Source organism: Streptomyces sp. NPDC085927, from assembly GCF_044540975.1.
Classification (GTDB): domain Bacteria; phylum Actinomycetota; class Actinomycetes; order Streptomycetales; family Streptomycetaceae; genus Streptomyces; species Streptomyces hirsutus.
On sequence record NZ_JBITSN010000001.1, the window covers coordinates 451,951 to 508,732 of the forward strand.

Here is a 56,782-nt window from a genome sequence, read left to right on the forward strand (position 1 = left end):
CGAGCCGCCGGCAGTCCGGGTGGGGGAGGTGGGCGTGCAGGTGGAGAAGCGTGCGCTGCGGCAGACCACTCCCGCCGCCGGGTGCGGACGTCGACTCGCTGAACGTGGCGGGCCCTGCGGGCAACTCGACGAACTCGACACCCGTATGCCCTCCCACGGCCGTCACGGCACGGGCAGCGGTGACACTCCGGGGCGCGGCGGCTGTCTCCCGCCAGGAAATCGTGAACAACGAGAACAACGGCCCCCCACGACCGCCCACCCCACTCACATCATCCCGATGCAACCCAACAGAACAATGCACGGTGCCCACTTCGCGGAGAGCGGCGAGGAGTTGCTGACCGGTGGCGAAGGCTGCGATGAACTGCTGACGGGATGCCTCATCAGGCGCAGTATCGACAAACGGTGCGGCCGCTGCCCGTAAACGTTCTCCTGCCGGGGAATTCGGGCCGGGGAGCAGGGCGTCCAAGGGCAGTGGGAGAAATCCCGGTGGTTCGACGAACCACAGCTCGGCGAGGGGATCCGCCGTGGAAGCATCGACAATGATCACAGGTGCGCTCAAGGCCCTGTCCCTTCGTTCCCCCTGATGCCGGAGACCGCATCAGGGGGCACAGCGTCGACGAACCGCGCTCCGGCACGACGAGCACGCTCAAGGTCTACGGGATTCGCATCCTCCCAACTCCGGCGCGGGGCACGCTCGTCGAAGGAAGACGGTTGATAAAGGAAGTGCAGCCGCCTGGGCGCCTTACCGTCCCGGGAGGACACAGCCACGACACCCAGGAACCGCGGATCCCCTGCAAACCACAGAGGCTCCAGTTGCGCCTTGAGCGCAGGCTTCGTACGTGGCCCCCCGATACGCCGTAACCACCAGAACGCCCGGTGGTGCTTCACAAACACCAAGGGGGCCCCTGCGCCTGAACGACTCGGGGGGTCGGGGAACTCGATCCAGATCCCGGGAGCCTCCGCATCTGGGTGATCATCAATTCCTCGCGCTGCGTCGTGGTAGATCCGCCAGGGGTATTCACGAAGGACCCTCAGCACATTAAACGCAACTGAAATCCCGTGAAGTTGCACCACTACTCGATAGAACCCATATACCCAATATGGAATGAATACCCACACAAGCCAGTCCGGGCCATTCACGGACACTCCCAGCAGGATCACCCAGCCACCAGCCCATGCACCCAAGCCGAGGAAACTCACGACAAGGCCCACTGACCACGCCCGGCGGGTGGACCGTGAACCCCAAGCAGTTGGCCGGTCGGCAGATCGCATCTGCTCCCTTTCCTCAGAACGCGTCAGAAGAGGTGACGAGCAAGACCATAGATTGCTCCGGAATCCAGCAACAGGCGCGAACCATCAATACCGGCTACTGTGCCGTCCTTCACGCTGTCGTCGTCCGCGTCCACCAGCTTGTTGTGGAGACCAAACCCGGCAGTCCCAATGCCGACGACGCCTGCCGTCCCCTCCACAACCTTGGCTGAGGCTTCGGGATTATTCGCGCCTCGCACAGCACGAGCCACTAGCGAATTTCCGAGGTCAGCCACAGCCCTTGCTTCATCCATGGCCTTCGTTCCGACCACCGCCACCCGATCCCCGATGGTGGCACCTGCCGTGCCACTCAGCGCAGCCCGAATACCCGCGTATCCCCCTTTACCAACCGCCCCGACCCCCGGTAGCGATCCCACAAGATCCGCACCAACTGATACCGCATTACTCCAGAAGTCGGCATCCAGTTCACCGTTCCGGACTCCATCCCACAGAGACATCCTCACTTCAGGGTCGGAAATCCGCAGCGCGAAGGCAGTCAAACTCACCGCTGAAGACGCGAGCATCAGCACCGCCACAGTGGCCAGACTCCATCCCAGAGGGCCGGAAAGGAGGAGGGCTGCGACGACGATCAGCCCCGCCGTGAAGCTGAGGATGTCCGGCAGGTTGTCCGTCAGCCAGTCGAGTGCCTTGTCGAACATGCCGGGCTCATGCGGAGCCAGCTTCTTCGTCGCTTCGCGGATCTTCGTCGCGCGATGCTTGGCCTGGCGCTCATGTTCCTCGGCCAGCCTCTTCGCCTTGCCGATGACCTTGTCGAGCTCGGCCCGGGCCTCTTCGACATCCGCGTGGGCACGGGTCAGCGCCCGCTGCGCCGCGCTGTCCCCGTTTCCCTTCTTCTCCAGGTCGGGATGATCCTCCGCCTTGGTGGCCCGCCCCTTCGCCAGGTCCACCGCGGCCTGCGCCTCTTCGGCGTCGCTCTCCAGCCGTTTCGCACGCCGCTGGAAGTCGTCCACATCGCTTTCCCAGCAACTCAGTTGCTTGGCCGCCTTACGAAGGGAGCGGGCGGCGTTCCTCAGGTTCAGCGGCAGCGGACCACCGTCGAGCTGTTCACGGAAGGCGACGGCGGCATCGCCCTTCCAGTAGCTGCCGTCCAGCAGCTTGGTGACCAGTTCATGGGTGTCCTCGAGTACCTTCGCGCAACCGCTCAGCTTCTTGTGCAGTCCGCGAATGGTCTCCGTGTCACCCGGTACGGGGTTGAATCCCAGGTGCGGATAGTCGGGGTACGGGATGCGGGGCGCCGACTTGAGTCCCTGGGGCTTGCCGAGGTCGGCCCTCGACTTGGGATCGAGAGCCGCGCCGGTGTCGTCGATCTGGGTGAGGGTCATCGTCCCCCGCCCCCGCCCTTGCCGGCACGGGCCCGTTCGAGGGCCGCTTCCAGGGCCTTGTCGACTTCGAGGTAGCTGTCCTTGCTCTTGCCGATGATCTCGGCGAGGTCCTCGGTCTGCTTGCCGATCTCCTCGGCTCCGTACTTCCAGGTGTCCTGGAAGGCCTCACAGGCACGGTCGAGGTCGTCCGTCCCGAGTCCGGTGACCGTCGCGTCCAAGAGCGCCTGCCGTACACCCCCGAGCGAACTCGAGGACTTGCGCAGCGACTTCATGAACCGCCCGAGCTCGTCCCCGTCGACCGCCAACCGCGGCTCAGCCATACGCCCGCCCTCTCCCGATCCGTCTGCACCCATGGAAGGAACGAGAGGTTCCGTCTTTCGTGGCGCGTCCGGAGCGGAGGGCCCTCTTTAGGAGGAGTGCGTGGGTCGGCGGTTGATGGCCTGGATCCCCTGTGGGACTGTCCTGGACTTTGTGCATGCCCCGGCGGGATCCGTCCGGCCTGGGTCAGGGCCGTCCCCGTGCCCAGGCCGGGAGCTGTGACCAGTTCAGGAGACGGCGCCGGCCATCCCGCCGCCGCCGGTGGCGACGCCGCCGATCGGCCTGGGTGCGGAGAAGGGGGGCGTGTCCGGGTGACACGTTGTTCCGGCCGGCGGGAGGGTGCCGTCGATGAAGTAGCGGCCGGTGTACGTGTTGATGCAGCTGCTGGGGTTGAGCAGTGCGGTGTGTCCGTACCCGTCGTGGGTGAGCAGACGGGCGTTGGCCAGCTTCTTGGCCATGGCCTGCGCGTTCGTGTAAGGGGTGGAGGGATCGTAGGTGGTGCCGACCACCAGGACGGGGTGGGCCGTCGGCTTGTTCCACGGACCGAGGTAGCGGTTGGCGGCGACCGCCGGCCAGGTCGAACACCCCTCCACGGCCCAGGTCCAGAAGCGTCCGGCGTCTCCCGCACGGACGGCGCTCGCCTCCTCCAAGCCGTGATAGACGTTCGGGTCACGCGGATTGGGGCTGTCGCCGCATACGACCGCAGCGCCCTGTTCCTCGCCCAGGTACGGATTCGGATTCGGGACCGCGGGTGCGGGCGGGAACGGGGACGGCTCCGCGACACGACCCTGCCACAGGTCCTGCAGCCTGCCGGCGAGTTCCGTCCATCCGGGGTGGACGATGTAGAGGCTGTTCACCACGTCGGCGACCGTGCCGGCATAAGTCCAGGCGCCCACAGGCTGCTTGCGGAGCTTCTGCATCAGCTGGTCGAACTTGTCCCGGGTCGCTTCCGGGCTGCCGGCGGAGAAGGCGCAGTGGGCGGTGGTGGCGGACCCGCACAGGGTCAGGAACTTGTCCAGGGTCGCTGCCGCGGTGCGGTCCGAGCCCATGCGCAGGAAGGTGGTGAGCCGGGGGTCGTCGTCGGACGCATGGTTCGTCCAGGCCTCGGGGTCGATGTTGCTGTCGAGGACCATGGCGCGGACCTTGTCGGGGAAGAGGTTGGCGTAGGTGGCGCCCAGGATCGTGCCGTAGGAGATCCCCTGGTAGGTGAGTTGTGGCTCCCCCACTGCCCGGCGGAGCTGGTCGAGGTCCCGGGCGGTGTCGGTGGTCGACACGTGGCGCAGGAGCTCGGGGTCGCGCTGCTCACAACGCCGGGCCAGATCCTTGTACGCGGCGATGAAGGCCGCCCGTTCCTTTTCTCCCACCGGGAAGCCCGCCGCTTTGCCCGCGTTCCAGTCAGCGGCTTCCTCGGGGCTCGCGAAGCAGTTCACAGCAGTGCTGCTGCCGATCCCGCGGGGGTCCCAGCTGATGATGTCGAACCGCTCCCGCACCTCGCGCGGGAATCGCTCGTAATTCTGTGGCATCTGCACCGTTCCGGGCCCGCCGGGGCCGCCCGGATTGAAGAAGAGGGTGCCGATGCGCCGGCCGGGGTCGGTGGCCTTCCGTTTGACGACTGCCAGCTCGAGGGTGCGCCCGCCTGGGTTGTTGTAGTCCAGCGGCACCTTCGCGGTCGCGCAGTCGAACTCGCTGCCCTGAACGCAGGGGCTCCAGTCCAACTGCGGGGCGGGCACGGAAGGTGTGGGCGCGCCTCCGGCCACGGCGAGGTTCTGCCCGGTCAGTGCCGTCGAGCAGGTCACCAGCGCTGCGATGACCGTGGCGTGGCGTCGGTGACCCGCTCTGAATCTGCGTATAGGAGGCATGGGCGTACTCCGTCCCTCTCGCACTTCGTCGCTGAGCGCCCGAGGCCGCCAATGCCCCCTGGACCTCGGCACGCGTCCGTGTCCACGACACAGCGATCCGGCAGCGCACGCGAGGCAGTGCGGCCGAATGGGCGAATTACCGCAGCCCGGTGATACGCGTGGTGATGACCAGCATCACCACACCACCGGCCCAGTCCCGGCAGTGTGGATCTGCGCGAAGGTGAGAAGGAGTGCGTGGTTCAGCGGTTGATGGCCTGGATCTCCTGCACGACGACGTCCTGGGTGGCGCCGAAGGTGCCGTCGTCAAGGTCACCGCCCGCACCGCCGGTACCGGTCCACTCGATCTTCCAGGTGACCGTGGCCTGGAGCGGGAAGGTCCCGTCGCCCGAGGACCGCAGGTACTTCACGCCACAGGGCGGGTCCTGGTCCGCCTTGCCCCTGGCGTACGGCTCGCCGATGCGACCGCCGTTGATCTGACAGACACCGGACGCCGGGAACGTCTCCGCGTCGGGAGTGCCCGGATCGATCTCCAGCGACACCGGCACCGCCGTGGCCGTCGCCTCAATACCGATCACCGGCACGGACGCGGTAACCGAGACCGGCCTGAACTCCGCCCCGTCCAGCCACGCCCACGTCGGAAGATTCACCTTGGCCTCCTCGGCAGGAGCCAACGTCACCTCCGTACCCGGGACACGAATCTCGGCATAGGCCAGCTCCGCGAGAACCTCCGGAGTAACCGCATTCTCGATACCGGCCGGCGGGGGATCACCCTGGTCCACCCAGAAGTAGTCCTCGTCACAGGAATCCCAGCCCGGGGGATAGCTGTCATTGACGTAAGAACCCCACCAGTGGCCCTCGCCCGTCTTGTCCTTGTTGAAATCCTTCTCGGGGTCGTCCGGGTTGAGATACTTCTTCCGCTGCTTGGCGTCCCACTCGTGCCCCGTCGATCCGGCCTCCCAGATCGGCTCCAAGTGCTTCTGCAACTGCTCCGGCGTGTACTTGGGCGCATACCAGCAAGCAGGCGGCGACCACGACGTGGACGACCTCAACGCCCCCGCGGAGCCACCACGCCCATTCTTCGCACGATCGAACACCACCCCACCCACGGTGACAGAAACAGTGCCATCCCCACCGGTTTCGGCATGCTGCTCCGTCCCGTCACGTGTGCCGTGCTCCCCCCGCCCGCCGGCAAACGCCGCAGGTGCCACGAGCACGGGAATGGAGACTAGTGCGGCAAGAGCCGAAATCCTTGCTGCCTTTCCTATGGCTGGCACTCCTTGCTCCCCCGGTTCGACGCGACATCAGTAGTTTGCCAGACGCCATCAGCACGCTTTTCGAGCTTGGTGTTGTAGAGGACGTAACTGTCTGCCGTCGTCGGCGTATTCTCGACTTTCCCGGTTTTCTTGTTCTTGATGAACGACTTGCTTTCATCGGAGCAGTAGGTGACATAGGCACCGTTTGCCCCAGACAGGCTCACCTTGTAGTCGAAGTACCGAGTCTCACCGACCCAGCTGTCGCCCTTCTTGATGTATCGGAGCGCATAGGTGATCGAGCCACTCAGAGCCTTCTCGGCGTTGTAGAAACCGAGCGCCTCGGTGTCCGTACTGCCGACGAAGATCGCTTCATCAACAGAGTTGACGCTCAATGCGCTGTCCGCGAGAACCGCGTCCTTCACAGGATCGCCCGTCTTCTCATAATCAAAAACATTCTTCGCATCCGAGGGAAAATCGATCTTCGGGCGCCCCCCGGCGGCCGGAGCCGATGATTCGCTCGGCGAAGCCGATTTCTCGTCCCCCGTGTCCGCGCCCGCGATCTTGTCGCTGTCCTTGTCCTTGGCGGAGCCCTCGTCGCTGCCGCCGCAGGCGGAGAGCGTCAGGGCTGCGGTGGCGGTCAGCGCGAGCGCTGCGAGCAGGGTGGGGCGGCGGTTCACAGTCGGCTCCCGGTGGGGCGAGGCTTCTCTCGAGCGAAGCAACGCTATCCAGCGATGCGTAACGGCACCAGAGAGATCAGTGACGACCTGCCGGGCGTATCCGGCCAAACCCATCACCACGCCACCCACTTGGAACGGACCCGTTACGCAAGTCCACACCGCCGACACCCCGGGCGTCGCTGTCGACCGAAGGCGTTGTCACAGGGGGGCGCTAGGTTCACTGCTCATGGGGCCGGCAGTGGCGTACTCATCGTCATCGAGCCCTGTATCGAATGTCATTGACGCTTCATCAGGAGTTTTTGTCATGAGTATGGAAGCCACCTTCGCGGACTTCTCCGTCCACCCGGCCCGGCTGGCCAACGCCGAGGTCCGGCACGAGGACGGCCGGTTCGCCGGGTCCCATCTGGCGCTCGGCGCGGGTGGGTCCGTGACCCTGGAGTTCGAGGTGGAGGATCCGGCGGACATCCCTCAGGCGACGCTCACCATGACCGCCCTCGTCTCCAAGCTCGGCCCCGAGCCGGGATACGCCCCCGTCGACGTCCTGCTCCAGGGGGAGGCGCTGGCCGAGGGACTGACCGTGCCCGGCGGCGGCGACCTCCCGCAGGACAACGTCTTCGCGGTGCCCGGACATCTGCTCAAGGCCGGCACCAACACCCTGGAGATACGCTCCTCCGCCAAGGCCCGCAGCATGTTCTGGCTCTACCGGATCACGCTGGACCCCGTCGGCGAGCGCGGCCGCTCCGAGCGTGCGCGGACAGCACAGGCCGCTCAGGACTCGGTCTTCACGTACCGGACCGAGCGCCGCTGCGCCCATGCCTCCTCGTCCCGTTCCTGGGAGGCGGCTCCCCGGTTGCTGTTCCACATCGACCGGGACGAGCACTCGCTGCCCGCGCAGCTCGGCTGGCAGGGCGACGACGGGACCGAGACGGCCATCAGTTTCCAGTCCAACATGTCGGACTTCCACGGCGTCCACCGCGCCGCCGACGGTACGGCGTACGAGTACCGGGGCCTTCTCACCGGCAGGTGGCCGTACTCGGAGGGCATGCCGAACGCCCCGGTCTCCGGCTCGCACCACCTGCACCGCTTCCACACCGAGGAGGGCTGGGGCGGCGGCTGGCACCGTTCCCACGACCTGCGGCTTTTGGTGGACGACGGCGGTCCCGCCCTCGTGGAGCGGGTGACCTGGCGCGACCAGCGCGGCAACTCCGGCGTGGCCGTGCTGCACACGTTGTCGAACGAGGTCGAGGCCACCGATGTCGAGGCGAGCGACGAGTTCGAGGAAGCGGGAGAGATCGCGGCGAACCTCATCGACGAGTCCCGGGACAAGTGGCTGGCCGGCGACGACGTCGCGCTGCTCGACTTCACCCTCGCCCGTCCCGTCGCCATCACCTCGTACACCCTGACGTCCGCGAACGACTTCGCCGAGCGCGACCCGCGCGACTGGACCCTCCTCGGCTCCCACGACGGCGATGCCTGGACGCCCCTGGACGTGCGGATCGGCGAGCGGTTCACCGACCGCTTCGAGACGAGGGAATTCTTCCTGCGTCCCCACCCCGACATGCCCGCCTTCCGGTTCTACCGCCTCGACATCACCCGCAACTCCGGCGGCAACGAGACCCAGCTCACCGGCGTCCGCTTCATTGAGGCTCCCGCCGGCAAGGGGTTCACCGGCTACTACCAGCGCTACAACGAGGGCCCCATCGGCTACCGGGGTACGCCCGTCCCCTCCCCGTCCGCCGACCTTCCGACGCCCCGCCTCGCCTCGGACCTGGACGCCGCCGTGGCGAGCCTGACCGAGACCGCCCAGTCCCTGGCCGCCCTTGCGGCCCGCCTCCGCAACAACTGACCATAGGGAGAGAGAACAGAAGGGTCGGAGGTGGCGACGGTGGCGTGGCGGGACGGGCGTGGGGAGTTGGTCGTGCCGGGTGCCGAGGGGCGGCCGGACCTGCGCGTGCCCCTGGAGATCGCCGCTTCCTACCGCGCCCGTACCAAAGGGCTGTTAGGGCGGAGCTCGCTCGACGGCGCTCTGCTCCTCTCCCCCGCCAACAGCATCCACACCTTCCGTATGCGCATACCCATCGACGTCGCCTATCTCGACCGACGCCTCCGCGTCCTCGCCGTACGCACCATGCCGCCGGGGCGACTCGGACTGCCGAGGGTGCGGGCGCGGCATGTCGTCGAGTCCGAGGCCGGGGCGATGGCGGGGTGGGGGTTGCGGAGCGGGGTCCGGGTGACCGTGGTGACGAGCCCTCCCGGCCTCACGGAGTGAAGCCGGAAGGACCGGAAGATCCGCGCGAAGGTGAGGAGGAGTGCGTGGGTCAGCGGTTGATGGCCTGGATCTCCTGCACGACGACGTCCTGGGTGGCGCCGAAGATGCCGTCGTCAAGGTCACCGCCCGCACCGCCGGTACCGGTCCACTCGATCTGCCAGGTGACCGTGGCCTGGAGCGGGAAGGTCCCGTCGCCCGAGGACCGCAGGTACCTCACACCACAGGGCGGGTCCTGGTCCGCCTTGCCCCTGGCGTACGGCTCACCGATGCGACCGCCGTTGATCTGACAGACACCGGACGCCGGGAACGTCTCCGCGTCGGGAGTGCCCGGATCGATCTCCAGCGACACCGGCACCGCCGTGGCCGTCGCCTCAATACTGATCACCGGCACGGACGCGGTAACCGAGACCGGCCTGAACTCCGCCCCGTCCAGCCACGCCCACGTCGGAAGATTCACCTTGGCCTCCCCGGCAGGAGCCAACGTCACCTCCGTACCCGGAACACGAATCTCGGCATAGGCCAGCTCCGCGAGAACCTCCGGAGTAACCGCATTCTCGATACCGGCCGGCGGGGGATCACCCTGGTCCACCCAGAAGATCTGCTCCTCACAGGAATCCCAGCCCGGCGGGAAGCTCTCGTCGACGAACGAATCCCAGAAGTAGCCCTCGCCCTCCTTGTCCTTGTTGAAGTCCTTGTACGGCTTCCCCTCGACATACCGGTCCCGCTGGGCGGCATCCCACTCATGCCCCGTCGATCCGGCCTCCCAGATCGGCTCCAAGTGCTTCTGCAACTGCTCCGGCGTGTACTTGGGCGCATACCAGCAAGCAGGCGGCGACCACGACGTGGACGACCTCAACGCCCCCGCGGAGCCACCACGCCCATTCTTCGAACGATCGAACACCACCCCACCCACGGTGGCGGAAACGGTGCCGTCGTCACCGACTTCGGCACTCTGTTCCGTCTCGCCATCCGTGCTACCACCGAAGCCCTTCTCTGCATATGAAGGGGTGGCAGTCGCGAAAACAAGGGCTGCAAGTCCAAGAGGAAACAGCAGATGACCGCATCGAATCAAGGCTGGCACTTCTCACTCCCCCTTTGGGAGATCAGCCGCTCGGTAATCCATACCCCATCCTTGCTCTTACGCAGGGTGCCGGCGTATACGACGTAAGAGTCCTTGCTCGCCGATGTGACGTCGACCTTTCCAGTCTCCAGGAACTTGTTGAAAGCCCTGCTCTGGTCCTCGCAGTACACAAGGGAGGCGGTTCCGTCTCCCTTTATGGCCACGCTCTCGTTGTAGAAGCGGGTCACGCCCGTGGTGCGCGCCTTGTGATCAACAAATTCTTGAATGTACTTCTGGCTCCCCGCAGCAGCCGTGCCCTCGGAGTAGAAGCGGTAAGCCTCGTGAAGCGGATCCTGCTCGGCGATGGCCATGTCCACAGCCTTGATGCGGTGCTCAGCATCATTGAGCACCGCATCCTTGTCCGCGTCTCCGGTCTTCTTCCATTCGAACGTGTACGTGACGTCTGCGGGCAGTTCGATCTTCGGGCGCCCCGCAGCGGCCGGAGCCGATGATTCGCTCGGCGAAGCCGATTTCTCGTCCCCCGTGTCCGCGCCCGCGATCTTGTCGCTGTCCTTGTCCTTGGCGGAGTCCTCGTCGCTGCCGCCGCAGGCGGAGAGCGTCAGGGCCGCGGTGGCGGTCAGCGCGAGCGCTGCGAGCAGGGTGGGGCGGCGGTTCACAGTCGGCTCCCGGTGGGGCGAGGCTTCTCTCGAGCGAAGCAACGCTATCCAGCAATGCGTAACGACACCAGAGAGATCAGTGACGACCTGCCAGGCATATCCAGCCAAATCCATCACCACTCAACCCACTTGGAACGGACCCGTTACGCAAGCCGGCCCGACGATGCTCCGGGCATCACCGTTGACCGAAGGTGTTGCCACAGGGGCCGTCAGCCGGTGTACGACTCGAGTGTGCCGCGGCGTCGGATGTCGAGTGTCGCGCAGTGGAACGAGCCGCCGAACGGTGCGTAGTGCAGCAGGTCGCACGGGATCGGCTCGAACCCCCATTTCTCCAGCGCGCGCAGCATGTCGGTGTGGTGCCGCTCCGCGATCACCCGTTTCTCGTCGATCATGAGAACGTTCATGCTCAGCCACTTGCCGCACATCGAAGTGACTTTGAGTAAACGGTCGTCGATAGGGCGGGGTTCGGGCGCGATCAGGACGTCCCACGAACTCAGGGCGTCGGGTAGGCGGTCGACGTCGATGTATTCGGGGTTGACCAGCACCTTGCCGGGCGCGAGGAGGACGAACGTCGTATCGATGTGCATGGGTGCGCGGCAGCGGCTCTCGATTTCGTGGATGCGATAGCCGGGTCCTAGATGGCGGCGCAGCCAGTCGATGCCCATCCGGTTGGTGACGTTGCTCCGCGTGACGAACAGGTCGCGTCCCGCGCGTACGAAATCCGCCGCGTCGAACACCGGCTCGAACTCGGTGAGGATGTAGCGCATGGGCTCGCCAGCCTCGGGGATACGGAAGTCCGCCTCGAAAAGTTCGTCGGTGAGCTGCGGCTTGGGGGCCGCCGTCCAGCGCGCCCCTCGCCGGAAGTACTCCTTGAGGATCGCGCGGTAGGAATGGGTCTCGAAATACCGGCACGGCCATGCCATCGGGGTCTCGATGATCTCGTCGCCGATCACGAGCATGCTGTCGCGCGGACACGTGTTGCAGAAACCGCGTGACGACCAGTCGGGGGTACCGAAGCGCCGCCGGTGGTCGACCGCGTCCGGGCGCCTGACGGTGACACCGAGGGACTGCAGGAGGGCGATGAACTGATCGAGCTCCTGCTGCGCCCGCTCGATCAACGGGCGCGGGTACCTGAATCCGGCGGCAAGCCCCTGCATCCGCGCCGCCCATGGCGGGATGTTGCAGGTCACGACCGGATGGCCGGAGGGGATCGTCGCACCGTCGAGACGCCCGACGATGATCTCCTCCAGCGGGTCCCACTCATTGTGGGAATTGACCGGAGAAACGAGAGGTTCTGAAGTGCCGCCAGTTACGGCCGATCGCGCCGGACGCGCATCGGCATCTGCCGCTGCCTCGATACCACGTCTTGGCGTTACCGCCATGTTCAACCGCTTTCGATCGCCAAAGTCAGTGACTCACCATATCCAACCTTTTACGTAAGTGGATATGCGGAGCCGACCCATGTGCATCGTCGAGCGAGATGTTCACCTTTACCGCCTTCAATCCGGTCAGATGTTCGACTGGATTGAAGGCGTGGGTATCCCTCTTGCATGAGGGCCTATCAGCACGTCAGGACAGAGCATTGAAACTGGTCAGCTCGCTGTGCGGGGGAAGGAGATCTCGACCCTGCGGTTCTTCTTGCGGCCGGCTTCCGTCGAGTTGTCGGCGATCGGGTACTGCTCCCCGTAGCCGCGTACCTCGTACGTGACGCCGGGGTCGTTCAGTTCCTGGCCCAGGATGGTGTGGACGGCGTTCGCGCGCTTGCGGGACAGGACGTCGCCGTGGGCCGAGGAGCCCAGGTTGTCGGTGAAGCCGAAGACGCGGATCCTCGTCGCGTTCTGGTTCTTGATCTCCTCGGCGATCGTGCCGATACGGGCCTTCGCCTGGGAGCCGAGCTTCGCGCTGTCCTTGCCGAACAGCACCTCGGCCTGCAGCGCGAACGTCACCTCCGCGTTGGTGTCCTCGCGGCGCTCGTCACCGCTCTGCTCCTCGACGACCTGCTTGATGTCCAGCACCTTCGGTTCGGCGAGGGTGGCGCCGTCGGGGAGCTTCAGATCCGGGTCGTTGGGGTCGAGTTCGACCGGGGCGGAGGCGGTGGCTTCGGAGCCCGGGGGGACGCTGGGGTCATCGGCGGCGGCAGCGCCGGTGGCACCGTAGAGGCTGGTGACCACCAGGACGGTGACGGTGGTGACAACCGTGGAGAACCTTGGCTGCACCGGACTCAGGCGGGTACGTGTCATGGTCTGCCTCACCCAGAGATCTGGATGGTGCCGCTGGCGAACGTCGGCAGTTGGAAGGTGACTTCGGATGCCTCTGCGGGCGGCGCGGGGAACTGCATGAAGACGGAGAGGCTCTCACCGGCCTTGATTGCCGAGAAGCCCGTCGTCGTCAGTGGGCGACCCTCGGTGTCACGCAGTACGTAATAACGCTTCTTGCTCTTCGAGTCGACCAGAGTGGCGCCGCCGAGTGACCGGCCGTTTCGCACAATCTCGGTTTCGTTGCCACTCAGCGCAGCAGGGACCGTGACGCTCTTGGCCCCGTCGTTCTTCAGAATCGCGTTCACAGTGACGAAGCCTCCAGCGTCACGTTCTGCAGAAGTGACCTGAAGAATCAGCCCGTCCGACCCTCTCAGTTCGGCAATGGGATCGTCCGCCTGTTCCTCCTGGGCACTCGGAGCAGAACCGTTGCCCTTGGAAGCGGAAGCCGTGGCCGCCGCCCCTTTGTCGTCGTCCTCACCCCCACCGCAGCCGACCACACCGAGGGCCAGTCCGGCCGCAACGGTGAGCGCGGCCATCCCCCTCCGGGCCTTCGTTGTGAACCGAATGCTCATGCCACTGCTTCCTTAGTCACTCGTCGTTCGTCGGTCAGTCGGCCAGGTGGACGTCGAAAAGGTCCTCGGGCTGCGGAAGGAGTTCCACTGGACCTTCCGGATCCAGTTCCCACTCTTCGCCCTTGCAGGTGAGCAGCGGCAGTGCGTCCTCGGGGGCATCTTCCGCCAGGAGATCGAAGGTGCAGCGAGGGTCGATCACCGCAGTGGCCGTTTCCTGCGACTTCATGTTCTCGGTACCGGGCACGATGGAGTCCCCCACGGTGTCGGTCGTCTCGACTTCGACCGTGTAGCCCAGCAGCCCGTCCAGCTCACACCCCTGGACAGCCGCGTCGTTCTGCGCCGCGAGTTGCTGTGCGCGCCAGCACGACTCGTCGAGCCCTTCGGCACTGCCGTCGAAGATCGCCTGCCACTCGGTCGGATCGAGAAGGTCTTCGACCCAGGCGCCCGCGAGTTGGTCACGCCTGTCCTGAGCCGCAGCGAGCGCGGCCGCGTCCGCGGCCGTCTGAGCACCGTTTCTGTTGGCCGCCGCCTGCCCGACCGCCAAGTACGCGAACGCGAGAAAGAGCAGGCCCCCCACCACCGTGATGTAAATAGGGAAAGCCTGCCCTGCGTCGCCGTGCTTGCGAGACCGCATCAGCCTCCGGTGACCTCGGCGATTTTGGTTGTGATCGCATCGAAGATCGTCTGACCAATACTCGTCCCCGTGATCGCCAAAACGATCGCCACCACCACCGCGATGATGCCCAGGTACTCCACCGCCGTCTGGCCCCTGTCGTTGCGGGCGGTGCGGGAGTGGAGGTAGGTGACCGTGGTGTTGATCCAGTTGCTCATGGTGTTCCCCTCCGGCTGACGCGGTTGCGGCTTCCTTCAGGGTGCCGCATTCGATATCAGCAACGTACGGCGAATTTCCCAGTCCGCCAGAGGGCCCCAGGACCCAATCCCGGGCCCAGTTGCCGGGCCGCCGCTTCGTCCCCCCTGACGTCACCGCAGGTCACCCCAGTTCTCGTGTGGAGTCCGGGGCCGTGCCGAGCCACTTCGCGGCGGCTTCGGAACGGCTGGTGCTGTGGAGCTTGGCGAAGATGCGGTTGATGTGGTTCTTGACCGTCTTCTCGCTGATGAAACAAGTGGCGGCGATCTGCTGGTTGTTCATGCCGGATGCGATGTGGTTCATGATCTCCGCCTCCCTGCTGCTCAGTTGGAACCTCGACCTGTCGAAAGCGGCTGCCGGACGACCGCTTGTCCACCCTGACGACGACTGTCCCACATTCGGTTGCAGTTGCGAAAGGTTTTGTGAAGAAATAGGCGGGGGCGCGAGCTGCGGTGTGCCCAATTTGCCTGGTGGTGCTCCTTGTTGGAGGTTCATATACGGCAGCTTCGTCGTGGAAACTTCGTATGCAGTCGCATCCGCATGACGTGTATGACCTCCCAGGCCCTCCGGCAGGGGCGGGCCCGAGGGCGTCTTGCGGAGCTGGGTCAGCAGCGCTTCCGCCGCCGTGGGGGTGAAGTGGGGGCGGCCGCGGCTGACGTCCCGTACGGCCGACACCAGTTGGTCCGCCGTGAACTCGCCGTGGACCAGGTATCCGCCCGCTCCCCTGCGCAGCGCCTCCTCGACGATCTCCGACTCCCCGCTGTACGTCAGCATCACCACCGGGGCGATCCGCACCAGGTACGGGAGTGCCGAGATGCCGTCCATGCCCGGCATCCGGACGTCGAGGAGGATGACGTCGGGACGGTGGTCACGGGCCGCCTCGCAGGCCTCCCTGCCGTCTGCCGCCTCCGCCACGACCCTTATCTCCCCCCGGCCGGAGAGCAGGGCCGTCAGGCCCGCGCGGACCACGGGGTTGTCGTCGGCGACGAGGACCCGCAGGGTCGCGGTGGTCGGGGGCGCCTGGTTCGGCATCATCCGCGTCATCGGGGTCCCTCCTCTCGAGGTGTACGGGGTACGGGGTACGGGGTACGGGGTCATCGGGCCGCCTCCGCTGCCGCGAACGTGCCGGTACGGGGGCTTGGGGACGCCAACGGGAGTTCCAGGCGGACCTCGGTGCCGCGTGGGTGGGTGCCTCGGCCGACGCGGATGCGGGCGCCGATCGCCGCCGCGCGCTCGACCATGCCGACCAGGCCGAAGTGGCCGTCCCTGCGGAGTTGTTCGAGGTTCGTGCCGGGCGGGAGGCCGCGGCCGTCGTCGTGGACGATGATGCGGAGCAGGTCGCCGTGGACGCCCGCGCCGACGGCGACCCGGGTCGGGCAGGCGTGGCGATGGGCATTCTCCATGGCCTCTCCGACGATGGTGAGGACCTGGCGGGCCACCGGGAGGGGGACCGTGGCGGGGCGGTGCGACGGGGCCGCGTTGTCGCCCGTCCGGCCGAATGCCGCCGGGAGGCCGGTGCGGGCACTGAAGTCGCGTGTGCACAGTGACAGTTCGGACAGTAGGTCCACACTCTGCCCCGCGTCCGTCCTCCCCGTGCCCACCTCCTTGCTCGTCCTGCTCGTCCTGCTCGTCCTCGCACCCGTCCCCTCGCCCGCTCCCGTGCCCGCCGCGCCCCGGGGCGGCTCGCCGCGCAGGTCCGCCAGGAGTTCGCGGGACTCGGCGGCGGCTCTGCGGGCCGAGCGGGCGACCAGTTCCGCCTGTTGCCGTACCAGCGCCACGTCCACGTGTCCGGCGCTCGCCGAGCCGGCCAGGCCGTCGGCGGCCAGGGCGACGCCGTACAGGGTCTTCGCCACCGAGTCGTGCATCTCGCGGGCCAGGCGGGCGCGTTCCTCGCTGACCGCCTCCGTGGCGGCCAGGCGGGTCTGGACCGTGGTCAGGGCCCGGGTGGCCGTGCCGAAGCGGAGCATGAGGTTGCGGAGGCTGGAGCCGACCGCGCCGGCGATGACGCAGAGGCCCGGCAGGAACAGTGTCTCCGTGAGGTTCGCGTGCGGGTCCGCGTCCGCCAGGGTCGCGTGGACCAGGAGCAGGATCAGGCCCTGGAGGGAGGCGAACGCCGCCGCCCCCCGCCACCCGTAGACCAGACCGGCGAGGAGCGGGGTGCAGACGCCGGCGTAGGCGAGAAGGCTGCCGGGGCCGGCGGAGACGAGGAGGAGCGAGCCGAAGAGGGTGTCCACGGCGAGCAGGCTGGGGTGGCGCAGGAGGAGGGGGCCGAAGCGTTCCCAGTCCCGTACGAGGACGTAGGACCCCATGAAGGTGACCACGACCGCGATGCCGACCAGGCGCACTCCCCAGCCCGGCCCCGCGTTGAGGAGGGCGGCGGGGGCGGCCAGTGCGATCATCGCCAGCCGGAAGCCGAACACCTGCCGGCACAGGGCCTGGAGGGCGTTGATCTGGAGGTCGACGTCCGGTGCGGGTGGATGAGGGGTGGTGGTCCGGTCCCTGGCGGGGCGACGGTCGTTCACCGCCGACACCGGTGGCACGGGGGGTATGGGTGGTATTGGGGGCACCGGTGGTGCCGGCCACCCTGGTGGCTCCGGGGTGGCCGGCACGCTCCTGGCGGCACGCTCCGGGAGTGCCGAGGACTCCGGGAAGGCCGGGACGCCCGCCGGGGGCCTGGTGGTGCGGGGCGGCCTGGCGCGGCGCCACAGCCCTCTTCGGCCCCTCCGCCGGCCCTCGCGCTCCGGTCGGCCCCTGCGCCCTGGGCGCCGCCCGGGCTCCCCGGTCGTCGTCATCCCGCCGTCCACCGTCCTCTGCCCCCTACTCGCCCGTGATCGAGCCGAAGTCGGTGCCGGAGCCCAGGATCAGGCCTGCCCCGAGGAGGATCATCGTGGCCGGGACCATGAACGTGGTGATCATCATGGTGGCCTTGGGGACCGCGCGGGCCGCCTTGCGGCGGGCGTTCTGCGCGTCCGTACGGCGCATGTCCTTCGCGAGGGCGACCAGCGTCTCCACGATGGGGGCGCCGAGTTCCTCGCCCTGCTGCAACGCGGTGACGAACATGGCGACCTGTTCGGAGTCGTTGCGGCGGCGCAGTTCCGTGAAGGCCTGGCGGCGGCTCATGCCGAGGTCCATCTGGCGGAGCGTGATGCGCAGTTCGTCCGCCCACGGGCCCTCGTACTTGGTGGCGACCCGGTCCAGGGCCTGCCGGAAGCCGAGGCCCGCGCTGACGACGACGGCGAGGACGTCCAGGAAGTCCGGCAGGGTCCGTTCGATCACGTCCCGGCGGATGCGGATCGCCGACCAGATGCCGACCTCCGTCCAGAACGCGCCGAAGGCGAGCAGCAGCAGGGCGACGAAGAACTGCCCGCGCATGAGGAAGACCAGGAAGCCGAAGCCGCCGAGGAAGCCGTAGACCGCGCGGCGGGCGGCGTAGCGGTCGATGGTGAGGCCGCCGGGATTGCCCGCGAGGTCGATCTTGCGGCGGTACTTGGCGACCCGCTGGGGGCCCATGACGCGCAGGACGGCCGGGGCGTAGCGCATGCCCATGCGGTCGACGAGCGAGTCCACCGCGCCGGTGCGGGTGGCGCCGACCTCCAGGGCGAGGGCCAGGTCGGCGGGGAGTTTCGCGTCGGCGCGGTACATGCGCACGCCGGCGAAGACGCCCCACACGGCGACGGCCATGACCAGCGCCAGCAGAAGTCCCATGTCAGTCAGTCCCTCCTCTGCCTTCCACGATTGCCTTCCACGATCAGGCTGCTCAGACGTCGATGCGGGACAGGCGGCGGATCATGACGAAGCCGATCGCGTACAGGCCGAAGGCGACGATCACGGCGCCCTGGCCGACCGGGGAGCCGGTCATGCGTTCCAGGGCGCCGTCCTTCACCCCGTTCATCAGGAACAACGACCCGACCCCCAGGACGGGGACGGCGTACGACGTCATGCTCACCTGGGAGAGCTGGGTACGGACCTCGCGCCGGGTCTCCTTGCGTTCCTCCAGGGTGTCGGTGAGGTTCCGCAGGGCGCTGACCACCTGGCCGCCGGCCCGGTTGGACAGCACCAGGGTGGTGACGAGGACGACGAGTTCGCGGGAGGGGAGCCGCTGTGCGAGTTCCCCCAGGGCGTCGTCCATCGAGGCGCCGAGGGCCAGTTGGTTGTCCACCTTGGACAGTTCCTCGCCGGCCGGTGCCTCCAGCTCCTCGGCCGCCATGCCGATCGCCGTCCGCAGGGCGAGGCCGGCCTGGGTGGCGTTGGCCAGGATGCGGGCGAGTTCGGGGAGTTGGTTGATGAACTTCTCGATGCGTTTCTGGCGTTGCCAGTCGAGGAACTGGAACGCCGCCCAGATGCCGAGCAGTCCGGCCAGCGGGCCGAAGAACGGGGCCAGGACGGCCTGGCCGGTGAGGAAGAGGCCCAGTCCCAGGGCGACCATGCAGGCGAAGAACTCGCCGGGGGTGATGTCGAGGCCGGTCGCCGTCAGGCGCAGCTCCAGTTTCCTGCCGAACTTCGTACGGCGCAGCTTGCGGTCCAGGGTGGGGAAGTGGCGCCGGCGTCCGTTGACCGTGACCTGGCCGGTGTACGCCAGCCGGTCCACCAGCTCCTGCCGCTGAGCCCTGCCCGCGGCGTACAGGTGCACGCCGATCACCGCGAGGACGCAGGTCAGCAGTGCGATGCCGGTGGTCAGCGTGATCAGGTTCTGCAGATCCATGGCGGCGGCCCTACCTGGCTTCTCGGGTGGTGAGCTGGTCGAGGGAGCGGGCGATGCCGAAGGCCTGCGGGACGGGCTGACTCGCCATGTAGAGGCGTTCGGCGGCCCGGCGCGGGAGCGGGTGATGCTCGTACGCGCCGTAGATACGGCCGTCGGAGGCCATCGGCTGCGCGTTGAACCGGGAGACCGTGGCCAGCCGGTACGGCTCGCCCCCGTGGCTCTCCAGCAGGGCGATCTCGGTGATGCGGCGGGCGCCGTCGGCGAAGCGGGTGAGCTGGACGAGGACGTCGACGGCGCTGTTGATCTGGTCGTGGAGCGCGACGAAGGGGATCTCCACCTCCGACATGGAGGCGAGGGTCTGGAGGCGCATCAACGCGTCCTCCGCGCTGTTGGCGTGGACGGTGGCGAGCGAGCCGTCGTGGCCCGTGGACATCGCCTGGAGCATGTCCAGGGACTCGCCGCCGCGGACCTCACCGACGACGATCCGGTCGGGGCGCATGCGCAGCGAGTTGCGCACCAGGTCGCGGATGGTGATGCGGCCCTTGCCCTCGACGTTCGGCGGGCGCGCCTCCAGGCGGATCACGTGCGGTTGCTGGAGCTGGAGTTCGGCGGAGTCCTCGATGGTGATGATGCGCTCGCCCTCGGGGATCAGACCGGAGAGGGCGTTGAGGAGGGTCGTCTTCCCGGTGCCGGTCGCGCCCGACACGATCACGTTGAAGCGGGCCTGCACCAGGCCCGCCAGCAGGTACAGCATGTGCTCGTCGAGCGAGCCGAGGCCGATCAGCTCGTGAAGGGTGAAGGAGCGCGGGAAGCGGCGGATGGTGAGGGTGGCGCCGGTCAGGGACAGCGGCGGGATGATGACGTTGACGCGCTCGCCGGACGGCAGGCGCGCGTCCACCATCGGGTTCGACTCGTCCACACGGCGGTTGACCGTCGAGACGATGCGCTCGATGGTCTGCATCAGCTGGTCGTGGGAGGCGAAGCGCATCGGCAGCTGCTCGACCCGTCCGCCGCGCTCCACGAAGATCGCGTCGGGGCCGTTGACCATGATCTCCGTGATGGAGGGGTCCTCGAGGAGCGGTTCCAGGATGCCGAGGCCGAGTGCCTCGTCGACGACCCTGCGGATCAGCTGCGAGCGCTCCACGGTCGACAGGACCGGGCCCTCGCGGCTGATGATGTGCCCGAGCACCCGCTCCAGTCTCGCCCGGCGCTCGGCGGCGGCCAGCGAACTCATCTCCGCGAGGTCGATCTCCTCGAGGAGCTTGGCGCGGTAGGAGGCGACCAGATGGCCGTCCTCGCCCCGGCTGCCCTTCTCCTCGGGGGAGTTGATACGTGCCCGCAGACTCATGAGTCCGGTGCTCCTCGTTCCTGGTTCGTGGTTCCTACTGCTGTGGTCGGTTTCCGGCGGGTGGTGGATGGCGGATGGCGAGTGGCGGGTGGTCAGTGGTCGACGGGCATGGTGGCGGTCTTCCGGACCGGGGCGAATTCCCAGCCCGGCACGATCGACGGGATGTCGATCGTGGCCGTGACGGTGACCTCGTCGCCGCCCCCGGACGCCCCGCAGCTGGTACGGCCGGCCAGCCAGTCGCTGACCGCGACGGTGCAGGCCGGCCCAGCCGCCTCGTCGAGCGAGGCGCTGCGGGCCCCCGCACGGGCCGCGGTGCCGGCCTGCTGGGCGGTGTACGCGATCAGGCCCAGCTGTACGGCGGCCATGGCGACGATGATGAGAATCGGCAGAAAGCCCAGATACTCGATCGCCACCTGCCCGCGGTCCCGGTGCCACCGGGAGCCCCGGCCCCGCCGGAGCCCGCCCCGCCTGTCGTCGTACGCCATGTCAGTCCCCCACCTCCTCCTCCACCGCGCCCGCGTGGCCCTTCACCTCGAAGGGGAAGTCGGCGGTGCCGGGGAAGAGGACAGGGACGCGCAGGGTCACGTCGGCGGTGACGAAGCCGCCCCCGGTCCCGCAGTTCACCGTCGCCGCTCCCTCCCAGGCACCGGGCAGTTTGTCCAGCCCCGCCGCCTGGCAGGCGCCGTCGCGCGCGCCCGGGTCCGCGGCGGTGGCCGCCCGTACCGCCTCGTCCGCAGCATTCCCCGCGAGGGTGAACGTGTATCCCAGCAGCACGAGTTGCCACAGCACCACGAGCGTCACGAGGATCGTCGGGATCATGCCGAGGAACTCGATGGTGACCTGGCCCCGGTCACGGCCCTGGCTCCGGTCACGGCCCTGACCCCGGCTCAGGTCGAGGTCCCGGCCCGAGCGGGCGTGCGCCTCTTCCCCCCTCACCTCATCCCCCTCCGTCCTTGCGTCGCCGGATGCTCACCGCTCCGCGGTCGCCGCGCAGCCGGTCTCCCCGCAGCCGGCCGGACTTGTGGGCACCCTCGGTGGGCCTGACCAGGCCGAGTTCTCCGGCCAGGGTCCACAGGGCCTGCTTCACCGCGCTCTTGTTCTCCAGTTCGTGGACCCGGCCCGCGTCCACGACCTGCTGGAGTTCCTTGAAGTTGGCCGGGATCACGGTGGCCGCGACCGCGGTACCGGCGATCTTCTGGATGAGCGGTGGCTGGATCTCCGCGCCCCGGGTGTGGCGGTTGACGACGACCGTGGTCTCCTCCGCCTTGCGGATCTGGAGCCGGTCCCACATCCGTACCGTCCGTTTGGCGCCCCGGACGGAGACCACGTCCGGGGTGGTGACCAGGAGCGCGGTGTCGGCGGTCTCGACGGCGGCCGCGCCGGCCCCGACGAGCTGGGCGCCGGTGTCGACGACCACGACCTCGTACCGGGAGCGCAGGGCGCCGACGATGTGGCGGGCGGCCCGGTCGGTGACGTCCTCGCCGCGTTCGCCCTCGGCGGGGGCGAGGAGCAGGGTGAGGCCGGTGTCGTGGCGGAAGACGGCGTCGGCCAGGACACGCGGGGAGATGTCGGTGATCGTGGCGAGGTCCACGACGGACCGCCGGAACTGGACGTCCAGGAAGGAGGCGACGTCCCCGGTCTGGAGGTCCATGTCGACCAGGGCGGTACTGCGGCCGGATGCCTGGGCGGCGAGGGCGAGGTGGATGGCGGTCAGGGTGGCGCCCACGCCGCCCTTGGCCCCGCTGACGGTGACGACCGTGCCGCCGACGCCGGTGAACACGTCGCTGCCGGCGCCGAGATGGCGGCGTACGCCGGACGACCACTGGGCGACGGCATGGACGCGGCTGGCGAGTTCCTCGTAGCTGAGCGGCAGGGCGGCCAGGCCGCGGGCTCCGTAGTCCATGGCGGCCTGGAACAGGCCGGGGCTGGCGTCGGAGGTGACGAGGACGACACCGACGGCGGGGAAGCGCAGGGCCACCTCGCGGATCAGTTCCAGCGCGGGGACCGGGCCGATCCGCTCGTGCACGACCACGACCTCGGGCAGCTCGTCGATCGACTCGGCGGCCAGGCGCGCGAGGGTGTCGACGAGCTGGGTGGAGTCGACCACCGGGGCCATCGGCTCGGCGTCCGGGAGCTGACTGAGCAGCGTGGTGATGGACCGGACGGCGTCCGCGTCACCGACTGCCGGGAGGATCCTCGTGGGCATGCGGGCCTCTCACTTGTCCTTCGCGAGTTCGTACGTACGGTCCTGCTCGGGGACCGTGGTGTCGCCGCCGGGGGCGACGAGCGCGAGCCTGACCCGCTGGGCGAAGGACTCGGCGTAGGTGATGCGCTGGGCGTCGATGGTGGACAGCGCGAAGGTGATGGGGACGGCGTCCGTGGGCTGCCGGCCGCGGTCGTTCTCGTCGGGTTCGAGGGCGGTGAGCCGGCCGACGTCGAGGACCTTGGCGTTGGTCACGATGATCTTGGACTGGGCGGGGGCGCCTTCGCGTTCCCCTTCGAACGTGGCGTAGACGTTGACCGACGAGCCCGGCGTGATCTTTCCGGCGACGCCGGTGGCCGCGTCGATCATGATGGCGACCTCCTGCTGCCCCGGTTGCAGGGCGGGCTGGTTCACGATCATGTCGTTCTGCAGCAGGGAGCCCTCGCGCAGCGTGGTGACGGCGATCTTGCCCCGGATGTCGCCGAGGTCGGTGACCGCGTTCTCCGACAGCCAGCGCTCGGGCATCTCGATCTTCTCGAACTGGTCCGTACTGAGGGGCGTGTACGGTGCCACATCCGATTTCAGCCGGTACGCACTGACCTCGGGGCCGACCTTGGACTCCACGTCGTCGATGACGGAGAGCACGCCGGCGAACGCGGCGAGGGCGCACAGGATCGACAGGAGCAGGAGTATCACGCCGCGGCGCTGACGGGAGTTCATAGACCGTGCAACCTCATTGGGGGATGTGGGCCGAGCGGATCGAGCGGGACGGTCGAGCGGGACGGCCGGGACGGTGCGTCGGCGAGGGCGCCGCCCCGGCCGTCCGGCCGTCCGGGTCAGGTACGCCGGACGAGGGCTCTACTGGCGCTCCTGTTGCTGTTGCTGTCGCTGCTGCTTCTGTCGCCGTTGCTGTGGTCGTGGGCGGGTACGGACGGTGGCGTGGCCGAACAGAACACGCACCGGTCGCCGATGACGTCGATGCCGCACCAGTGACAGATGCCGCGCCGCACGCTCGTGACCAGCTGGTAGAGGACGGAGAGGTCGGGCAGGTAGCTGCAGAACTCGATGACCTTGCCGGTCCCCCACCAGCTCGGGGACTCGGCGGGAAGCGGCGCCTCGCGCAGCCCCTGCACCTTCCAGGACGGCGCCAGGGTGCCGGTGACCCAGTCGGACTGGAGCTGCCCCTTGGCGACGAGCATCCAAGTGCCGAACTCCGGTCCGTTCAGAGCTGCTTCGGGGCCGAGGCGGACGAGTTGCGGCTGCGGGTGGGCGAGGACGGCGAACTGGCTGCCGGGCATCCAGGACTTGGCGTGCTGCTTCAGGTTCACCGGGATCCGGTCGAGGCGGGCGACGGAACCGAGCACGGCACCGGAGTGGATGTAGTGGACCAGTAGCCGGCCGGCCGAGGCGAGCACGCCGGGGCTGAGGTCGCAGGAGCCCAGCTGCCGCAACTGGCGGGCCAGTACGGCGAGTCCGAGCGGGGGCAGATCGGGGGTGAAGAGGGCGACCCGGTCGGTCTCCAGCAGGGAGCGCAGGGTGTGCAGCCTCCGTAGGACGGCGACGGGTGTCACCTTGGAGCAGACCACGATGACGTGCCCGTGCTGCTCGATGAGCGCCTGGAGTTCGCTCAGGGCCTGTTCGAGCGGCAGGGTGGCGATGTCCCGCAGCACCACGGCGGGCAGGGTCCGTTCGTCCTGCGGTGGCAGCGCCAGGTCGGCACTGGTCACGGCAATGGCAGTTGGCACGCGCGGCTCCCCGTTCTCCCCATGCCCCTCGGCCCACCGGGAGTCACTCCGGTGCACCCTGATGACTTCGCTGCGTGACTATGCGAGCACTGTAACCACGGCTTTATGGCTGGAGAACAGCGTTTGTGTAGCTCGTAAGCAACTGGCGTTGCACAAGTTACGCCAAAACGGGGCACGTTGAGCATCTTGCCGGTCTCGATACGGCTCGCGGGGTGGAGATCCCGCGCACTGCCTTGACGCCGGAACCCCGGCGTGGAGGTGGCCGGCGGCCGGAACGCCGAGCGACCGGGAGCGACCCGACTCCCCCGAAATTGGTCTGGACCCATTGACAACCTTATTGGTCTGGACCACCTTGTTGGTTCAGTGGCGACGCCCGTCGTCCCCATGGCTCTCCCCTCCCGCTCTCTCCCCCCATACCTCTGTACCCCCGTATCCCGCCCCTTCCCCCACCGGAGGCTTCAGTGGACCGCGCACCAGCCATGACCGAAACCAGAGACAGAGACACAGGCAGAGGCCGAGGTGGAAACCCGGCCGTCGGCAAGGGCCGCCTCTGGGCGGGCGCCCTCGTCTCCGCCCTCGCTCTCACCCTCCCCCTCGCGGGCGCGGGCCAGGCGTCCGCGGCGGACGTGAACAACGTCAGGAACGCCGGTTTCGAGTCGGGTCTGAGCAACTGGACCTGTTCGGCGAACAGCGGGACGACCGTCTCGTCCCCCGTGCACGGCGGCACGTCCGCGCTCAAGGCCACCCCGGCCGGCCAGGACAACGCCCGCTGCACGCAGACCGTCGCCGTGCGGCCCGACTCCACGTACTCGCTGAGCACCTGGGTGCAGGGCGGCTACGCCTACCTGGGCGTGACCGGCACCGGCACGACGGACGTCTCCACCTGGACCCCGGACTCCAGCACCTGGAAGCAACTGACGACGAGCTTCCGCACCGGCTCCGCGACCACGTCCGTCACGGTCTACACCCACGGCTGGTACGGGCAGCAGCCCTACTACACGGACGACCTGTCGGTCTTCGGCCCCGACGGGGGCGGAGGCAGTGACCCGGATCCGACCGTTCCGGGCACGCCGGGAGGCCTCAGCGTCTCGGGGACGACGTCGTCGACGGCGTCGTTGAGGTGGAACCCCGTATCGGGGGCGACGGGTTACTCCATCTACCGCAACGGTACGAAGGTCACGGCGGTGACGGGCACGTCCGCGACGGTGACCGGTCTCGCCGCCGCCACCTCGTACTCCTTCCAGGTGGCGGCGACCAACGCGGCGGGCGAATCACCGAAGTCGACGGCGGTGACGGCCCGGACGACGGAGGGCAACGGCGGTGGCGGCGGCGACCTGCCCCGGCACGCGGTGACCGGCTACTGGCAGAACTTCAACAACGGCGCGGCGGTGCAGCGCATTTCGGACGTGCCCGCGCAGTACGACATCATCGCGGTCGCCTTCGCGGACGCGACGGGCACGCCGGGCGCGGTCACCTTCAACCTGGATTCGGCGGGCCTGAACGGTTACACCGTCGCTCAGTTCAAGGCGGACGTACGGGCGAAGCAGGCGGCCGGGAAGAAGGTCATCATCTCGGTGGGCGGCGAGAAGGGCACCGTCTCGGTGAACGACACCGCCTCCGCGGCGAACTTCGCGAACTCGGTGTACGCCGTGATGCAGGAGTACGGCTTCGACGGCGTCGACATCGACCTGGAGAACGGCCTCAACGCGACCTACATGACGCAGGCGCTGCGGTCGCTGTCCGCGAAGGCCGGCCCGGACATGATCCTGACGATGGCTCCGCAGACCATCGACATGCAGTCCACGTCCAACTCCTACTTCCGGACCGCGCTGAACGTGAAGGACATCCTCACGGTCGTCAACATGCAGTACTACAACAGCGGTTCGATGCTGGGCTGCGACGGCAAGGTCTACAGCCAGGGCTCGGTGGACTTCCTGACCGCGCTGGCCTGCATCCAGCTGGAGGGCGGCCTCGACCCGTCCCAGGTGGGCCTCGGTCTCCCGGCCTCCACCCGCGGCGCGGGCAGCGGTTACGTCTCGCCGACGGTGGTGAACAACGCCCTGGACTGCCTGACCAGGGGCACCAACTGCGGCACCTTCAAACCGTCGAAGACCTACCCGAGCCTGCGCGGCGCCATGACCTGGTCCACCAACTGGGACGCCACCTCCGGCAACGCCTGGTCCAACGCGGTGGGGCCGCACGTCCACGCCCTGCCGTAACCGGCTCTCCTGTCGCCCCGCTCCGGGGGTGCCGCACCGCGGCCGGCGGTGGCGCCCGGGAGCCCCGCACCCTCTTCCGAAGGCGTGAGCACTTCGGCGGCAAGTGTCCGGACGCCGCTCGTTTGAGCGCTTACGTGACAGTCGGCTGCCAAGTGCTCACGCTTTTCGGCAGCCCTCCCTGAAGGGCTGCCGTCTTGACGGCGGGGGTACGGGGCGCGGGCGGGTCGCCGTACGACCTCGCGCCCTCGCCGGGCAGGGTGGCCCACATGCGGGTGCCGCCGCCCGGTTCGCGCGCCTCGTCGAAACCCCAGGAACCGTCGCAGGCGCGGCAGACGCAGGCCAGGAAGCGGAGTGCCGCGCGGCGGCGCGTGTCGCAGGCCGCGGCCAGCCTGGGGTGGGTGTGGCGCGGGTGGCTGTCGTAGGCGATCACCCGGAGGGCGGCGGCACGGTAGCGGAGGGAGAGGTAGACGTCCGCCGACTCCGTGAACCGGCAGGCCACCGCGACCAGCTCACTCACCGCCTGCAGGGCGGGGTCCACCAGGTCCGCCAGCCCGTGCGCCCGCAGCATCTCCCGCGATGCCGCCCTCGCCAGTGCGGGGCTGGTCGGCTGTGCGGGCAGCGTGAAGCTGTAGGCCAGGGTTTCGGGGACGGGGGCCGCGGGAGGGAGGGAGAGCGCGGGTACGACGGGGCAGCGGGACACGGACATCGGTGACTCCTTCGGTGAGGTACGGCAGCGCCCTGCCGTGGGCGGTGGCCGGTGATCGGCGGTCGGCGTGATCGGTGAAGGTCGGCGGCGGCGGTCGGTGGCTCCGTCACACGGGCAGGCTCGCGCGATGCACTCCCGACTGCGGGCGGTAGCTCCTTCGTCACTCAATGTAGAGTTACGGATGACTCAATTACCACCTAGTTCAAGAAAATGACCCAATCGTGGTGAGTGGGCACCGAAGGGCGGCAAACTGCTGACGCATCGCAGAGGAAGGAAGGTCATGCCTCCGAGGACGACGCCCACAGAACGCCAGAGGCGCTTGGGGAACGAACTGCGCAGGATGCGGGTCGCCGCAGGCATAACAGCCGACCAGGCCGCCGGGCTGCTCGGACTCGACCGGGCCAAGATCTCCAACATCGAGACGGGCATCCGCACCATCAGCCCGGAGCGGCTTCGCACCCTTGCCTACAACTGCGACTGCTCGGACGAGGCCTACATCGAGGCGCTGGTCGCCATGACCCGGCCCAACGGACGTGGCTGGTGGGAGCGCTACCGGGGATCGCTGTCCGCCGGCCTGCTGGACATCGCCGAGTCCGAGGCCCGGGCGACGCGGATGCGCACTGTACATATCGCCCACATCCCCGGCCTGCTGCAGACCGGCGACTACGCCCTGGAACTCTTCAGGGCCGTCCTGCCACTCCTGCCGGAGCACGAGACCGCACTGCGGCTGGCGTACCGCATCGAACGCCAGCAGGTGCTGGATCGGGACGATCCGCCCGAGTACGTCGCTGTCGTACATGAGGCGGCCGTACGGATGCAGTTCGGCGGGCGGGAATGCGCACGGGCACAGCTCGAGCATCTGATCGCCATGTCCGAGCGGCCTGCCGTACGACTGCTGATCGTGCCGTTCACCGCCGGTACGTTTCCCGGGTCCGGACAGATCTTCACGTACCTGGAGGGACCGGTCCCACAGCTGGACACCGTCCAGGTTGACAGTACTCATGGGCCGGAATTCCTCAGCGGTGAAGCCCAGTTGGCCAAGTACCGTACGCACGTGGACTGGATGGAGCGCATCGCCCTGTCGCCGCAGGCCTCCCGCGACTTCATCCGGGACATCGTCGATAGCCTGTGAGGAGACAGCATGGACGACATCACCTGGGAAGACCCCTTCTGCGGTGAGGGGGCCAGCTGTTTCCGCCTCGGAACCGACCTGGAGGGCAACGGCTACATCGCCATAGCCGGTGCCGAGGACGACCACCTCACCGACAGCCGGGACGCCCTGCGGCGAATGATCCTCGACATCAAGGCGGGCAAGGCCGACCACCTCCTGTGAAGCCGGTACCGGCCGGGCCGGCGACGGCCTGGGTGCCGAGGACCGCGAGCAGGTCGAAGAGGTCCGCACTGTCGGTGCCGACGGCCGGGGTGAACCAGAGCAGCCGCTGCCGGCCGTCCTCACTGAAGAGGTGCAGGCAGTTGACCTCGAGCGGGCCGAGGACGGGGTGGAGGAGGCGTTTGCGGTCCTCCCGCCGGACCGCGACGTCGTGGTCGGCCCACAGTGCGGCGAACTCGGGGGACACGTCGAGCAGCGCGCCGATCAGCGAGTCGGCCTCGGTGTCCTTCCCGTCCCGCCTGGCGGCTGCCGCGCGCAGGTCGGCGACGAGGGAGCGGGACTGGCGGTCGTGGTCGGCCTCGGGGTAGAGGTCCCGGGCGGCGGGCTCGGTGAACCAGCGGTACACGAAGCCGGCCCGGTGCCCCCGCAGGCCGGACTGGTCCCCGAGCAGCGCCACGGCGAGCGGGTTCTGCACGAGGACGACGTGCAGATCGGTGATCACCTGTGCGGGGGTCGCCGTCAGCCGGCCGAGCAGGTCGAGCATGCCGGGGTGGACGTGTGCGGCGGCCCCGCCCCGGGCGGGCACGGGGCGGTCCGCGAGGTGGTAGAGGTGGTCGCGCTCGTCGGCGGTCAGGCGCAGCGCCCTCGCCAGTGCGGCGATCATCTGCTCGGAGGGCTGGGAGCCGGCTCCGCGTTCGAGCTCGTTGTAGTAGTCCACCGATGCCCCGGCGAGCTGGGCGACCTCGTCCCGGCGCAGCCCCGGCACCCGGCGCCGGGGCCCGGAGGGGAGCCCGACGTCCCCGGGACGGATGCGGGCGCGCCGTGAGCGGAGGAAGGCCCCCAGTTCGGCGTACTTCACAGAACCCATACCGCCCATTCTGCGCTCGGCCGGATCAGTGACCCAGGGGATGTCGTCCCCTGGTTCCGCCGGTCGTCCATGCGCATCGTGGACGGCATGACCACACATCCTGAAGCATCCGTACCGGCACCCGCCCGCGTCGCCGTCGTGACCGGTGGATCGCGCGGCATCGGCCGGGCGGTCTCCCTGGAGCTCGCCCGGGACGGTCTGGCCGTCGTGGTGAACTACGCCGGTGACACGGCCGCCGCCGAGGAGACGGTGCGGGCGGTCACCGCGGCCGGCGGGCGGGCGGTCCCCGTGCGGGCGGACGTGGCGGACGAGCACGCGGTCGCCGCGCTGTTCGACCGGGCGGAGGCCGAGTTCGGCGGTGTGGACGTCGTCGTGAACGCCGCCGGCCGGCTCGCGCTCTCCCCCATCGCCGACCTCGACCTGGCGGTGCTCGACGCCCTGCACCGCACCAACATCCGCGGCACCTTCGTGGTCGCCCAGCAGGCCGCGCGGCGGCTGCGGGCGGGCGGCTCGTTCGTGGGGTTCTCGACCTCCGTGGTCGGCACCCGGCCCCCCGGCTACGGCGCGTACACGGCGAGCAAGGGCGCCGTGGAGGCGATCACGCTGATCCTCGCCCGCGAGCTGCGCGGACGGGACATCACCGTGAACACCGTCGCCCCCGGCCCCACCGCCACCGACCTGTTCCTCGACGGCAAGACCCCTGAGCAGATCGCCGCGCTCGCCGAGGCCCCCGCGCTGGAACGGCTCGGCACCCCGGAGGACATCGCCCAAGTGGTCGCCTTCCTCACCGGCCCGGAGGGCCACTGGGTGAACGGCCAGATCCTGCGGGCCAACGGGGGCCTGGTGTGAGGACCTGCCGAAGCCGACCGTCTGATGTGACGTGGGAGTGAAACATTTCCCGGGGTCCGGCGCATCAATGAGATGAGAGCCGAGGGGGATTGCACGTATGGGGCAGGACGGTCGGGAGGACGGATACGGGGACTTCGCGGTGGCGCGGGCCGGGCCTCTGTACCGGTCCGCGTGTCTGCTCACCGCCGGGGACACGCACCTCGCCGAGGACCTCGTCCAGGAGACCCTCGGGCGGGTGTACGTGCACTGGGGGCGGGTTTCCCGCGTGGACAACCCCGCCGGGTACGCGCAGACCATGCTCACCCGCGCGTTCCTCGCCCACCGGCGGCGGCGCAGCAGTACCGAGCGCTCGACCGCCGCGTTCCCGGAGCGGCCGGGCGCCGACGAGGACCCGTCCCTGCGGCTCACCCTGCTCGACGCCCTCGCCGGGCTGCCCGCCAAGGACCGCGCGGTGATCGTCCTGCGGTACTGGGAGGACCGCTCGGTCCAGGAGACCGCCGACGCGATGCACGTCAGTTCGGCGGCGGTGCGGACGCGCAGTGTGCGCGCCCTGGCCCGGCTGCGGGAACTGCTCGGCGAGGACCTCGGTGAGTACGCCCGGTCCTGACCGGACGTAGGCCGTCCCCTCCTCACTCCTCGTTCACCTCACGGAAGCGGTGGTTCGTCATGTCCGTCGACCAGCACAGCGACCCCTTCGAGGAGCGGCTCTCCGCCGCTCTGCACGACACCGGCGGCGCCTTCGAGGCCGACCGGGGCGCCCTCACCGACGGGGGGCGGACCCGGGGGAGGCGGATGCGGATGCGGCGGCGGGCCGCCGTTCTCGGGGGTGCGGCCGGGATCGCGCTCGTGGGGGTGGGCGGGGCCCTGCTCCTGCCGGGCGGAAACGGGGGCGGGGAGGAGGGGCGGACGGCGGCGGCCTCGGGAGCCGGGGTCGCCGCCGGCACCCGGGGCACTCCGGCGCCCGTCTCCGGTGAGGAACTCATCCGCACACTGAAGGAGCTCCTCCCCGACGGGGAGTTCAGCGGGGAGCGGGGGCGCGGGACCGACTCGGTCCGCGGGCCGTTCGCCCAGGTCGTGTACGACGACGGCGAGGGACCCGCAGCCGTCGGCGTCGGTCTCTCCCGCATCGAGCCGGGAAGCTCCCAGGCCCGCGAGGCCACCCGGTGCCCGGACCAGGTGTTCACCCCGCACGAGAGTTGTGCCACCAGCACCCTGGCGGACGGGTCGAAGCTCATGCTGTTCAAGGGATACGAGTATCCGGACCGGCGCGTGGACACCAGGTGGTGGAACGCTGTACTGGTCACCCCCCAGGGGCAGCAGGTCAGCGTGGGCGAGTGGAACTCGGCCGCCGAGAAGGACGAGCCCGTCAGCCGGCCCGCGCCCCCGCTGTCCGTCGCGCAGCTCAAGAAGATCGCCACGGCTCCGCAGTGGCGGGCCGCCGTCGACGCCATTCCGGAGAGGGTCGGGAAGCCGTCCGCGGCATCGAGCGCACCGCCGCCCGCGGCATCGAGCGCACCGCCGCCGAGCGCTGACGGACCGGCGGTCCGGGAGACACTCGCCGGGCTCGTCCCCGACCGTCTCGAGGTGGTGTCGAAGGGCGGCCAGGAGGAGGAGTACGCCTATCTCGTCCTCGACGACGGCGAGGGGAAGAGCTTCGTCCAGATCAACGTCCAGCACGGCATGCTGGGCACCGACGACCCGCTCTACGCCTCCGCCGAGACGCTGGACGACGGAACCCGGGTCGCGACCCGGCAGGGACCGGGCGAGAAGGCCGCCGCCGGTGTCGTCATGTGGACCGTCGACACCCTGCGCGCCGACGGCAGGCGTGTGGTGATCAGCGCCTTCAACACCGGCGCCCAGCACGAGGACGCCACACGTGACGTCCCCGCGCTGAGCATGGAGGAACTCCGGACGATCGCTCTCAGCCCCCGGTGGGACGACCTGACCTGACCCGGCCCGACCCAAACGAAAGACCCTAGAAGAACTCCGACCAGGGCTGGTCCCAGACCTGCTTGACGCACAGGACCAGGAAGAGGAGGCCCGCGATGACGAGCATGCTGTTGCTGAGGAGCCCGTTGCGCCATTCGCGGGGGGTGCGGGCCGAGTTGAGGAGCCAGAGCAGGGTCAGGGCGAGGAAGGGCATGAAGGCGGCGCCCAGGACGCCGTAGATGATGATCAGACGGAAGGGCTGACCTTCGAAGAGGAGGATCATGGGCGGGAAGGTCAGCCACAGCAGGTAGGCGCGGAACGGCCAGGACTTCTCCGGGCGGCCGGACGCGATGGCCTCGCCCGTCGACGCCTTCGCCTTCTTCCGGCCGCGCGTCACGAAGTCGGCGAACATCAGGCTCACCCCGTGCCACACGCCGATCAGCGACGTGAACGACGTGGCGAAGAAGCCGATCAGGAAGAACTTCGCCGTCGCGGCGCCGTACCTGTCCTCCAGGATGTCGCTCAGCTGCACCAGGCCCTGGTCGCCCTTCTCCAGCGCGAGCCCCGCCGAGTGCAGGAGTTCGGCGCCGACGAAGAGCATCGCGACGACGAAGATGCCGGTGGTGATGTACGCGACGCGGTTGTCGAGGCGCATCACCTTCATCCACCCCGTGTCGGTCCAGCCCTTGGCGTTGACCCAGTAGCCGTACGCGGCCAGCGTGATCGTGCCGCCGACGCCGCCGATCAGGCCCAGGGTGTAGAGGACCGAGTCGTCCGCATCGGGAAGGACCGGGAGCAGTCCGGCGAAGGCGTCCCCGAGGTTCGGGGTCACCCTGATCGCCAGGTAGACGGTCACCACGAACATGATGCCCACCAGGACCGTCATGACCTTCTCGAAGACCGCGTACCTGTTGAACCAGACGAAGGCGAGGCCCACCAGGGCACAGGCGATGCCCCACCATTCGAGGTCCATCACGTCCGGGAAGAGGGCCTGCAGGGGTAACGCGCTCGACGACATCGCCGCCGCTCCGTAGACAAAGCCCCAGACGACGACGTAGAAGCCGAAGAAGTACGTCGTCCAGCGGCCCAGGCTCGCCCAGCCGTCGAACAGGGTACGGCCGGTGGCCAGGTGCCAGCGGCCCGCCGCCTCGGCGAGGGAGATCTTCACCAGGCATCCGATGACCGCGGCCCAGAGGAGGGTGTAGCCGAAGCTGCTGCCGGCGATGAGGGTGGCGACCAGGTCGCCGGCGCCCACGCCGGTCGCGGCGACGACGATGCCGGGGCCGATGTGGCGCCAACTGGACTTGCGGGGCTGGGGGCCGGGGCCGTGGGGTGGTGCTCCGGTGTCCTGGGTGTTTCCCGTGGTGTCCGCCATGAGGGCCAAGAAAGCGGATGGGTGCCGCCGGAACAAGGGGGCGTGCGGGGATCTTCACCGGATACACCTGGTCGAGGGTCGGCCGGCCACCCCTCCTTGACCTGATCATGTCATACATCGACCATGGCGGCACCGCACCACGCCCGCCCGCACACACGCAGGCACGCACGCACACCCAGCAGTTCGCACGCAGCAGTTCGTACGTCGCACGAACAACCCTCCACCTCCCACAAGGAGACTCATGCGACTTCGCCTACGCGGCAGACACTCCGCCGCGCTCGCAGCACTCCTCGCCCTGGCCCTCGCCGCACCCGTGTCGATGACGGCCACGGAGGCCGGCGCCGACAGCGGGAAACGGGCGGCACCTTCGGCCGAAGACATCCGCCAGTACGAGATCCACCAGCACACGACTCCCGTGACCCGTACGGCGATCCAGCGGGCCGGGGTCACCGTGGACGAGGCCGACGAGGAGACGGTGGTCGTCTCCGGCCGCGCGGAACAGATCCGCACCCTGCGCCAACATGGGTACGAGGTCACGCTGTTGGGCTCCGCTCCCGACCGTTCGTCCGCCGCCGACGATCTGCGCCTGTTCGACTTCCCCTCGGCCGACTCCCGCTACCACAACTACGCCGAGATGAACGCCGAGATCGATCAGCGGCTGTCGGCGTACCCGGGCATCATGAGCAAGCGGGTGATCGGCCGGTCCTACCAGGGCCGGGACATCGTCGCCATCAAGATCAGCGACAACGTGACGGCGGACGAGAACGAACCCGAGGTCCTGTTCACCCACCACCAGCACGCGCGTGAGCACCTGACCGTGGAGATGGCCCTGTACCTGCTGCGCGAACTCGGCGCGGGATACGGCAGCGACTCGCGGATCACCAACATCGTCAACAACCGGGAGCTCTGGATCGTCCCGGACCTCAACCCGGACGGCGGCGAGTACGACATCGCCACCGGCTCCTACCGTTCATGGCGCAAGAACCGCCAGCCCAACTCCGGTTCTTCGTACGTCGGAACCGACCTGAACCGCAACTGGAACTACCGCTGGGGCTGCTGCAACGGCTCCTCCGGCTCCACGTCCTCCGAGACCTACCGGGGTTCGGCTCCCGAGTCCGCGCCCGAGGTGAAGGTCGTCGCCGACTTCGTGCGCAGCCGGGTCGTGGGCGGGGTGCAGCAGATCAAGGCGGGCATCGACTTCCACACGTACAGCGAGCTGGTGCTGTGGCCGTTCGGCTACACCTACTCCGACACCACGACCGGGATGACGGCCGACGATTACGCCGCCTTCCGCACGGTGGGCCAGAAGATGGCCGCGAGCAACGGCTACACGGCCCAGCAGTCCAGCGATCTGTACATCACGGACGGCTCGATCGACGACTACCTGTGGGGCACGCACAAGATCTTCGGCTACACCTACGAGATGTATCCGAGGTCCTCGTCGGGCGGCGGTTTCTACCCGCCCGACGAGGTCATCGAGCGGGAGACGTCCCGGAACCGGGACGCCGTCCTGCAGCTCCTGGAGAACGCGGACTGCATGTACCGCTCCATCGGCAAGGCGGCGCAGTACTGCAGTTAGCGGCGCCGCCACCCGTCGCGAGGAGTACCCGTGGCGCCTAGGCCGCGGGGCCGGCGTCCGACGTGGGCTTGTCCGTGTCGTCGGGCGAGTCCACGTCGGCGTCCGGTTCGGGCTTCCCGGCGTCGGCGTCCGTGTCGGACGAGTCGGCGTCGGGTGAGTCCGTGTCGGAGGTGTCCCTGTCGGGGGCGTCCGCCTCGGGCGTCCCGGGTTCGGTTGCCCCGTCGTCGAAGTAGGTGTCCAGGACCGCGTCCAGTTCCGTGTCCCACGTGGCGAAGCGGCTGCGGGACGTGGCCTCGATCTCGATCGGGTACCAACGGCGTTCCGTGGTGTGGACGGTGACCGTGTACCGCTTGCCGAAGCGGGCGGTCTCCGTCTCCACCGCGCCGATCTCGTCCCAGCGGAACTCGCACGCCTGGTCGTCCAGCCGGAGCCGTACACCGCTGTGATCGGCGACGATCTCGGCCCGGCGGTCGGACGCCTCGAAGACGGGGCCGTCGGGGGCGGGTTCCTCCTCGGAGGTCTCGGAGGTCCCGGAGGACTTGGAGGTCCCGGAGGCCGCAGAAGTTTCCGAGGCCTCGGAAGTCCCGGGCTTCTCCAGCGAGGTCGTCGCCCCCGGTTCCGTGTCCGGGGCCGCGTCCGTCTCCGGCACCGCGTCCTGCGGTTCCTCCTCGCCCTTCGCGTCCTTCACGTCCGCCTTGCGGTCGGACGTGCCGGACACGGGTGCGGTGAGCCCGGGGATGAAGGCCGGGTCGAATCCGGCGCCTTCCAGGGGCTGGGGCTGGCTGCTCGAACCTATGCGCTGCTCCACACCGGATGAGTATGGTCGACGATCCTGTGTGGAGCACAGCCAGCCCCTCACTTCGTTATCAGACGCCTACATGCGCCCCACCGTTCGTACGAATCGGACGATGATCACACGGGGCCGGACGAACACGGGCCGGACGAACACGGGGCCGGGCGGACACGGCGTCAGACGAACAGGCTGAGCGCCGCCGCGACCACGAAGCCCGCCACCGACAGGACGCTCTCCAGCACCGTCCAGGTCTTCAGCGTGTCCCGCTCGCTGATGCCGAAGTACTTGGCGACCATCCAGAACCCGCCGTCGTTGACGTGCGAGGCGAAGATGGAGCCCGCGGAGATGGCCATGATGACCAGCGCCACGAACGCCTGGGAGTGGTCCCCCTCGGACAGCAGCGGGGCGACGATGCCCGCCGTGGTGACGATCGCCACCGTCGCCGAGCCCTGCGCGACCCGGAGCACCACGGAGATCAGGTACGACAGGACGATCACCGGCAGGCCGACGTCGTTGAACGTGTCGGACAGCGCCTGGGCGACGCCGCTCCCCTTGAGGACCGCGCCGAAGACACCGCCGGCGCCGACGACCAGCAGGATGTTGCCGACCGGCTTCAGCGAGGACGTCGAGACGGTCTCCAGGGACTTGCGGGACCAGCCGCGCCGGATGCCGAGCAGGTAGTACGCCATGAACAGGGCGATGGTGAGCGCGACGAACGGGTGGCCGAAGAACTCGACGACCGAGCGCAGCGTGGACTCGTCCAGGGCGATCGAGGAGAACGTCGAGGCGAGGATCAGGATGAGGGGCGTACCGATGATGCCGAGGACGGTGCCGAGCGGCACGGGCGTCTCGCGCGGCGCCACGCCTGCGGCGCGCTGCTCGTCGAGGACGGCCTGGCGGGACTCCTCGGCGGCCTCGACCATGTCCTGCGGTACGGCGACGAAGATCCGCTTGCCGATCCAGGCGGAGTAGACCCAGGCGGCGACGACGGCCGGGAGGCCGGTGACGACGCCCATGAGGATGACCCAGCCGAGGTCGACGTCGAGCAGTCCGGCGGCGGCGACCGGGCCGGGGTGCGGGGGCAGGAAGGCGTGGGTGACGGACAGGCCGGCGAGCAGGGGCAGGCAGTAGAGCAGGATCGACTTGCCGGAGCGCTTGGCGGCGGCGTAGACGATCGGCGCGAGGACGAAGATGCCGACGTCGAAGAAGACCGGGATACCGAAGATCAGGCCGGTGAGGCCCATGGCGAGCGGGGCCCGCTTCTCGCCGAACAGGCCGAGCAGCCGCGATGCCAGGACCGCGGCGCCACCGCTGACCTCGAGGATCGCGCCGAGCATGGTGCCGAGGCCGATGATGATCGCGACGTGGCCGAGGATGCCGCCCATGCCGGACTCGATGGTGGACACCGCGTCCGAGCGCTGGACCGTGCCGAAGAGTTCGGTGACCGACAGGCCGGCCATCAGGCCGACGGCTATGGAGACGCCGAGCAGCGCGACGAACGGCTGGAGCCGCACCTTGATGATCAGGAAGAGGAGCAGCGCGATACCGATGGCGGCGACGGTCAGCAGACCGGCGGTGCCGTCGATGAGGAGGAGCAGCCCTCCGGTGTGCGGTGGTGTCTCGGCCGCGGCGTCGGCGGCGAGCGAAAGGGACGGGTGGGACATTCGGGGGTCCTCTGCTTGAGCACATACAGCTTTCGGGCATGGGGGATCGCGGCACGGCGTCACAGGGGTGGCGGACGCCGTGCCGTGGCATACGGGGTGCGGGGTGGTGACCGGAAAAGGTGAGGAGCGAGGGTGAGTGCGCGTCAGCCCAGGACGGCCAGTGCGTCGATCTCGATGAGGAGCCCCGCGGGCAGGCCGACGTAGACGGTCGTGCGCGCGGCGGGCGGCTGGGTGAGGCCCTGCTCCTCGAAGTAGGTGTTGTAGAGGCCGTTCATCTCGGCGAAGTGGTCCACGTCGGTGAGGTAGACGCGGATCATCATCACGTCGTCCCAGGTCGCGCCGCCCTCTTCGAGGATCGCCTTGACGTTGGCGAGGGTCTGGAGGGTCTGCTCGCGCAGGGTGGGGCCGGCGGGCGTGGGCGGCTTGCCCTCCTCGGCGGGGAGGAACCCGACCTGGCCGGCGACCTGGAGGATGTTGCCCTTGCGCACGCCGTGGGAGAACTTCGCGGGCGGGGTGGTGTGCGTGCTCGGGGTGAGGGCGGCCTTCTCGGTTTTCTCGGTCATGCGGGGCGGTTCCTTCGCTGGAGTCACTGGAGTTCTGCCGGGGTCCGGCCGGAGTACTCGCCGCTGATCGCGTCCGCGGTGCGGCGGACCAGCGGGAGCAGGGTGAGGAGTTCGTCGGCGGTGACGACGACGTTCGGCGCGGAGACCGACATCGCGGCGACCACCCGGCCGTCGGCGCCGCGGATCGGCGCGGCGACGCAGTTGATGGACTCCTCGTGGCCGCCGAGGTCGGTGGCCCAGCCCTGTTCGCGCACCTTCTCCAGCTCGCGCAGGAACGCGGCCGGGTTGGGCGTCGAACGGGACGTGTACAGGGGGTAGTCGAGCTTCTCCGCTAGGGCGCGGCGCTCGTGTTCGGGCAGGTCGGCGAGGAGCAGCTTGGCCACGGCGGCGACGGTGATGGCGACGGGCTTGCCGATCCGCGAGTACATGCGGACCGGGTAGCGGCTCTCCACCTTGTCGATGTAGAGGACCTCGTTCTCCTCGTGGACGGCGAGGTGCACGGTGTGGCCGCACTGCTCGTTGAGGCGGACGAGGTGGGCGTGGGCGATCTCGCGGACGTCGAGGTTCTCCATCGCCTCCTGGGCGAGGGCGAAGAGGCGGGCGCCGAGCCGGTAGTGCTGGTCGGACTGGCGGTAGACGAGTCCGTGCTCGTGCAGGGTGCGCAGCAGCCGCAGGGCGGTGGACTTGTGCACGCCGAGCCGGTCGGCGACCTGTCCGAGGTCGGCGGGCCCTTCGGCGAGCAGCGGCAGGATGCTCAGTGCGCGGTCGACGGTCTGGCTCATGGGGTACGTACCTCCTCCTCGGCCCGGTCCGCGCCCGCATCCGTGTGCGTGCCGGCGGTGGCGGTCTCGGTCCAGCCGGGGCCGAGACGCAGTCTCCCCCACGCCGTGTCGTCCAGGGCGGCCAGCCGGTCGGCCAGGTCGCGGGCGGGGGGTGCGGCGAGGTCGCCGGGGACGGTGAGGGCGGCGGCGGCCATGAGGTGGCCGTGCCGGAGCCGGTCCCGTACGGGCAGGGCGCGCAGGGTGGCGGAGAGGAATCCGGCGGCGAAGGCGTCCCCGGCTCCGACGGCGGCGACGACGTCCACGCCGAGGGAGGGGACGAACGTCCGGGCGCCGTGCGGGCCGTAGGCCGTGGCGCCGCGGCTGCCGTGCTTGACGACCAGGATCTCCGGCTCGGGCAGCGCCTCGCGCACGGCGGCGGCGTCCCGCAGGCCCCAGGCCTCGCGCGCCTCGTCGTCGCCGACGAGGACGAGGTCGGCGCCGCGGGCCAGTTCCAGCAGTACCCCGGGGCCGTGGGCGTCGCCGGCGCGCCACAGTCCGGGCCGGTGGTTGACGTCGAAGGAGACGAGCGGGCGGCCGGGGCGACGGGTGGTCAGCTCCCGTACGAGGTCCAGGCAGCCGCCGGAGAGGGCTGCGGTGATGCCGGACAGGTGCAGGACGCGGGCGGCGCGGGCGGCGGCCAGGTCGACGGTGCCGGTGGTCATCGCGGACGCCGCGGAACCGGTGCGGTAGTAGGCGACCTCGTGGGCGTCGGTGGCGCGGTCGCCGGCGGTGCGGAAGTAGATGCCGGTGGGGCGGTGCGGGTCGCGCCGGACGGACGACACGTCGACGCCGTACTCCCCGATCGCCCGCAGGAGGTGGTCGCCGAAGCCGTCCCGGCCGACCGCGCTGATCCAGCGCGCCGAGTGGCCGGCCGCCGCGAGGACGCAGGCGGTGTTGGACTCCGCGCCGCCGATGGCCCGCTCGAAGGAGGGCACGTCGGCGAGGGGGCCCGGCCGGGAGGGCAGGAACGTCACCATGGACTCGCCCAGCGCGACGACATCGACGGTCTCCACGACGTCGGGGGCGGTGCGGGGTCCGGTGGCGGTCACGGTGGAGTGGCTCCTCGATGCGGCGGGGTCGGGCGGTGCGGGGCGGTGTCGGTGGTGCGGAGCGGGGGCGGGACGGGTGGCGCGGGGCCGGGTGGGGACGGATCGTCGGTGTCTGACCGCATTGTCCTCGCCGGCCGCCGGGACCCGTTTCCATTGACCCCGTGTGGCCGAGATGTTAGACAGCGGTAAGCGACATACGCAATGGGTGTTGCAGAGAACGCAACACACCAGATCAGGGAGGCTCTGATGGTCCTCGACCCCGGTTCCGACGCCTACACGCTCCTCGCGGAGGAACGCGTCGACCACCGTTTCAAGGGCCTCCCGCCGGACGCCGACGGGCTGACCGTCGGCGAGCTGGCCGCCCAGCGCCGGAACCTGTTCACCGACGGTTTCACCACCCCGGTGCTCGCACTGTCCGCCGAGCGCCTGGAGCACAACCTGAAGCTGATGGAGACGTACGCGGCCCGCCACGGCCTCGCCTTCGCCCCGCACGGCAAGACGTCCATGGCCCCGCAGCTCTTCCGGCGCCAGATCGAGCACGGCGCCTGGGGCATCACGCTCGCGGTGCCGCATCAGGTGCGGGTGGCGCGGGCGTTCGGCGTACGGCGGGTGTTCCTCGCCAACGAGCTGGTGGACCCGGCGGCCCTGCGGTGGATCTCCGGCGAACTGGACGCCGACCCCGGCTTCCGGTTCGTCTGCTACGTCGACTCCGTGCGCGGTGTCGAACTGATGGACGCGGCCCTCACCGGGTCCGCCCGCCCGGTGGACGTCGTGGTCGAACTCGCCGGGGGCGAGGGCGCCCGGACCGGGGTGCGGACGGAGGTGGAGTGCGCCGCCGTCGCCGACGCGGTGGCGGGCGCGCGCGGTCTGCGGCTGGTCGGGGTCGCCGGGTACGAGGGCGAGGTGCCGGACGCCGACCCGGAGCGGGTGCGGGCGTGGCTGCGGCGCCTGGTGGCCCTGGCGGTGGACTTCGACAAGGCGGGACGGTTCGCGGGCCTCGACGAGATCGTGGTGAGCGCGGGCGGCAGCGCCTGGTTCGACGCGGTCGCCGACGTCTTCGCGGAGATCCCCGAACTCTCCCTGCCCGCGCTGAAGATGCTGCGCTCGGGCGCGTACGTCTCGCACGACGACGGGCACTACCGCGAACTGACCCCGTTCAACCGGGTACCGGAGGAAGGCGCGCTGGAGCCGGCGTTCCGGCTGTGGACGCAGGTCGTGTCCCGGCCGTCCGCCGGGCAGGCCTTCGCCAACGCGGGCAAGCGGGACGCGGCCTACGACCTCGACCTGCCGTTCGCCCAGGTGGTCCGCCGAGGCGGCACGGAGCGCCCGGCGGCCGGGATCTCGGTCGTCTCCCTGTCCGACCAGCACGCCTGGCTGCGTACCGCCCCGGAGGCCGACCTGGAGGTCGGCGACTGGCTGGGCCTCGGGCTCTCCCACCCGTGCACCTCCTTCGACAAGTGGGTACTCATCCCCCTGGCGGAGGCGGACGGCACGGTGGTCGACTACATCCGTACGTTCTTCTAGGAGGCATGTCATGGAAGAACTCGTCATCCGGGACGCCGACGTCGTGGACGGCTCCGGCGACAGCGCGTACCGCGCGGACGTGGTCGTCGACGGCGGCCGCATCGTCTCGATCGTGAAGGAGGCGGCGGCAGCGGGCTGTCAGCGCCCGAAGGCCCGCCGTGAACTGGACGCCGAGGGACTGGTCCTCTCCCCCGGCTTCATCGACATGCACGCCCACAGTGATCTGGCGCTGCTGCGCGACCCCGACCACAGCGCCAAGGTCGCGCAGGGCGTCACCCTCGAAGTGCTGGGCCAGGACGGCCTGTCGTACGCGCCGGTCGACGACCGCACGCTCGGCGAGGTCCGCCGCGCGATCGCCGGGTGGAACGGCGACGGGGACGACATCGACTTCGACTGGCGGTCGGTGGGCGAGTACCTGGACCGGCTCGACCGGGGCATCGCGGTCAACGCCGCGTACCTGATCCCGCAGGGCACGGTCCGCGCGCTCGTCGTCGGCTGGGAGGACCGGGAGGCCACCCCCGCGGAGCTGGACCGGATGCGGCAGTTGGTCGCGGAGGGCATGGAGCAGGGCGCGGTCGGCATGTCGTCGGGACTGACGTACACGCCCGGCATGTACGCCAGGGACGCCGAACTCACCGAACTGTGCCGGGTGGTGGCCCGGTACGGCGGCTACTACTGCCCGCACCACCGCTCCTACGGGGCGGGTGCGCTCCAGGCCTACGAGGAGATGGTGACGCTCACCCGGGAGGCGGGCTGCCCGCTGCACCTGGCGCACGCGACGATGAACTTCGGTGTGAACAAGGGCAGGGCGCCCGAGCTGCTGGCCCTGCTGGACGACGCACTCGCCGACGGCGCCGACATCAGCCTCGACACGTACCCGTACACGCCGGGCTGCACCACGCTGGTCGCCGTGCTGCCGAGCTGGGCGAGCGAGGGCGGACCGGAGGAGGTCCTCAGGCGGCTCGCGGACGACGCGACGGCCGAACGGATCCGGCACCACCTGGAGGTCACCGGCTCGGACGGCTGCCACGGCGTGCCCATCGAGTGGGACACCATCGAGATCTCCGGGGTGGGCGACCCCGCGCTGGGCGAGTACGTGGGCCGCACGGTCCAGGAGTCGGCCGCGCTGCGCGGCGGGAGCCCGTGGGCCCTCGCCCGCGAGCTGCTGCTCAAGGACAGGCTGGCCCCCTCGATCCTCCAGCACGTCGGCCACGAGGAGAACGTGCGGGAGATCATGCGGCACCGGGTGCACACCGGCGGCTCGGACGGCATCCTCCAGGGCGCCAAGCCGCACCCGCGCGCGTACGGCACCTTCCCGCAGTATCTCGGCCGGTACGTACGGGAGTTGGGCGTGCTGACGCTGGAGGAGTGCGTCGCGCATCTGACGTCCCGGCCGGCCGCCCGGCTGCGGCTCGCGGACCGCGGGCTGGTCCGCGAGGGTTACCGGGCGGACCTGGTCCTCTTCGATCCGGAGACGGTGGCCGCCGGCTCCACCTTCGAGCAGCCCCGGGCACTGCCGACGGGCATCCCGTACGTGCTGGTCGACGGGCGGTTCGTGATCGAGGACGGGCGGCGCACCGACGTCCTGGCGGGGCGGGCGGTCCGCAGGTCCCCCCGCTGACCACCCGTCCGGTCCGCCTCGCGTCCGGTCCGCCTCGTGTCCGGTCCCGCTCGTGTCCGGTCCCGCTCGTGTCCGGTCCCGCTCGTGTCCGGTCAGGCCGGCCCTTCGGCTGGGGCTTGGGCTTGGGCTTGGGCTAGGGCTTGGGCAGGGTGCAGGCGCTCGCGGCGAGGTCGAGCACGCTGTCCGCGCCGAAGCACGCGGTGAACGGGTAGGTCTGCTGGGCGTAGTTGATGCCCCGGCGGACCGTGACCACGCCGTTGGCGTCGACCTCGCACGGGTTGTTGACCGTGCAGCGCTCGCCGTCCTCGTTGCCGGTGTTGTTGACGGCGACCACCTTGCCGGTGGCGTCGTCGACGACCGGCGATCCGGAGGTGCCGCCGATGGTGTCGCAGGCGGGGGTGTAACGGACCGAGTCCTTCCAGGTCCAGTTCCCCTCCTTCAGCCGGTGCGCGAATCCGTCGACGGAGCAGCTGTAGATCCGCTTCCAGTAGCCGGAGACCACGCTGATGGCGGTCCCGGCCGCCGGGCGGGTGGCGGAGAGGGTGAGCGCGTCGATGCCGTACGCGCTCCTGATCTGCGCGTAGGTGGTGCCGAGCCGGTAGACCGCCGCGTCCGTGTCGGTCATGGTCGCGTACACGAGCCGGTCGGCGCGCAGGGTGGCGACCCGGGAGCCGGAGGAGTTCAGCAGTCCGAAGCTGCGGCTGGAGGCGCGGTCGACGAGGACCTGGCCGGCCGCGGGGAAGCCGCTCTCCAGGCAGTGGCCGTTGGTGAGCACCAGCGCGGGGTCGTCGTCCGCCGAGTGGGGCAGGCGGACGACGGAGCCCGAGCAGTTGCTCAGCGAGACGGTGCCCGCGAAGTTCACCGCGGCGGCCTTCGGCCCGGTGAGACCGGACAGGGTGTCCGCCGCGGTGCCGGCGACGCTGTCGACGAGGTCGAGCACCGTGGTCGAACCCGGACCCGGACTCGGACCCGAACCCGAGCCCGGACCCGAGCCCGGGTCGACGCCGGCGCCCGCGGCCGGGTCCGCGCCCGTGGGGGTGGGCGCGGCGGCGGCCGCGGGGGTCACGCCCGCCCCGGCCAGGGCCAGGGCGCAGAGCGCGACGACGAGAGGTTTTCTCATGTGGGGGTCCCCTCCTGCGACGAATCCCGTGAAGGGCGGCGGGATTCCTCCGGTCACCCACAGGATCGATTGACATGGACATTGTCAACACGTCGCAACAGGGGGACAAGACGCTGTTTCCGGCCTTCCGGCCGGAAGGTTCCGCCGCCCGGACCACCCTCCCGGCATCGACGGCAGGAGAGGCGCCCGCGACGGGGAGGCCCGGTGCGGAGGTGATGGAGGCGGCTTTCACGGCAGCTTCAACGGCGGCACCCGGGACCGCCCACAGGGCCGCCCCAGGACCGCTTCCGGGACCGCTTCCGGGGCGAGCCGCCGGACATACCACCCGAACCGAAGCACCTCGCGTGGCGGATAACACGCCGCAAACGGCATTACCGGGCCGTAAACTCCGAGCATGCAGGTGATCCAGTCGACCAAGCTCGCCAACGTCTGTTACGAAATCCGGGGCCCGGTGCTCGAGGAGGCGATGCGGCTGGAGGCGGCCGGGCATCGCATCGTCAAGCTCAACACCGGCAACCCGGCCGCGTTCGGGTTCGAGTGCCCGCCCGAGATCCTGGAGGACGTCCTCCGCAACGTGTCGTCGGCCCACGGCTACGGCGACGCGAAGGGGCTGCTGGCCGCGCGCCGGGCGGTCGTGATGCACAACCAGACCCTCGGCATCGAGACCGACGTCGAGCACGTCTACATCGGCAACGGCGTCTCCGAGCTGATCGTGATGGCGATGCAGGCGCTGCTCGACGACGGGGACGAGGTGCTGGTCCCGTCGCCGGACTATCCGCTGTGGACGGCGGCCGTCGCCCTGTCCGGCGGCACGGCGGTGCACTACCGCTGCGACGAGCAGTCCGACTGGATGCCGGACCTCGCCGACATCGAAAGCAAGGTCACCGATCGCACCAAGGCGATCGTCATCATCAACCCGAACAACCCGACCGGCGCGGTCTACGACGAGGCGATGGTCAGGAGCCTGACCGACATCGCCCGCCGGCACAACCTGCTGGTCTGCTCGGACGAGATCTACGACAAGATCCTCTACGACGACGCCACGCACACCCCCACCGCCGCCGTCGCCCCCGACCTGCTCACCCTCACCTTCAACGGCATGTCGAAGGCGTACCGGGTGGCCGGATACCGGGTGGGCTGGATGTCGATCTCCGGGCCCCGCGCGCACGCCGACTCCTACATCGAGGGCCTGACGATCCTGGCGAACATGCGCCTGTGCGCGAACATGCCGGGCCAGCACGGCGTGGTCGCCGCGCTCAGCGGACGCCAGACGATCAACGATCTGGTGCTGCCGGGCGGCCGGCTGCGCGAGCAGCGGGACACGGCGTACGAGCTGCTGACCCAGATCCCGGGCGTGACCTGCGTGAAGCCGAAGGGGGCGCTGTACCTCTTCCCGCGTCTCGACCCCAGCGTCTTCAAGATCAAGGACGACCGGCAGATGGTCCTCGACCTGCTGCGCAGGGAGAAGATCATGGTCGTGCACGGCACGGGCTTCAACTGGCCCGAACCCGACCACTTCCGGGTGGTGACCCTGCCCTCGGCCGACGCCCTGCGGGACGCGGTGGGCCGGATCGCCCGCTTCCTGGACGGCTACCACCAGCCCTGACCCTGCGTGTCCATCCCGTCCGGTTCTGTCAATGACTCAACTTTAGACGAGTTCTAAGCTAGGATGGTTTCCTGATAGCACTCTGGAGGCCATCCATGTACGAACCGATCCGCACCAAGTCGGTCCACCGCACGATGGCCGGCGCTCCTGACGACTTCCCCGGCCGCTCGCGCGAGGCGGAACTGGACATCCAGCTCGCGGGCCATCTCGCCGCCCTGCTCGCCGTCACCGACGAGCTCCGCGTCGTGGCCCCCTCGGCCGATCTGGACACGGCGGCCGAGCGGCTCGCCGAGCAGGTGACCCGCCTGCGGGGAGGACGCAGGCCGGCCCGTGCGTCGGCGACCACGAGCGGGAGCGCGCCCTGCGTCACCGCCCTGCACCGGCAGGCGCACGCCCTCGCGGGCCGCGCCCTGGTCGTCGCCGCGTCCCGCGCCGACACGGTGGCCGCGATTCTGGCCGCCGAGCGGATGGACGCGCACACCGCGGCTCTCGAGTCACGCGAACTCGCGTCCCGCTGAGCCCCACCCCGGGGCTCCACCAACGGCCCCGGTCCGCGTGCACCCACAGCGACGCGCGGACCGGGCGCCTCGCACCACCCGCAGCCGACGGGGCACTCCGTGCAGCACGCCCGGAGTGCCCCGTCGCCGTTTTCCCGCAGGACCGGAATCGAAGAACGCCCGGCCCTCCGCACCACCGGGCAGCCGCCGACTTCGTCTCCGCGCACCCTTTCGACTTGATGCTCGGCGTCGGGGCCGCCCATGCCTTCGGCGGCCCGCTCCCCCTCTCGCGGCGGCACGCAAGCATCCGGCTCCGGGCGGACACGTCCTGGTCGGTACCGGCACCGGGGCCCGTCGTGCCCACCACGACGACATCACGCTTCAGTCAGTGATCAGTGATCAGCGGTCCGCAGTCCGGCCAGCAGAACCTCGAGCAGGCGCTCGGTCCGGTGGAGCGAAGCGCTGCTCGTACGCGTGAGGAGCTGGTAGAGAACGGAACCGATGAGAGCGTCGGCAACCGCTTCGAGGTCGGCGTCGGCGCGGAATTCGCCGCTCGCCACTCCCGCGCCCAGGCAGCTCACGACGGCCTCGTGCTGCGCGCGGGTGTGGTGCCGGTAGAGGCTTTCGGCGTCGTGCGGGCTCTCGGCGGCGGCAGCGATCAAAGCGAGGATCATGGCCGCGTGGCGCGGGTCTCCGGCCGATGCGGCGTAGACCCGGAACCAGGCGGTCAGCTGCTGGGCGGCGCCGCCGGTGCTCCGCTCGCCGGACGGGCGGAGGCCGGGCACGGCAGCGAGAAAGCTGCGCAGCACGGCATCCCCGACGAGGGCGGCTTTCGAGGACCAGCGCCGGTAGACCGTGGGTTTGCCGACCCCGGCCGCGGCGGCGACCTTCTCCATCGACAGACCGGCATAGCCGTCGCGCAGGAGGACCTCCCGCACCGCGTCGAGGATGGCCTCGTCCCTGGCCGCGTCCCGGGGCCGTCCAGGCCGCCGCACCTCATTCATGGCGGCCATCCTACGAGGGTATATTTCAGTTACGAAACGTATCGTAAAGTTATTGGGAGGTATCCGTGGGCACGAACGTGGTCGTCGTCATCGGTGTGGGCGGAATGGGGCAGGCCATCGCCCGCCGCCAGGGCACCGGCAACAAGGTGCTGCTCGCAGACTTCGACGAGAAGACCCTCGACTCCGTCGCGAGTCTTCTGCGCGGGCAGGGACACGACATCGTCACGCAGCCGGTGGACGTCTCCTCACGCCTTTCGGTCGCCGCTCTCGCGGACACGGCGGCCCGGCTCGGCCCCGTCACCCAGGTCGTGCACACCGCGGGCCTCTCTCCCGTCCAGGCCCCCGCCGCCGCTGTCCTGAAGGTGGACCTGCTCGGTACGGCGTTGGTCCTGGAGGAGTTCGGGCGGGTCGTCGCCCCCGGCGGAGCCGGCCTGGTGATCTCCAGCATGGCCAGTCACATGCTGCCCGCCCCCCTGAGCGCAGAGCAGGAGCAGGCCCTCGCCCACACGCCCGCCGACGATCTGCTGGACCTGCCCTTCACCGATCCGGAGGTCCTGGGACGGGGCACCTACGGGACGGCCAAGTACGGCAACCGGCTGCGCGTCCAGGCCGCCAGCACCTCATGGGGCGAACGGGGGGCCCGGGTCAATTCCATCAGCCCCGGCGTGATCGCCACTCCCATGGGGCAGCAGGAACTCGACGGGGACAGCGGCCGGACGATGCGCGCCATGGTCTCCGCGTCGGGAACCGGCCGTCTGGGCACTCCCGACGACATCGCCGAGGCCGCCGCCTTCCTGCTCGGCCCCGGCGCCACCTTCATCACCGGCAATGACCTGCTCGTGGACGGCGGTGTCGTCGCGGCCGTCCGCACCGGCCGTCTCACTCCGGGCGCCTGACGCGGAATACCGGGGCACGGTGACCTGCCCGGGCCCCGGCCTGCGTCCGCCGCCTCCCGAACGACCACCGGCCCGCTCCGCCCGGGCGAACCCGTCACCCACGTGATCCGGCATCTCGGTGAGGGCGTCCCCGTCACCGTCCGGGTGTCCCGCGAGGGCGGCCGTACGCGGCTGGAGGCCACCGCCCCCGGCCCCCGCGCCCTGCCCGTCCTGTGCGAGGCGGTCACCGCCGGCGGCGAGCCGGGCCGAGGGATCACTCCGCCCGGCGCGCCGGCGCCGCGGCGGGAGAACCGACAGGCCGTCCCGGTCTCCGCCGTGACGGGACGAGGCCGTCGACTCGGTCGTACGGACCCTCCGGCGGGCGCGGCTCACACCGGGCCGGGAACCTCCGGAGCGGCATCTCGAGCACCTGCTCGAGCTGCCCCACGAGGAGGCACGGCAGGTGGTCGAGCGCGTGGGCGAGGAGGAGCAGCAGCGGACGCTCTCGCGGTGTCCGGAGGACCGGGCGACGTGGCGGAGGGCCGTTGACCGGTCCCGGCAAGGGTCCCGGCAAAGGGCGAAGGCCCGTCGCCGCCCGTTCCCGTCGGGGCGGACGGGAGGGTGACGACAGGCCCAGGGCCCCCCACGCCGTTGTGCGGGGCCTCGCCGGTCTGGTGGTGCGTTCACCGCGGCCGGCCGTGACGATGGTGCTGGTCAGGGCGCGATCGGAGCCGGCCGCGGCGTCTTGGTTCCCCTGTCCGGGGAAGCGGGCGTGATCAGCCCAGGCGCTGCACCAGGGCGCGGTACTCGTCCCACAGCTCGGTGGGCGTGTGGTCGCCGAAGGTGTTGAGGTGATCGGGGACCAGGGCGGCCTCCTCGCGCCACACCTCCTTGTCGACGCTGAGCAGGAAGTCCAGGTCCGCGTCGGCCAGGTCGAGACCGTCCGTGTCGAGGGCCTCCTTGGTCGGCAGGATGCCGATCGGGGTCTCGACGCCGTCCGCCTTGCCCGCCAGGCGCTCCACGATCCACTTCAGGACGCGGCTGTTCTCGCCGAAGCCGGGCCAGACGAACGTGCCCTCGTCGTTCTTGCGGAACCAGTTGACGTAGTAGATCTTCGGCAGCTTGGACTGGTCCTTGTCCTTCGCCACGTCGATCCAGTGGCCCATGTAGTCGCCCATGTTGTAGCCGCAGAACGGCAGCATGGCGAACGGGTCGCGGCGCAGTTCGCCGACCTTGCCCTCGGCGGCGGCGGTCTTCTCGGAGGCCACGTTGGCCCCGAGGAAGACGCCGTGGTTCCAGTCGAAGGACTCCGTCACCAGGGGGACGGCGGTGGCGCGGCGCCCGCCGAAGAGGATCGCGGAGATCGGCACGCCCTTGGGGTCCTCCCACTCGGGCGCGATGATCGGGCACTGGGCGGCGGGGGTGGTGAAGCGGGCGTTGGGGTGGGCGGCCGGGGTGCCCGACTCGGGCGTCCAGTCGTTGCCCTTCCAGTCGGTCAGGTGGGCCGGGGTCTCCTCGGTCATGCCCTCCCACCACACGTCGCCGTCGTCGGTGAGGGCGACGTTGGTGAAGACGGAGTTGCCCCACAGGGTCTTCATCGCGTTGGCGTTGGTGTGCTCACCGGTGCCGGGCGCGACGCCGAAGAAGCCGGCCTCGGGGTTGATCGCGTGGAGGCGGCCGTCCTCGCCGAACCGCATCCAGGCGATGTCGTCACCGATCGTCTCGACGGTCCAGCCGGAGATCGTGGGCTCCAGCATGGCGAGGTTGGTCTTGCCGCAGGCGCTCGGGAAGGCGGCGGCGACGTACTTCGACTCCCCCTGGGGCGGGGTGAGCTTGAGGATCAGCATGTGCTCGGCGAGCCAGCCCTCGTCGCGGGCCATGACGGAGGCGATGCGCAGGGCGTAGCACTTCTTGCCGAGCAGGGCGTTGCCGCCGTAGCCGGAGCCGTAGGACCAGATCTCGCGGTCCTCGGGGAAGTGCGAGATGTACTTGGTCCGGTTGCAGGGCCAGGGCACGTCCTTCCGGCCGGGCTCCAGGGGGGCGCCGACGGAGTGCACGGCCTTGACGAAGAAGCCGTCGTCGCCGAGTTCGTCCAGGACGTCCTGGCCCATGCGGGTCATGGTGCGCATGGAGACGGCGACGTACGCGGAGTCGGTGATCTCGACGCCGATCGCGGACAGCGGCGAGCCGAGGGGGCCCATGCAGAAGGGCACGACGTACATCGTGCGGCCCTTCATGGAGCCGCGGAAGACGCCCTTCTCACCGGTGAAGATCTCCCGCATCTCGCCGGGGGCCTTCCAGTGGTTGGTGGGCCCGGCGTCCTCCTCCTTCTCGGAGCAGATGAAGGTGCGGTCCTCCACGCGGGCGACGTCACTGGGGTCGGAGGCCGCGTAGTAGGAGTTGGGGCGCTTGATCGGGTCGAGTTTGCGGAACGTGCCCTTGTCGACCAGTTCTTCGCTCAGCCGCTGGTACTCGGCCTCGGAACCGTCGCACCAGACCACGTGGTCCGGCTGGGTCAGCTCGGCGATCTCGTTGACCCAGGAGATGAGTCCCTGGTGGGCGGTGGGGACGCTGGGAGCCGCGATGTCGCGCGCCACGATTGCTCCTAAGTGAGGGTTCTTTGACTGGAGGGCCCCGTGGGGGCTGCGGCCCGGATGCTTCACGGTGGGGTCTTGGGCGCTCATCCGGTACCGACCGCACTCATTTGATCCTCTGATGCGAGTGCCCATCTGTCCAGGGGGTCTCACATGTGAGCAGAGTGACGCTGGCCACGGTTTCCTGGGAGGGCGGGTGCGCACGCTGGGTTTCTTTACGGGCACGTTGCGTTCACCCGACCATTCCTTTACCGCCCGGCCCGCGACTCCCCCTCGGCTTCCCGGGCGGCTTCCGCCCGCGGCTTCCCCGGACGGCTTCCGCGTGCGGCTTCCCTGCGCGACCTCTCCGCCGGCCCGGGATGCGCCATGGGGCGTACCGGCGAGTACGTCACGTGAGAAGATGGCCACTCCGGCAAGATCGATCCCGGTGCACCGACCCGTAACTTACGGTTCCGTAGGTACGATGGCGGCTATGACAGCGTTCGCCCCCGACGCCCCCGACGCGCCTGATGCACCCACAGGACAGCCGGCCGAAGGCCGCGGCCCGGTCCCGCTCTCCCTCCCCCATCCGGTCAAGCCCAAGCTCCGCGGCTGGCTGCACCTGGGCATGTTCCCCGCCGCCCTGGTCGCCGGACTGGTGCTCGTCGCCCTCGCCGACTCGCCCCGGGGCCGCTTCGCCTGCGCGGTCTTCGCGCTGACGGCCTGCCTGCTGTTCGGCGTGAGTGCCCTGTACCACCGGGGCGACTGGAGCCCGCGCATGGACGGAGTGCTCCGCCGCCTCGATCACGCCAACATCTTCCTGATCATCGCCGGCACCTACACGCCGCTCACCCTGCTGCTCCTGCCGGAGGCCAAGGGCCAGTGGCTGCTGTGGGGCATCTGGGCGGCCGCCCTCGCCGGGATCGCCTTCCGGGTGTTCTGGGTGGGCGCCCCGCGCTGGCTCTACACCCCCTGCTACATCGCGATGGGCTGGGCCGCCGTCTTCTACCTCCCCGACTTCATGCGCACCGGCGGCATCGCCGTCCTGGTCCTGGTGATCGTGGGCGGGTTGCTCTACAGCGCGGGCGGGGTGATCTACGGCCTCCAGAAGCCCAATCCGTCACCGCGCTGGTTCGGCTTCCACGAGGTCTTCCACTCCTTGACCCTGGCCGCCTTCATCGCCCACTACGTGGGCATCTTCCTGGTGGCCTCCCAGCACGGATAGCCGAGGGGCGCCCCGGGCCACCGGCCCGGAGCGCCCGGAAATCCCGGGGTCACGGGCCGCGCACATGACATCCTGGCCCGGTGAACGGTCCCGAGATCCACGTCGAGTTCGCCCCCGAACTGCTCGTCTTCGTCCCCCGGGCACGCACCACCGGCGCCACGACGGCCCCGGCCGACGGCGTCTCCAGCCTCGGTCACGTCGTCGAGTCCCTCGGCGTGCCGCTGACCGAGGTCGGCGCACTGCTCGTGGACGGCCACGAGGTGCCCGCCTCGCACCTCCCGGCCGCGGGCGAATCGGTCACCGTCCGCCCCGTCGCCCGCCCCCAGCGCGTACCCGGCGCCCCGCTCCGCTTCCTCCTCGACGTCCACCTCGGCACACTGGCCCGCCGGCTGCGGCTGCTGGGCGTGGACACGGCGTACGAGTCGACGGACATCGGCGATCCCGCCCTGGCCGCCCGGTCCGCGTCCGAGAAGCGGGTGATGCTCAGTCGCGACCGCGGGCTGCTGCGCCGCCGGGAACTGTGGGCCGGCGCGTTCGTCTACAGCACCGGGCCCGACGAGCAGCTCCCGTACGTCCTGGACCGGTTCCGGCCCGAGCTGCGCCCCTGGACCCGCTGCACCGCCTGCAACGGGCTGCTCCGCGCCGCCACCAAGGACGAGGTCGCCGACCAGCTGAAGAGCGGCACGCACCGCTCGTACGACGTGTTCGCGCAGTGCGCCGACTGCGGCCGCGCCTACTGGCGGGGCGCGCACCACGACCAGCTGGAGGCGATCGTGGAACGCGCGCTGGGCCGGGCCGCCCAGGGGAGCTGAGCGGCCCGGCCCGTTCGGCGGTTCGCCGTCCGGCTTCGTGCGGCCCGTCCTCAGCCGCGCCGGACGCCGCCCTTGCCGCAGGCGGCGCCGTCGCGGTTCCGGTCCAGCCGCAGCGGGTCGCGCCCGGCCGCCGTCTCAGCCGCCCAGGGCCGCGCTCAACCGATCGGGATCGGTCGTCGGCATGTCACAGGTGAAGTTGCGGCAGACGTACGCGGCCGGTTCACCGCCCACCAGGGGCCGGTCGGCCAGCAGTGGGAACTCGTCGCTCTCCGGCGTCCCGACGGCGACCACCGTGCCCGGGGCGGTGCCCAGAAGTGCCGTACGGTGCAGGGCCGTGGTGGCCGGGTCGTCGAGTGCCGGGCCGACCACCGCGACCTCCCGCGGGCCGTCCAGCGCCGCCTCGGCGACCGCGAGCCCCCAGCCGACGAACCGCGGCACCCGCGGGCCGAGCGCCTTCACCACGCCCAACGCCCTTTCCGCGGCGGTGCGGTGGGCCGTGGAACCGGTCTGCGCCGCGTACCCCAGCAGCGCCCCCGCGGCGGCCGTCCAGCCGGACGGGACGGCGTTGTCCGTCGGGTCCTGCGGGCGCCGGATGAGCCGCTCGGCGTCGGACGCCGTGTCGTACAGGGCGCCCGACTCGGGGTCGGTGAAGCGGGCCAGCACATGGCCGAGCAGCAGCCCGGCGAATTCCAGCCACACCCCTTCCCCCGTCACCGAGGCCAGCGCGAGGAAGCCCTCGGCGACGTCGGCGTAGTCCTCCAGGACGCCGGCATTGGCGCCGACACGGCCGTCCTTGCTGGTCCGGGCGATCCGGGCGTGGTCGTCGAGGTGCACCCGGACCAGCAGGTCGGCGGCGGCGACGGCGGCCTCGGTCAGGTCCGGCCGGTCGAAGTAGGCACCGGTCTCGGCGAGCGCGGCGATGGCCAGTCCGTTCCAGGCGGCGACGACCTTGTCGTCCCGGCCGGGAGCGGGACGGGCGCCGCGCGCCGCGAGCAGCCGCTCCTTGATCCCGCCGGGGCCGGCGATCCGGCCGGCGTCGAACACCTCGTCCTGCTGGGGCAGCTGGAGGACGGAAGCGCCTTCCTCGAAGGTGCCCTCCTCGGTCATCCCGAAGTACCGCATGGCGAGTTCGGCGTCCTGCTCGCCGAGCACCTCCCGCACCTGCGCGGGCGTCCAGACGTAGTACGCCCCCTCGACGTGCCGCCCCGTCCCGCCCTCCCGTCGCCCGCCACCGCCCTTCTGGGGACGCCCTTCGGGCACCACCACCTCTTCGCTGTCGGCGTCGAGCGCGGACGCGAACCCGCCCTCCGGCGTACGCAGTTCGCGGACCATGAAGTCGGCGGTCTCCAGTGCGACCCGGCGCGCGAGCTCCGACCCGGTGGACCGCCAGAGGTGGGCGTAGACGCGGCACAGCAGGGCGTTGTCGTAGAGCATCTTCTCGAAGTGCGGAACCACCCAGTCCCGGTCGACGGAGTAGCGGGCGAAGCCGCCGCCGAGCTGGTCGTAGATCCCGCCGCGGGCCATCCGCTCGGCGGTGTCCCGCGCCATCTGCAGGGCGCCCTCGGCGCCGGTGCGGGCGTGGTGCCTGAGCAGGAACTCGATCACCATGGACGGCGGGAACTTCGGCGCCCCGCCGAATCCGCCGCGCTGCGGGTCGTACTCCCTGGTCAGGCCGAGCAGTGCCTGCGACTGCTGCGCGTCGCCGGGCAGCTGCGCGTCACCGTAGGAGATCTCCCGTCCGGCCAGGTCCCGCACGATCTTCCCGGCGACCTCGGCGACCTCGTCCCGGCGCTCGTCCCAGGCCTGGTGCACGCCCTGGAGCAGCTGCCGGAAGGACGGCATGCCCTGGCGGGGCTCGGGCGGGAAGTAGGTGCCGAAGTAGAACGGCTCGGCGTCCGGGGTGAGGAACACGGTCATCGGCCAGCCGCCCTGCCCGGTCGCCGCCTGCACGGCCTCCATGTAGACGGCGTCCACGTCGGGGCGCTCCTCGCGGTCCACCTTGACGTTCACGAAGTGCGCGTTCAGATAGTCGGCGGTGGCCTGGTCCTCGAACGACTCGTGGGCCATCACATGGCACCAGTGGCAGCTCGCGTACCCGACGCTCAGCAGGACGGGCACGTTCCGCTCGCGCGCCTCGGCGAAGGCCTCGTCCGACCAGGGCCACCAGTCGACGGGGTTGTCGGCGTGCTGAAGGAGGTAGGGGGACGTCTCGTGGGCCAGTCGGTTCGGCATGAGTCCATCCTGCCCCAGTACCGGCACGACACCACTGTGCCCATGCGCCCGGCCGCTGCCCGTTACCCGGATGTCCGCCCGGGCCTCCGCCCTGGCGTCTCCTCGGGCGGCGCCTCGCCCCCTCTTCCCCGAGATATGGCGTGTACAGGACACCCGGCCCACGCATAACCGGAGGGGCTCTCGGGGAGGGGACGGGAGGGACCCGAGGACACCTGGGCACACCGGGTGCGACCGAGGCCGCCGGAGGGGGCGTGACATGCGGGACAGTCATCGTGCGGACGCCGAGCGGCTGTTGGCACGGGCTGTGGAGGAAGAGGTGCGCCGGTCGGGCGGGCGCACCGACGGAAAGGTGCTGCTGTCCCGGGCACGCGGCGCCCTGGACGCGATGGCCCGGACGGCGGCCGAGGAGTACGAGGCGTACACCCGTGCCCTGGACGACGCGGCGGCCGGGCAGCTCACCTTCCGCCAGCGGTACGCCCGTGAGGGCGCCGGGACGCCGTTGCTCGTGGCCGGGGTGGCCGGGGCGACCGCCGTGGTCACCGACCTCTTCCTCGGCACCGGGACCGGGACGGCGCTCGGCGCGGGTGTGGCCGTCGGGGTGGCCGGGGCGGCGGCGACCGTGGTGAAGGTCGTGGGCGCGCATGTGCCCGCCGCCCACCACCGGGCCGGCGCGGCGAGCCAGCCGGGCCGGCCGGAGCAGCTGCGACTGCAGTGGCTGACGGCGCTGGAGGTGCGCGGCATCCGCCCGTTCCTGGACCAGCAGCGGATGCTCACCGCGTCCACCGGACCCCAGCAGACGGGACCGCGGCTGCGCGGCGCCGACAAGAGCGCGGCGGCCCGCGGGCGCAGTGTCCTCGAGCAGTCGTTCGGGCAACTGCCCGAGCCGGTGGGGACGTTCGCGGGGCGGCGGCGGGAGATGGCGCAGATCCGGCAGTGGGTGCAGGCCGCACGGGCGACCCCGCAGACGCTGCCGACGGTGGTGGTGCTGCACGGGGCGCCCGGCAGCGGCCGGACCACGCTCGCGGTGCGCGCCACGCACGACCTGAAGGACTACTTCCGCGGCGCCTGCGTGGTCGATCTGCGCGCCGACAGCCCCGGCGAGGCGCCGCTGCCCACCCGGGACGCGCTGCTGCATCTGCTGAACCGGCTGGGGGCGCCCCGCGAGCAGCTGCTGTTCCGTGAGCGGTCCTCGCCCGACCAGCAGGTCAGACGGCTGAGCGAGCTGTACCACCAGCATGTGACGGGCATGCCGGTGACGGTCGTCCTCGACGACGCCGCGGACCCGCAGCAGGTCCGCACCCTGCTGCCGGAGCGCTCCGACAGCCTGGTCCTGGTGACCTCCCGGGCACCGCTCGGCCTGCCGGACGACCTGCCGGCCCGGGTCCACCAGTTGCCGGTGGAGGCGCTCGACCCGGCGGGCTCGGAGGAGCTCCTGGCCGCCGCCGCGCAGGACTCGTCCGAGCCCTACGACGCCGAGTCCGCCGACCG

The 56,782-nt window shown here is 70.0% G+C and carries 52 protein-coding genes (2 of these 52 running past the window's edge); 17 read left to right on the plus strand and 35 right to left on the minus strand.

Going from position 1 to position 56,782, the window contains the following annotated elements; all coding sequences use genetic code 11:
* The 6 genes from ACIF80_RS02100 to ACIF80_RS02125 all read right to left on the minus strand — a co-directional run.
* Positions 1–157: the 5' portion of a hypothetical protein gene (locus tag ACIF80_RS02100; RefSeq protein WP_399798214.1), read on the minus strand. 101 nt of this gene lie to the left of the window's left edge; the window shows 157 of its 258 coding nt (coding positions 1–157); its start codon is at positions 155–157; its stop codon lies off the left edge, out of view.
* Between the two features lie 1,138 nt (positions 158–1,295).
* Positions 1,296–2,651: a hypothetical protein gene (locus tag ACIF80_RS02105; protein WP_399798216.1), complete on the minus strand. Its 1,356-nt coding sequence runs from the start codon at positions 2,649–2,651 to the stop codon at positions 1,296–1,298.
* On the minus strand, positions 2,648–2,971 hold the full coding sequence (locus ACIF80_RS02110; RefSeq protein WP_399798219.1) for a hypothetical protein: 324 nt from the start codon (positions 2,969–2,971) through the stop codon (positions 2,648–2,650). The genes ACIF80_RS02105 and ACIF80_RS02110 overlap by 4 nt, the downstream gene beginning before the upstream one ends.
* Before the next feature lie 225 nt (positions 2,972–3,196).
* A complete protein-coding gene (locus tag ACIF80_RS02115) occupies positions 3,197–4,828 on the minus strand; it encodes an alpha/beta hydrolase (RefSeq protein ID WP_399798222.1) in 1,632 nt (543 codons plus the stop codon).
* Positions 4,829–5,067: 239 nt separating this feature from the next.
* Entirely contained in the window at positions 5,068–6,042 is a 975-nt protein-coding gene (locus ACIF80_RS02120) for a hypothetical protein (protein WP_399798224.1), read from the minus strand.
* A gap of 47 nt (positions 6,043–6,089) precedes the next feature.
* Positions 6,090–6,758: a hypothetical protein gene (locus ACIF80_RS02125; protein WP_399798226.1), complete on the minus strand. Its 669-nt coding sequence runs from the start codon at positions 6,756–6,758 to the stop codon at positions 6,090–6,092.
* A gap of 304 nt (positions 6,759–7,062) precedes the next feature.
* Here ACIF80_RS02125 and ACIF80_RS02130 point away from each other — a divergent pair, with 304 nt between their 5' ends.
* Complete coding sequence (locus ACIF80_RS02130) at positions 7,063–8,604, plus strand: alpha-1,2-mannosidase (protein ID WP_399798227.1); 1,542 nt, start codon at positions 7,063–7,065, stop codon at positions 8,602–8,604.
* Positions 8,605–8,643: 39 nt separating this feature from the next.
* Complete coding sequence (locus ACIF80_RS02135) at positions 8,644–9,027, plus strand: DUF192 domain-containing protein (protein WP_399799379.1); 384 nt, start codon at positions 8,644–8,646, stop codon at positions 9,025–9,027.
* 49 nt (positions 9,028–9,076) lie between these two features.
* Here ACIF80_RS02135 and ACIF80_RS02140 read toward each other — a convergent pair whose 3' ends face one another.
* The 17 genes from ACIF80_RS02140 to ACIF80_RS02220 all read right to left on the minus strand — a co-directional run bounded on the left by ACIF80_RS02140 (position 9,077) and on the right by ACIF80_RS02220 (position 24,442).
* Positions 9,077–10,108, minus strand: coding sequence for a hypothetical protein (locus ACIF80_RS02140; protein WP_399798230.1), 1,032 nt, complete (start codon positions 10,106–10,108; stop codon positions 9,077–9,079).
* Positions 10,096–10,764 carry a hypothetical protein gene (locus tag ACIF80_RS02145; RefSeq protein WP_399798232.1) on the minus strand — a complete coding sequence of 223 codons (669 nt, stop codon included), beginning with the start codon at positions 10,762–10,764 and terminating at the stop codon, positions 10,096–10,098. Before ACIF80_RS02145 ends, ACIF80_RS02140 begins: the two co-directional genes overlap by 13 nt.
* Before the next feature lie 209 nt (positions 10,765–10,973).
* Positions 10,974–12,146 (minus strand): amidinotransferase, encoded by a 1,173-nt coding sequence (locus ACIF80_RS02150; protein WP_399799382.1) that lies wholly within the window; start codon positions 12,144–12,146, stop codon positions 10,974–10,976.
* A 210-nt stretch (positions 12,147–12,356) separates the two neighbouring features.
* Positions 12,357–13,004 carry an OmpA family protein gene (locus tag ACIF80_RS02155; protein WP_399798235.1) on the minus strand — a complete coding sequence of 216 codons (648 nt, stop codon included), beginning with the start codon at positions 13,002–13,004 and terminating at the stop codon, positions 12,357–12,359.
* Positions 13,005–13,012: 8 nt separating this feature from the next.
* A complete protein-coding gene (locus ACIF80_RS02160) occupies positions 13,013–13,594 on the minus strand; it encodes a hypothetical protein (RefSeq protein WP_399798238.1) in 582 nt (193 codons plus the stop codon).
* 34 nt (positions 13,595–13,628) lie between these two features.
* Positions 13,629–14,228 (minus strand): pilus assembly protein TadG-related protein, encoded by a 600-nt coding sequence (locus tag ACIF80_RS02165; protein WP_399798240.1) that lies wholly within the window; start codon positions 14,226–14,228, stop codon positions 13,629–13,631.
* A complete protein-coding gene (locus ACIF80_RS02170) occupies positions 14,228–14,425 on the minus strand; it encodes a Flp family type IVb pilin (protein WP_055572639.1) in 198 nt (65 codons plus the stop codon). Before ACIF80_RS02170 ends, ACIF80_RS02165 begins: the two co-directional genes overlap by 1 nt.
* Positions 14,426–14,585: 160 nt before the next feature.
* Entirely contained in the window at positions 14,586–15,506 is a 921-nt protein-coding gene (locus ACIF80_RS02175; protein WP_399798243.1) for a response regulator, read from the minus strand.
* Positions 15,507–15,556: 50 nt separating this feature from the next.
* Positions 15,557–17,254, minus strand: coding sequence for a sensor histidine kinase (locus tag ACIF80_RS02180; protein ID WP_399798245.1), 1,698 nt, complete (start codon positions 17,252–17,254; stop codon positions 15,557–15,559).
* Positions 17,255–17,279: 25 nt separating this feature from the next.
* On the minus strand, positions 17,280–18,167 hold the full coding sequence (locus ACIF80_RS02185) for a DUF5936 domain-containing protein (RefSeq protein WP_399798247.1): 888 nt from the start codon (positions 18,165–18,167) through the stop codon (positions 17,280–17,282).
* Positions 18,168–18,219: 52 nt separating this feature from the next.
* Positions 18,220–19,164: a type II secretion system F family protein gene (locus ACIF80_RS02190; RefSeq protein WP_399798250.1), complete on the minus strand. Its 945-nt coding sequence runs from the start codon at positions 19,162–19,164 to the stop codon at positions 18,220–18,222.
* 10 nt (positions 19,165–19,174) lie between these two features.
* Positions 19,175–20,512 (minus strand): CpaF family protein, encoded by a 1,338-nt coding sequence (locus ACIF80_RS02195; RefSeq protein ID WP_399798253.1) that lies wholly within the window; start codon positions 20,510–20,512, stop codon positions 19,175–19,177.
* Positions 20,513–20,604: 92 nt separating this feature from the next.
* Positions 20,605–20,997 carry a TadE/TadG family type IV pilus assembly protein gene (locus tag ACIF80_RS02200; protein WP_399798255.1) on the minus strand — a complete coding sequence of 131 codons (393 nt, stop codon included), beginning with the start codon at positions 20,995–20,997 and terminating at the stop codon, positions 20,605–20,607.
* A 1-nt stretch (position 20,998) separates the two neighbouring features.
* Complete coding sequence (locus ACIF80_RS02205; protein WP_399799384.1) at positions 20,999–21,331, minus strand: pilus assembly protein; 333 nt, start codon at positions 21,329–21,331, stop codon at positions 20,999–21,001.
* Between the two features lie 118 nt (positions 21,332–21,449).
* Positions 21,450–22,718 (minus strand): CpaE family protein, encoded by a 1,269-nt coding sequence (locus ACIF80_RS02210; protein WP_399798257.1) that lies wholly within the window; start codon positions 22,716–22,718, stop codon positions 21,450–21,452.
* 9 nt (positions 22,719–22,727) lie between these two features.
* Positions 22,728–23,435, minus strand: a complete 708-nt coding sequence (cpaB, locus tag ACIF80_RS02215) for a Flp pilus assembly protein CpaB (protein WP_399798260.1) — start codon at positions 23,433–23,435, stop codon at positions 22,728–22,730.
* 116 nt (positions 23,436–23,551) lie between these two features.
* Positions 23,552–24,442, minus strand: a complete 891-nt coding sequence (locus ACIF80_RS02220; RefSeq protein WP_399799387.1) for a hypothetical protein — start codon at positions 24,440–24,442, stop codon at positions 23,552–23,554.
* A 497-nt stretch (positions 24,443–24,939) separates the two neighbouring features.
* Between ACIF80_RS02220 and ACIF80_RS02225 the strand changes: the two genes are divergently transcribed.
* Positions 24,940–26,679: a chitinase gene (locus ACIF80_RS02225; RefSeq protein WP_399798263.1), complete on the plus strand. Its 1,740-nt coding sequence runs from the start codon at positions 24,940–24,942 to the stop codon at positions 26,677–26,679.
* Between the two features lie 130 nt (positions 26,680–26,809).
* Here the strand turns inward: ACIF80_RS02225 and ACIF80_RS02230 are convergent, their stop codons facing one another.
* Positions 26,810–27,385 (minus strand): ATP-binding protein, encoded by a 576-nt coding sequence (locus ACIF80_RS02230; RefSeq protein WP_399798266.1) that lies wholly within the window; start codon positions 27,383–27,385, stop codon positions 26,810–26,812.
* Between the two features lie 280 nt (positions 27,386–27,665).
* Between ACIF80_RS02230 and ACIF80_RS02235 the strand changes: the two genes are divergently transcribed.
* Entirely contained in the window at positions 27,666–28,517 is an 852-nt protein-coding gene (locus tag ACIF80_RS02235; protein ID WP_399798269.1) for a helix-turn-helix domain-containing protein, read from the plus strand.
* 9 nt (positions 28,518–28,526) lie between these two features.
* Complete coding sequence (locus tag ACIF80_RS02240) at positions 28,527–28,718, plus strand: hypothetical protein (RefSeq protein ID WP_399798271.1); 192 nt, start codon at positions 28,527–28,529, stop codon at positions 28,716–28,718.
* Here ACIF80_RS02240 and ACIF80_RS02245 read toward each other — a convergent pair.
* Positions 28,687–29,592, minus strand: a complete 906-nt coding sequence (locus tag ACIF80_RS02245; protein WP_399798273.1) for a helix-turn-helix transcriptional regulator — start codon at positions 29,590–29,592, stop codon at positions 28,687–28,689. The two genes, ACIF80_RS02240 and ACIF80_RS02245, sit on opposite strands and share 32 nt — an antisense overlap.
* Positions 29,593–29,670: 78 nt before the next feature.
* On the opposite strand from ACIF80_RS02245, the gene ACIF80_RS02250 reads away from it, so the two are divergent.
* From ACIF80_RS02250 to ACIF80_RS02260, 3 genes are all read left to right on the plus strand, one after another.
* A complete protein-coding gene (locus ACIF80_RS02250; protein ID WP_399798275.1) occupies positions 29,671–30,432 on the plus strand; it encodes an SDR family oxidoreductase in 762 nt (253 codons plus the stop codon).
* A 97-nt stretch (positions 30,433–30,529) separates the two neighbouring features.
* Entirely contained in the window at positions 30,530–31,039 is a 510-nt protein-coding gene (locus tag ACIF80_RS02255) for a SigE family RNA polymerase sigma factor (protein WP_399798278.1), read from the plus strand.
* A gap of 59 nt (positions 31,040–31,098) precedes the next feature.
* Entirely contained in the window at positions 31,099–32,382 is a 1,284-nt protein-coding gene (locus ACIF80_RS02260; RefSeq protein ID WP_399798280.1) for a hypothetical protein, read from the plus strand.
* Between the two features lie 25 nt (positions 32,383–32,407).
* Here the strand turns inward: ACIF80_RS02260 and ACIF80_RS02265 are convergent, their stop codons facing one another.
* Positions 32,408–33,736 (minus strand): Nramp family divalent metal transporter, encoded by a 1,329-nt coding sequence (locus ACIF80_RS02265; protein WP_399798283.1) that lies wholly within the window; start codon positions 33,734–33,736, stop codon positions 32,408–32,410.
* Between the two features lie 241 nt (positions 33,737–33,977).
* On the opposite strand from ACIF80_RS02265, the gene ACIF80_RS02270 reads away from it, so the two are divergent.
* Positions 33,978–35,315, plus strand: a complete 1,338-nt coding sequence (locus tag ACIF80_RS02270; RefSeq protein WP_399798285.1) for a M14 family metallopeptidase — start codon at positions 33,978–33,980, stop codon at positions 35,313–35,315.
* 37 nt (positions 35,316–35,352) lie between these two features.
* On the opposite strand, the gene ACIF80_RS02275 is transcribed toward ACIF80_RS02270, so the two are convergent.
* The 5 genes from ACIF80_RS02275 to ACIF80_RS02295 all read right to left on the minus strand — a co-directional run bounded on the left by ACIF80_RS02275 (position 35,353) and on the right by ACIF80_RS02295 (position 40,205).
* Positions 35,353–36,123, minus strand: coding sequence for a hypothetical protein (locus tag ACIF80_RS02275; RefSeq protein WP_399798288.1), 771 nt, complete (start codon positions 36,121–36,123; stop codon positions 35,353–35,355).
* A gap of 161 nt (positions 36,124–36,284) precedes the next feature.
* Positions 36,285–37,772, minus strand: a complete 1,488-nt coding sequence (locus ACIF80_RS02280) for a GntP family permease (protein WP_399798291.1) — start codon at positions 37,770–37,772, stop codon at positions 36,285–36,287.
* Between the two features lie 143 nt (positions 37,773–37,915).
* Positions 37,916–38,335, minus strand: coding sequence for a RidA family protein (locus ACIF80_RS02285; RefSeq protein ID WP_399798293.1), 420 nt, complete (start codon positions 38,333–38,335; stop codon positions 37,916–37,918).
* Positions 38,336–38,358: 23 nt separating this feature from the next.
* Positions 38,359–39,117, minus strand: a complete 759-nt coding sequence (locus tag ACIF80_RS02290; RefSeq protein ID WP_399798295.1) for an IclR family transcriptional regulator — start codon at positions 39,115–39,117, stop codon at positions 38,359–38,361.
* A complete protein-coding gene (locus ACIF80_RS02295; RefSeq protein WP_399798298.1) occupies positions 39,114–40,205 on the minus strand; it encodes a sugar kinase in 1,092 nt (363 codons plus the stop codon). The genes ACIF80_RS02290 and ACIF80_RS02295 overlap by 4 nt, the downstream gene beginning before the upstream one ends.
* A gap of 246 nt (positions 40,206–40,451) precedes the next feature.
* Between ACIF80_RS02295 and ACIF80_RS02300 the strand changes: the two genes are divergently transcribed.
* Both ACIF80_RS02300 and ACIF80_RS02305 read left to right on the plus strand, forming a co-directional pair.
* Positions 40,452–41,729 carry an amino acid deaminase gene (locus tag ACIF80_RS02300; protein ID WP_399798300.1) on the plus strand — a complete coding sequence of 426 codons (1,278 nt, stop codon included), beginning with the start codon at positions 40,452–40,454 and terminating at the stop codon, positions 41,727–41,729.
* Between the two features lie 10 nt (positions 41,730–41,739).
* Positions 41,740–43,350, plus strand: coding sequence for an amidohydrolase family protein (locus tag ACIF80_RS02305; protein ID WP_399798302.1), 1,611 nt, complete (start codon positions 41,740–41,742; stop codon positions 43,348–43,350).
* A 133-nt stretch (positions 43,351–43,483) separates the two neighbouring features.
* On the opposite strand, the gene ACIF80_RS02310 is transcribed toward ACIF80_RS02305, so the two are convergent.
* Positions 43,484–44,470 (minus strand): trypsin-like serine peptidase, encoded by a 987-nt coding sequence (locus ACIF80_RS02310; RefSeq protein WP_399798305.1) that lies wholly within the window; start codon positions 44,468–44,470, stop codon positions 43,484–43,486.
* Positions 44,471–44,864: 394 nt separating this feature from the next.
* Here ACIF80_RS02310 and ACIF80_RS02315 point away from each other — a divergent pair, with 394 nt between their 5' ends.
* Both ACIF80_RS02315 and ACIF80_RS02320 read left to right on the plus strand, forming a co-directional pair.
* The gene (locus ACIF80_RS02315) at positions 44,865–46,076 is read left to right on the plus strand and encodes a pyridoxal phosphate-dependent aminotransferase (RefSeq protein WP_399798307.1); all 1,212 of its coding nucleotides are present in this window, start codon (positions 44,865–44,867) and stop codon (positions 46,074–46,076) included.
* A gap of 95 nt (positions 46,077–46,171) precedes the next feature.
* On the plus strand, positions 46,172–46,594 hold the full coding sequence (locus ACIF80_RS02320) for a hypothetical protein (RefSeq protein WP_399798310.1): 423 nt from the start codon (positions 46,172–46,174) through the stop codon (positions 46,592–46,594).
* A gap of 371 nt (positions 46,595–46,965) precedes the next feature.
* On the opposite strand, the gene ACIF80_RS02325 is transcribed toward ACIF80_RS02320, so the two are convergent.
* On the minus strand, positions 46,966–47,586 hold the full coding sequence (locus ACIF80_RS02325) for a TetR/AcrR family transcriptional regulator (RefSeq protein WP_399798312.1): 621 nt from the start codon (positions 47,584–47,586) through the stop codon (positions 46,966–46,968).
* A gap of 56 nt (positions 47,587–47,642) precedes the next feature.
* Between ACIF80_RS02325 and ACIF80_RS02330 the strand changes: the two genes are divergently transcribed.
* Positions 47,643–48,473 (plus strand): SDR family oxidoreductase, encoded by an 831-nt coding sequence (locus ACIF80_RS02330; RefSeq protein WP_399798315.1) that lies wholly within the window; start codon positions 47,643–47,645, stop codon positions 48,471–48,473.
* 755 nt (positions 48,474–49,228) lie between these two features.
* Here ACIF80_RS02330 and ACIF80_RS02335 read toward each other — a convergent pair.
* Positions 49,229–51,049 (minus strand): phosphoenolpyruvate carboxykinase (GTP), encoded by a 1,821-nt coding sequence (locus ACIF80_RS02335; RefSeq protein ID WP_399798317.1) that lies wholly within the window; start codon positions 51,047–51,049, stop codon positions 49,229–49,231.
* A 469-nt stretch (positions 51,050–51,518) separates the two neighbouring features.
* Between ACIF80_RS02335 and ACIF80_RS02340 the strand changes: the two genes are divergently transcribed.
* Both ACIF80_RS02340 and ACIF80_RS02345 read left to right on the plus strand, forming a co-directional pair.
* Positions 51,519–52,250, plus strand: coding sequence for a hemolysin III family protein (locus tag ACIF80_RS02340; RefSeq protein WP_399798319.1), 732 nt, complete (start codon positions 51,519–51,521; stop codon positions 52,248–52,250).
* A gap of 80 nt (positions 52,251–52,330) precedes the next feature.
* Positions 52,331–53,062 (plus strand): Mut7-C RNAse domain-containing protein, encoded by a 732-nt coding sequence (locus ACIF80_RS02345; protein ID WP_399798321.1) that lies wholly within the window; start codon positions 52,331–52,333, stop codon positions 53,060–53,062.
* A 135-nt stretch (positions 53,063–53,197) separates the two neighbouring features.
* On the opposite strand, the gene ACIF80_RS02350 is transcribed toward ACIF80_RS02345, so the two are convergent.
* Complete coding sequence (locus ACIF80_RS02350; protein ID WP_399798323.1) at positions 53,198–55,294, minus strand: thioredoxin domain-containing protein; 2,097 nt, start codon at positions 55,292–55,294, stop codon at positions 53,198–53,200.
* Positions 55,295–55,550: 256 nt separating this feature from the next.
* Between ACIF80_RS02350 and ACIF80_RS02355 the strand changes: the two genes are divergently transcribed.
* Positions 55,551–56,782, plus strand: the beginning of a protein-coding gene (locus tag ACIF80_RS02355; protein ID WP_399798325.1) for a tetratricopeptide repeat protein. 1,987 nt of this gene lie beyond the right edge of the window; only the first 1,232 of its 3,219 coding nucleotides appear in the window; the start codon lies at positions 55,551–55,553; its stop codon lies off the right edge, out of view.

Coding starts and splice junctions, on each gene's coding strand:
- ACIF80_RS02180 (WP_399798245.1), bottom strand. CDS start 17,254: ATGACGACGACCGGGGAGCCCGGGCGGCGCCCAGGGCGCAGGGGCCGA.
- ACIF80_RS02310 (WP_399798305.1), bottom strand. CDS start 44,470: ATGAGAAAACCTCTCGTCGTCGCGCTCTGCGCCCTGGCCCTGGCCGGG.
- ACIF80_RS02110 (WP_399798219.1), bottom strand. CDS start 2,971: ATGGCTGAGCCGCGGTTGGCGGTCGACGGGGACGAGCTCGGGCGGTTC.
- ACIF80_RS02325 (WP_399798312.1), bottom strand. CDS start 47,586: ATGGCCGCCATGAATGAGGTGCGGCGGCCTGGACGGCCCCGGGACGCG.
- ACIF80_RS02305 (WP_399798302.1), top strand. CDS start 41,740: ATGGAAGAACTCGTCATCCGGGACGCCGACGTCGTGGACGGCTCCGGC.
- ACIF80_RS02105 (WP_399798216.1), bottom strand. CDS start 2,651: ATGACCCTCACCCAGATCGACGACACCGGCGCGGCTCTCGATCCCAAG.
- ACIF80_RS02175 (WP_399798243.1), bottom strand. CDS start 15,506: ATGACGCGGATGATGCCGAACCAGGCGCCCCCGACCACCGCGACCCTG.
- ACIF80_RS02190 (WP_399798250.1), bottom strand. CDS start 19,164: ATGGATCTGCAGAACCTGATCACGCTGACCACCGGCATCGCACTGCTG.
- ACIF80_RS02285 (WP_399798293.1), bottom strand. CDS start 38,335: ATGACCGAGAAAACCGAGAAGGCCGCCCTCACCCCGAGCACGCACACC.
- ACIF80_RS02265 (WP_399798283.1), bottom strand. CDS start 33,736: ATGGCGGACACCACGGGAAACACCCAGGACACCGGAGCACCACCCCAC.
- ACIF80_RS02205 (WP_399799384.1), bottom strand. CDS start 21,331: ATGATCCCGACGATCCTCGTGACGCTCGTGGTGCTGTGGCAACTCGTG.
- ACIF80_RS02200 (WP_399798255.1), bottom strand. CDS start 20,997: ATGGCGTACGACGACAGGCGGGGCGGGCTCCGGCGGGGCCGGGGCTCC.
- ACIF80_RS02260 (WP_399798280.1), top strand. CDS start 31,099: ATGTCCGTCGACCAGCACAGCGACCCCTTCGAGGAGCGGCTCTCCGCC.
- ACIF80_RS02280 (WP_399798291.1), bottom strand. CDS start 37,772: ATGTCCCACCCGTCCCTTTCGCTCGCCGCCGACGCCGCGGCCGAGACA.
- ACIF80_RS02245 (WP_399798273.1), bottom strand. CDS start 29,592: ATGGGCGGTATGGGTTCTGTGAAGTACGCCGAACTGGGGGCCTTCCTC.
- ACIF80_RS02165 (WP_399798240.1), bottom strand. CDS start 14,228: ATGCGGTCTCGCAAGCACGGCGACGCAGGGCAGGCTTTCCCTATTTAC.
- ACIF80_RS02225 (WP_399798263.1), top strand. CDS start 24,940: ATGACCGAAACCAGAGACAGAGACACAGGCAGAGGCCGAGGTGGAAAC.
- ACIF80_RS02300 (WP_399798300.1), top strand. CDS start 40,452: ATGGTCCTCGACCCCGGTTCCGACGCCTACACGCTCCTCGCGGAGGAA.
- ACIF80_RS02250 (WP_399798275.1), top strand. CDS start 29,671: ATGACCACACATCCTGAAGCATCCGTACCGGCACCCGCCCGCGTCGCC.
- ACIF80_RS02340 (WP_399798319.1), top strand. CDS start 51,519: ATGACAGCGTTCGCCCCCGACGCCCCCGACGCGCCTGATGCACCCACA.
- ACIF80_RS02195 (WP_399798253.1), bottom strand. CDS start 20,512: ATGAGTCTGCGGGCACGTATCAACTCCCCCGAGGAGAAGGGCAGCCGG.
- ACIF80_RS02350 (WP_399798323.1), bottom strand. CDS start 55,294: ATGCCGAACCGACTGGCCCACGAGACGTCCCCCTACCTCCTTCAGCAC.
- ACIF80_RS02255 (WP_399798278.1), top strand. CDS start 30,530: ATGGGGCAGGACGGTCGGGAGGACGGATACGGGGACTTCGCGGTGGCG.
- ACIF80_RS02170 (WP_055572639.1), bottom strand. CDS start 14,425: ATGAGCAACTGGATCAACACCACGGTCACCTACCTCCACTCCCGCACC.
- ACIF80_RS02210 (WP_399798257.1), bottom strand. CDS start 22,718: ATGCCCACGAGGATCCTCCCGGCAGTCGGTGACGCGGACGCCGTCCGG.
- ACIF80_RS02185 (WP_399798247.1), bottom strand. CDS start 18,167: ATGGGACTTCTGCTGGCGCTGGTCATGGCCGTCGCCGTGTGGGGCGTC.
- ACIF80_RS02320 (WP_399798310.1), top strand. CDS start 46,172: ATGTACGAACCGATCCGCACCAAGTCGGTCCACCGCACGATGGCCGGC.
- ACIF80_RS02150 (WP_399799382.1), bottom strand. CDS start 12,146: ATGGCGGTAACGCCAAGACGTGGTATCGAGGCAGCGGCAGATGCCGAT.
- ACIF80_RS02160 (WP_399798238.1), bottom strand. CDS start 13,594: ATGAGCATTCGGTTCACAACGAAGGCCCGGAGGGGGATGGCCGCGCTC.
- ACIF80_RS02115 (WP_399798222.1), bottom strand. CDS start 4,828: ATGCCTCCTATACGCAGATTCAGAGCGGGTCACCGACGCCACGCCACG.
- ACIF80_RS02230 (WP_399798266.1), bottom strand. CDS start 27,385: ATGTCCGTGTCCCGCTGCCCCGTCGTACCCGCGCTCTCCCTCCCTCCC.
- ACIF80_RS02235 (WP_399798269.1), top strand. CDS start 27,666: ATGCCTCCGAGGACGACGCCCACAGAACGCCAGAGGCGCTTGGGGAAC.
- ACIF80_RS02130 (WP_399798227.1), top strand. CDS start 7,063: ATGAGTATGGAAGCCACCTTCGCGGACTTCTCCGTCCACCCGGCCCGG.
- ACIF80_RS02290 (WP_399798295.1), bottom strand. CDS start 39,117: ATGAGCCAGACCGTCGACCGCGCACTGAGCATCCTGCCGCTGCTCGCC.
- ACIF80_RS02240 (WP_399798271.1), top strand. CDS start 28,527: ATGGACGACATCACCTGGGAAGACCCCTTCTGCGGTGAGGGGGCCAGC.
- ACIF80_RS02315 (WP_399798307.1), top strand. CDS start 44,865: ATGCAGGTGATCCAGTCGACCAAGCTCGCCAACGTCTGTTACGAAATC.
- ACIF80_RS02155 (WP_399798235.1), bottom strand. CDS start 13,004: ATGACACGTACCCGCCTGAGTCCGGTGCAGCCAAGGTTCTCCACGGTT.
- ACIF80_RS02270 (WP_399798285.1), top strand. CDS start 33,978: ATGCGACTTCGCCTACGCGGCAGACACTCCGCCGCGCTCGCAGCACTC.
- cpaB (WP_399798260.1), bottom strand. CDS start 23,435: ATGAACTCCCGTCAGCGCCGCGGCGTGATACTCCTGCTCCTGTCGATC.